Genomic DNA, 55799 nt, shown 5'->3' with positions numbered 1-55799 from the left:
CACCCGCTTGCCGCTTCTGCCGGATATTGGTTGGCGAGCCAATGCACAGACATTACTGCCAGCCCTGGCAGCTGGGTTGGCTCGGTGGGCACGATGTTGACCGGATATCAACCGTTGCAGCCGGGGATGGATGGTGAACAGGGGTTTATTCTCACCTCGGAAAACGCCGGTGCCAAAAGGCCTGATTTGTCCAGTGAGGAAGGGCGAGATATTGCACTGGTCCGCCTTAATGCGATGGAGGCGGAATTCCATACGGCGGTTGGCGAGGGGCGTGGAATCTCTGCAAGCGATCTGAAAGCCCGTTTGAGCCGCACAGACAGCCCGGCCAATGGCGGTGATGTATTCTGGGGCGCGGATGCCGTGGAGCGCGGCTTGATCGACAGTGTTGAAACTGTCGCCAGCTTCCTTGCGCGAATTTCGGATCTCTATGCTCCAAGCCCCAAAGCGAGATCACGGGCCTATTTAGCCCGTGCCTCTGCAGCAAAGGCGAAAGCCAGTCTCTGAAACCTAACCGGCCTCACAGGTCCGAACACACCTCGCGCGTTTGCGGCGGGGCCAATAGGGCTGCGCGTGTGCGGTCCTCCATGTGAAAGGGAGAAAACAACATGGATATCAACGATCTGCGCCGCATGCTAAAGGCTGCGGCGGACGATATGGAAACCAAAGCCAAGGCGATCGAGGCGTTCGAGCAAGCCGAAGATGTTGACCAGGTTGCGTTGAATGCTGCGGTTGCAGAATTTGAAACTGCCGAAGGTGCATTTCAGGGTCTTAGCGCAAAACTCAAGCGCGCTGAATCTGTTGAGGCTGCCAAATCGCTGATTGCAACGTCCGAAATGGATGCGCCGCAAGCGTCCCAAGCCGCACCTGCAATCCCGAAGGATCCGGAACATGAAGGGATTGAGATCGGTTTCATGGCGCATGCGCTTATCAACGCGCGGGGTGATCGCGATCGTGCGGTAGAGCGGCTTGAAAAAGACGGGCATTCCGGGGTGTCGGCTGCGTTGTCTGGAGCCACGGAAAGCGGCGGAGGTGTCACCCTTCCGCGCCCGCAGGCTCAGCAGGTTATTGGCTTGCTGCGTCCACGTGTGACGGTTCGCGCGTCTGGGGCGCGTGTCCATGACATGCCTGCTGGTGAACTGCGCAATGCCCGTATGGCGACACCGGCCAGCGCCTCTTATGGTGCTGAAAACGCGGCAATTGTTGAAAGTGAACCGACTTTCGACAAGGTGGAAGAGAAATTCCGGAAATTAACATCACTTGTCCCGCTCGGAAATTCACTGCTCCGCCATTCCAGCGCTTCGATCGCGATCATGGTTCGCGATAGTATTATTCAGGAAATGGGATTGATGAATGATCTGGCCTTCTTGCGTTTTGATGGCGCGGGGGGCTTGCCCAAAGGCCTGCGCCATTGGGCACTAGCGGGCAACTGGCAGGATGCTGTCGCGGGTGATCCTGTTTTGGTTGAACAAGCAATTCGCCGGATCAAGAGCAAGGTTGAGGACGCAAATGTTGCCATGGTCTCGCCGGGTTGGATCATGCGGGCGTCTGCCAAGAATTTCCTTGCCAGCCTTGTCTGGCCAAACGGTTTCAATGTGTTCCCGTCCATCGACAGCAGAAACGAGTTGCATGGCTATCCAATTCGCATCACTTCGCAGATCCCGGATAACCTCGGCGTGGGCGGTGACGAAACTGAAGTCTATTTTGCGGACTTTGCGGAAATCATGATTGGTGATGCCATGCAGATCGCTTTCGCAGCAAGTTCTGAAGCATCCTATGTGGACCAAGCGGGTAACACCGTTTCTGCGTATCAGCGGGACCTGACGTTGATGCGCGCCATCGCTGAGCACGATATGGCTCCGATGCATGATGAGGCCATCGCAGGCCTGAATGGCGTCGGTTGGTCGCTCTGATCCACTCAAAGGAACGCCTGACCTCGGCGCTTTTGGGCGTCGGGGTTTTATCCCTCTCTTGCAAGGATTGTTGATATGACAAAAGTTATCGTTGAATTCCAAAAAAACCATGGCCGTTACGTCAAAGGTGACGTTGCAGGCTTTCCTGCCGAAAAAATCGCAGATTGGCCAAAAGGGGTTTGCAAACCCTATGACCCGACCGCCAAGGCGGGGACACTCTCTATGAAACTCGATGCGTCTGAAGCTCAAGAAGTGGTCGCCAAGGCGCAGGCAAAGTTGGACGAGAAAATCGGGGAGCTGGACGCCCGAGAGGCTGATCTAGCGGCACGTGAGGCGGCGCTTGTGGCGCGTGAGGCTGAAGTCGCAGCTCCGGCTGACCAAGGTTCGGCCAATCTACCCGCAGGCGCGCCGCCGAAACAGGGCGCTAAGAAATAAGGGGCGTGGATCATGCGGGTGATCGGTGATCAGGATATTGCGGCGGGTGTTGACCTCGGTGACTTCAAGCGATCTGTGCATATTGCGGAAGAAGACCTGGATGACGATGCGGCGCTGTCTCTGATGCTGGGTGCTGCCGAGGCAACGGTCGCAACTGCAACCGGTCGCCCGCTTACTCCGCGCTCTGTCGAATTCATCATAACACGGGGGTGCTGGAGCCGGTGGTGGTTTCCTGTCTTGCCTGTCTTGGATCTGACGGGGCTGGCGATCAGTGACGGTTCGGGTGGTTGGATTGATCAGCCGCTAACAGGCGCATGGATCCAGCAGCCACATGATGAGCCACAACTTGTCCTCGGAACTGACTGGGTAGGGCGATCGGTCAATGGTGATCTCTTGCGCGTTCAGGCAACGGTCGGCGGTGCAGATGCGTTTGTCCTGGCTCGGTGCCGTCAGGCCATCTTCCTTCTGGCGAAAGAATGGTTTGATGCTGGTATCGCTGTGGATGGAGAGCAGCAAGCAATGCTGTCTTTTGGTGTTCGTCTCTTGATGAAACAGGCGCGGTATCGCCGCCCCTGTGAGGTGGCCTAGTGGGCAGGCGTTTGGATCGAAGGGTGGCCATTTTCCAACGCGTTCAGGAGAAAAGCGCAACTGGAAACATGCGAGCCGTCGGGGAGGTAGTTTTGATGACCGTCGCAGCCAGTTTTACGCCTGTGTCTGATGGTGAGCGTTGGCGCGCCGGGGCTGTAGAGCAAAAGGCAGAGGCGCGGTTTCTCCTTCGGCATTCGAGCCGTTCCGCAGCCGTGACCGGGGACCACTTTCTGCGGTTTCAGGGCGATGATTGGGAAATCAGCGGGGTCAAGGAAGTTGGCTGCCGTAAATACATTGAAATCACTGCCTGGAGAATACGTTAGGGGGTGGCATGGCCGTTAAGATGAAAATCGAAGGTGCTGGCGACATCGAGCGTGGTTTGGCAAGTTTGAAGCGCGGCACGGCAAAGGGTGTTATGCGGCGCTCCATGAAAAAGAGCGTCAAGCCCGTGAAGGAAATGGCTGACAGTGTTTCACCGTTTGTCATTGCGGTTACAAGCAAGCTGACGGCGCGTCAGAGTCGCGCTGCGCGCTCTGATCGGGGGCGCAGTAAGGTTGTTTTGTATGTGGGGCCGGTCTCTGAAGACGGCAGCGGCGCGCCGCATGCCATTTTGTACGAATTCGGCACCGGCCCGCGTTTTCAGAGGTCCACTGGCCTGTCGACTGGGGCTATGCCCGCGCGCCCGTTTATGCGCCCCGCTTGGGATGTTTCGAAGGACGCGATGTGGGAAACCCTCCGTCGCGAAGTCTGGATCGAAATTGAAAAGGCGGTGGCGCGCTCGCGCAGGAAAGCTCTTCGGTCATGAGTATGGAGGACGATCTTTATGCGGTGCTGGAGGGGCTGGCGCCAGGGGTGGTTTGGGGAGGATTTGACGATGCAGTCGGTTTTCCCAGAATCACGTTGGAGAGGGTGTCCACGCTGACGGGTTATTCTCTGAAATCGCGTGCAAATATCGAGACCGCGCGTATTCAGGTGAATGTTTATTCCAAAGATGCGGATGAGGTTTTGGCCTTGGCACCCTTGGTGTCGTGGACCTTGACCGAATTTCAGGGCGGGTCTGTGATCCGCTGTAAAGAACTGTCCCGACGGGATTCTCTATCAGAGACCGGCGGTGATGTGATCCGGCTGCAGATGCTGGATATGCAGGTGCGCTACCGCGCCTGACCCCGCCGGGAAACCGGTTTTATCAACAATATGAAAGGAAGTAAGCCATGGCAGAGAATGTCATTGCAGGCGATCTGGTGGACGTTGAATGGTCCGCCGATGGTGTGGACGGCAGTTTCGAGATCATCAGGGGGTGTAAGACCGTGGGGATCCCGGAAGAAAACCCGGAATACCGCGATCGCACCTCATTGGATAGCCCTGGTCGGACACGCGAATATGGTGTGGGACTGACCGAGGTCGCAGAGCTTAGCCTGAGCTGCTACTACTCTGCAGATCTTTATGAGCAGGCGCTTGCTTACAAGGCCACAGGCCTGCCGGTTTTCTTCCGGGTTACGCTGCCGATGGTCGACGATCAGGTGACCAATGGCGATGTCTTCACATACAGGGCGTTCGTCAATCCGTCGATCCCGGCGGTTGATCAGGATGGCGACCTGATGACGGATCTGAAACTGCGCCCCACAGGCCTCATTGACTGGGTGAGAGGAGCATAACAGATGATTCCTGCAGCAATTTTAAAGTCGGGTAAGAAAACCTATAAACTGCGGCTGACCACTGGTGCGCTGTTGCGGTTTGAGGAGGACAACGGGGGAAAGTCCTTCGATGGCCTTCTGGATGAGTTGATCAAGGGCGCGGGTGGGATCAAGCCGATTGTCTCGGTTCTTTCAGCGGGTCTTGATGACGGCAACGGCGTTCCAAAAGAGGACGCAATTGCGATGATTGATGCAGCCGGGGGTGCGCAAAAGGTGTTGCCCTTTATCGCTGAAGCAATCGGTAAGGCTTTTCCCGCGCCAAAAACTGAAGCGGGCGAGGGCGAAGACGCGGGAAAGAACAGCCCCCCGGCGGGGGCGTAGACTGGACCGCGTTGTTTTCAGTGTGGTGCGAGTTGGGCTTGCACCACACTGATTTTGAGCATGTCACCTTCAAAGAGTATGACCTGATTACCCGCGCAAAAGTCCATGCAAAAGACGCGCAGATTGCCGCGCGCAGGGTGTTGAATCAGGAACTGGGTTTGTTGGTCGCTCATGCCTTTCACAATCCCAAAAAGATGCCTGATTTTACTCAGTCCGCCGACCGCAAGGCAGGTGGCAAGGCAGATGCCGCAGTGGGTGTTAAGAAACTGCGCGCTGGCTTGATGGGTATGCATTTCAAAAGCAAGCAGAGGTCTTGAATGTCCGCGATTATTGGCGCGCTGCGCGCTGTACTATCCATGGATTCCGCTGCCTTTGATACAGGCGCGAAGCGGGCAAAGGCTACCATGGGCTCGGTCGAGCGCCGCATGGTCAGGCTTGCCGGCTCGATGGAAGGGGCCGGGCGTCGTATGGCGCTTGGCCTCACCCTGCCTCTGGCGGGGGCTGCCACTGTTGCAGTGCGGTCCAGTCTGCAGATCGTGGATGCGCAGGCCAAGATGGCGCAATCGCTTGGCACAACTGTTGCCTCCATGCAGGTTCTGGAGCGGGCGGCGGATCTTTCCGGTGTGGCCATGGGGGAGGTTCAACAGGCCACGCTGCAATTGACCAAACGCCTCAGTCAGGCGGCGGGCGGGACTGGTGTGGCCGCAAAGGCGTTGGACCGCTTGCATCTGAGTGCATCCGCACTGCAAGCGCTGCCGCTCGACCAGAGGTTGGAAAAGATCCAGGGGGCGCTGGCTGAGTACGTGCCGGAGGCGGAGCGTGCGGCGGTGGCCTCTGATCTCTTTGGCAGCCGGGCGGGGGTGATCTTTACCCGGATCGACGGGGCCGCGCTGCGAACAGCTGCAGATGACGTGAACCGCTTTGGCGTTGCGGTTTCTGAGGTTGATGCAGAGCAGATCGAAATCACCAATGACGCCATGTCACGGATGGGGCTTGCCAGCCGTGGATTGGCAAATCAGTTGACGGTTGCGCTCGCGCCTGCACTGCAGGCGCTGAGCGATCGCGCTGCGGATATGGCGACCTGGTTTAATGACTTGTCCGATGGCACAAAGCGGTTCATCGCCACCGGTGCCTTGATCGCGGCAACCGTTGGGCCTGCAGCCCTGGCGCTGGGGCTTGTTCTGAAGGTTACCGTTCCGCTTGGTGTTGCCATGGTGGGCATGTTGTCCGCGGTGGCGTTGGTTCCATTGCGCTTTGCGGCGGCTGCCAAATCAGCCATTGCACTTGAGGTGGCGCTTGGGGCCACGTCGACCAAGGCGGCGGTTGCAAGTTTGGCTATCAAGGGGGTGCAAAGGGGGCTGGTCCTGCTGCGCGGTGCGTTGATTTCCACAGGTATTGGTGCGCTGATTGTTGGGGCTGGTTTCCTGGCGATGAAGTTTCACGACCTTGTTGTTGCAACTGGCGGCTGGGGGGCGGCTTTGCGCGCTCTTGGCGATCTTGCCGTTGGGGTCTGGGATGGCATCAAGGTCAGTGCAACCGCTATTGGTCCGGCTTTGCAGGCTGTTTGGGCCGGGGTGCAGGCCTCCTTTACCCGTATGCTGCAGGATCTCTCTCTGAAGTGGGCGAGTTTCCTTTGGACCTTTGCCGACGGATTGCGCGGCATTCGTGGTCTTGAGGGGATCCAGCAAAGTCTGCGGAACGCCTCGGACGGTGCCATTGACAAGGTTGTGGAGCTCGATGCGGCAGCAAGCACCCTTGAGGGATCTGTGATCCGCCTGCGCAAAGAATCCGCAGGCCGCCTGAAAGAGGGTTTCAAAATTGCCGGTGAGGCGATGGGCAAACTGTCTGCACAAATGAATTCCGCCAACGAAGAGCTGGATGCGGGCGATGATAGCGCGGATGCCCTGTCGGAGGCTTTGGGAGGGCTGGAGGGCGCGCTAGATGATGGGGCTGGTGGGGGTGTGTCCGGCGGTCTGGCCAAGGCAAAAGAGAAGTCGGCAGAGCTGTCCACTGAACTGGATGGTCCACTCACAAGCTCCATTGATGGGGTTTCGCGGGCGTTTGGCGACTGGGTTGCCGGTGGTCTGCGAGACTTCCGAAGCCTGTGGGATGGGATCAAGGACGCCGCCAAGCGTGGTTTGGCGGATCTGGCAACCACATTTGCCCGCAATCAGATCCGACTGGCTGTCGGGTTGTCGGTGGCGGGTACGGGAACCGCAGCCAATGCGGCGGGCGGTCTGGCCTCTGGCGGTGGGGGACTGCTATCGGGCCTGCTTGGAAAATCAGCCAGCGGTTTGATCGGCGGTGGCGGGTTGCTGGCTGGCGCGGCGGGTGGGTTTCAGGCCGCGCTTGGCCTGGGCGGATTTACCAGTGCCGGCATCCTGAATATTGGGGCCAATGCTGCCTTGGCTTCGGCTGCAACGGGGGCGGGTGCTTTTGCATCGACAATCGGGGCCGCACTTCCTGTTATCGGGATCCTTGCGGGTGGGCTAAGTCTGTTCTCAAAAGCCTTTGGCCGGAAATTCGAATATTCGGCGCTAGAGGGGACCGTTGGTGCCGATGGGTTTGATGGGTATACCCGTGACTTCCATAAGGGCGGTTGGTTTAGAAATAATAAGAATGTCTATGGCGCAGTTGATACCGAACTGGATGCAGCGCTTGATCAGCAGGTTGAGGGGCTGACAACCGGCCTTCTGTCGATGTCTGAGGCGCTGGGGTTGGGCAGTGACGCGCTTGCGGATTTTGAGGGTTACACCCTGTCGGTGTTGACGTCCGGGCGCACGCAAGAGCAGATCCAGCAGGATATTGCGGAGCATATGGAGGCGGCCACTGAACAGATGGCCAATCTGATCCTGGGCACCGATGAATTCACGCGGGTTGGAGAGAGCGCGACGGATACTCTTTCACGTTTGTCGACTGGATTGGTGTCCGTCAACAACGCCATGGATTTGTTGGGTGGTGCGGCCTTTGATGTTTCGCTGGTCGGGGCGAACCTGGCGTCTGACCTTGTCGATGAATTTGGCGGCGCAGATCAGCTTTCCGCCTCGGTATCCAGCTATTTTTCTGGTTTCTATTCAGAAGCCGAACAAAGCGAAACCATTCTGCGCCGCCTGCGAGAAGAGTTTGAAGAGCTGGGCATAAGCATGCCAGCTTCCCGCGATGGCTTCCGTGAGATTGTGGAAAGCCTCGATCTCACCACTGAAGGCGGGCGAAAGCTCTATGCGCAGCTTTTGAATTTGTCCGGTGCGATGGATGAAGTTCTGCCTCAGGTGAGCGCGTTCACAGATGAATTGGCGGGCATAGCCGATGAGATCGGCGGCGAAATCGGGGTCCAGATTGACTCGGCCCGCGATATGGTGAGCGATGCGCAGGCGGCTGCGGTTGAGTGGCGACGCGCGGCGGATGGTCTGCGCGGGTTTGTGTCTGATCTCCTGAATACTGATCTCAGCGCGGCGAGTGACCTTCAAACGGCTTCCGCTCAAAGGGCGCGGCTTGATGCGGCCTTTGTAGGTGTTCAAGAGGGAGATGTTGAGGCGGCAGCCTCTCTGCCGGATCTGGCGCGAAACTATCTGCGCAGCGCGCGGGATGTTGCTGGCTCTGAACTTGAATATCGACGGCTTGCTGCCGACGTCCAGGCGCGGTTGAACTTTGCGGCGGGCGTCGCAGATCTTGAGGCCGGAAACGATGAGGTGTTGGCTGGTCTTTATCAGCAGCAGATTGAAGTTCTGACGTCGCTTGGCAATTTCCTGCAGCTTGAAGGGTTGACCGCTGATGAGGTGTCCAATCTGAGTGAGGGTGTTCAGGAACTGGCGAAAGATTGGGATGGCACGGTGGCGTCATTTGACGCGTCCCTGTCCGCGCTTCAGAGTGCGATCGAAGAGGCGGAAGCCTTCAGCTATGATGATTTGGTCGGTGCCCTGGATGTGGCCGTGTCGCTGGATGACAACGCGCCTGCGTGGTTGCGGGATCTGGTCGAACAGGCAGATAGTGGTATTCGCACGGTTCTGGACTTTGTCATTCGTCGCGATGACCTGACGGCGGCAGACCGTTGGATTGTCACCAATGCCCTGTCGCGCCATGTCGCAACCCTTGATCTGGTGCTTGGCTCCGATCTTGATGTCGAGAGCCGTAGGCTTGCGCTGACGGCTGCGGCCGATCTGCGACGGACTATGATGCTGGATCTTGGCAGGGATCTTGATCCGGATACCCGGGCAATGGTGCTGACCCGCTCTGCCAGATTGTCGCGGCGCGTGAATGTGGCTTTGACCGGGGCGGGGGCTGATACCGTCAAGCGCCTGTCTCATATTGCCAGCCTGATCGGATCCGGCGGTGGTGGCGGGCGTCTGACCTTTGGCGGTGGGGTTGTGCTTGAGGCTGATGAGGTCTTTTCGGATCTTGCCAGCCAAACCGAGCGGCTGCGCGAGCCAATGGAGCGACTGCGGGGCACGCTGGGTGAACTTCGGGATGCAATAGAGGCTGACCGCCGCGAGCGCGAAGTCCAGGCAAAGATCGCCTCTTTGCAGGCGCAAGGTGTGACCGCAGTGGCGTCTTCTGAGGGGAGTGAGGGGCGAAGCCTGGTCGCGTCGATACGGAACCTTGAGCAGGCGACGGGCGTTCGCTTGAATGATGGTCATACTCTCGAAGTAGGGGATGATGGGCGCATTAACTATGACGCTGACTATGTTGTGTCTCACAGTGGGTCTGATCTTGAAGCCTGGCGGCGCGCGTTTTGGGCTAAGGGCGGGCTTCAGGATCAGATCTTCGCATACAACAAAAGCCTGCGGCAGGATGAGCGTTTGGCCGAGCGTCTGCGGTCCCAGATCCGCAGCCTTGGGGCAACCCCTGCTTTTGCGCAAGGGGGTGCTCACCAGGGCGGCGCTCGCATCGTTGGAGAGCGGGGCTGGGAGATCGAAAACACCGGGCCATCCCGCATTCATAGCCATTCTGAATCTGTTGCAATGCTTGATAACCGGCCACTGGCGCGCGGTGTGGAGGAGCTGACCCGCCATGTCGTGGCGCAGGGGCAAGTCATGAGGATGCTTCTGGACAAGCTGGTAAATCAGATTGACGACTGGGATGAAATTGGCATGCCGGAGGTGCGGAGCTGATGGACTTCAATATTATCTCTCCAATGACGGTGACCGATGTCGAATTGGTTGCGTCCAATATCGAAGAGAATGATTATCAGGAATGGGCGGCGGGGGTGGTCTTCTCCAAGGGGAGCAAAGTGATTTCGTCCGTTTCCCACCGGATCTATGAAAGTTTGACAGACAATAATTCGAACAACAATCCGGTGTCGGATGACGGCAGCAATTGGCTGGACGTGAGCGCGACAAATCGCTGGCGGGCGTTTGATCAGCGCCGATCCAATCCGGCAGTACAGCAGGGCAGCATTTCCTATGAGGTTGTGCCGACACAGGATTGTGACGCCATCGCTCTGTTTGGTGTGCGTGCTGGATTTGTTCGGATCGAGGTGTGGGATGGCGCTGAACGGATCTATGACAAGGCGTTCAGCATGGTCGATCGGCGTCACGTTGCCAGTGTTTACACATGGTTTTTTGGCGGCATTGTGCTGTCCCGGCAAAAGGTTTTGAACGGGTTTCCCGGCTATATCGGTCACCGGGTTGTGGTGACGATTGATGCGGGATCGGCAGAAGCTGAAGTCGGCCACATCGTAATGGGGCGAAATCACATCTTGGGTCGGGTGCTGAATTTACCGAGCGTCCAGTTCGTGAGCCACAGCCGAAAGGACTATGATGATTTCGGCAACGAGATTCTGGTCAAACGTGGCTCTACCCGGAAGGTTACAGTCTCGCTTGAGGTTCCAACTGTTCAGGCACCGCGCGTGATGGATATCGTGGGCGAGGTCGATGGGCTTGCAACTGCGTTTTATGTGTCCGGTGATGCGCCGTCTTACGGTGTCGAGGGGCTTGGGTTTGTCGATGATCATGGTCAAGAGATCGACGTTGCCGGTTCCTCCATCTTTCCCTTGGTGATCAAGACGTTGAAGTGAGCGCGCGCTGTCTGTCGCGCGCTTATCACCGGATCCGCCTATCAAACACTTTTGATCAATCAGAAAAACATAGGAGACAACTATGCCGGACTTTCCCGAATTGTCGGACTTTCCGCCAATCCCTTTGCGTAGTTCCCCTGAGGCTGACTTTGACGGCGCTATGGTTCAGCTCTTTCAACACTTTGCAGGCACGTTTTTGAGCGAGATGCGGGCGCTTTTGACGGCGATGAACGCGGTTGGTGTCGTTGATGAAAGTGGGGCTCTTGCGCTTGGGCATGTCGAGGCCCGCACCGTTCTGGATGTATTGCAGGACGTTGAGTTTGACCCGTCAAATTCTGTGGATACAGCAACCGCCATTTTGCGCGGGGGAGACAATTCGGCGTTGGGTGCTTTTGGAGGGGCGTTGGTCTTGTCCAAGCCCAATTCATCGCGCCCTGGGGTTGTCCTGGCGGCAAAGCAAACATCGGGTGATGCCGACACGATTGGGCTGTCAATTTTTACCCATGGCGGGATCAACTCAAACGACGAAACGCAGGAGGTTTTGACGATTTCGCACGATGGCAAGCTCGGTCTTGGTACTTCTGAACCGACCGCTCTCTTGCACGTTTTTCAAAGTGGCTCCCCGTCGACCGGGGTTAGGGCCGAGAATAGCGACGGTTATGCGGATTTTGTTGCTGACCTTGGGCGGGCCAGGATCATTGCCGATAGCGGCGATGGGTCGGCAGATTTTTACCCTTACGGCAGGATTGACGCAGTTGGTGACACTGCGAACAACAACCATAAACTTGGCGCTTTCGCCAATAACTTGCTTCACACAAACGATGTTGTCAGGGTCCGTGTTGCGCGGGGCGCCTCTGCGGACTTTGACATGATGAGGCTTCAATCGTCGGGCGGTGCGAATAACGAATTTCGGTTTCGCGGTGATGGAAATGCGTTTGCCAGCGGCAGCTGGCAATCGGGTGGCGCGGATTATGCGGAGTTTTTCGAATGGGTCGACGGCAACCCCACAGGCGAAGACCGGCGCGGGGTTGCCGTTGTGCTGGACGGTGACAAGATCCGCCCGGCTGTGGAGGGTGAAACGCCATTTGGAGTGATTTCAGCAAACCCCTCGGTCCTTGGGGATGCCGATATTGACCGGTGGAAATGTAAGTACCTGACCGATGATTTTGGTTCTCCGATCCTTGAGGATTTTGAGGTTGTTCAATGGGAGGCCGTCGATCCGGAAACCGGCGCGCCCATTCGGCACCAGTATGCTCACGACGCTCTGCCGCCCGATATTGAGGTGCCCGAGGATGCCGCCAGGGCTTGGGACAAGCGGCGCGTTCTGAACCCCGAATACAATCCGGATCAGCTCTATCTGCCCAGAAGTGAGCGCCCGGAATGGGCCATGGTCGGCCTTATGGGCAAGCTGAGATTGCGCAAGGGACAACCGGTGTCGCCCGGCTGGATCAAGATGCGGGACATCTCTGATGCAGTTGAGGAGTGGTTGGTCAAATGAGCGGACATCACACAATTTTAAACACGACAACTTGGAGCGGGGCTTTGATGTCCTGCGTTGCGGCGCTGAGGGATGGTATGAGTGAGTTGACGCTGAACGACTGGATCGCGCTGATTGGCGTTTCTATGGCCGTGTTTGGCGCACTGACAAATTTTGTTTTCAAACTGCGCGCGGATAGGCGTGCAAAGCGTGAGCATTTGGCCCGTTTGTCCGGGCGATAACCTTTCCTGAAATCTTGAGTTCACCAGCCCGCCCGCGGGCTTTTTTGGCATGGAGAAATGGCATGAAATTGCAAGAAAACTGGAAGGAAATAACAAAAACCGCCTGGTCCATAAGGCTGATGGTGTTGGCGGCGCTGGTCGCGGCGCTGTCGACCTTTTTGGCTGCCGCCGACGCGGAGCTGTTAGGGGTGCCTCCTTTGTACTTTGCCGCCGCCGCTGCCGTCCTGAACACCCTCGCGATCCCTGCGCGGCTCATTCTGCAGGACAGTTTACCGACGCTGCGACAATTCTTATCCGATGACAGCGGTGCTGTTCGAAAACGAACTCTTGGCATGCTCGCCGGTGGCGGGCTGGCGCTGACCTCTGCTGTTGGTTTTGTCGGTCAGTGGGAGGGGCTCCGCACCCAGGCATATCGGGACATCGTTGGTGTTTGGACTGTCTGTTACGGCGAAACCCGAGGTGTGCAGCCAGGGGATCGGTATTCAAAGGCTGAATGCGATCGAATGTTGGCAGCCCGCATCCTGGAGTTCGAGCGCGGTCTTGATCGGTGCCTGACAGAACCTGTCCCTGTGGGGGCCAAGATTGCTTTTGTCTCCTGGTCCTACAATGTCGGTCTCGGGGCCGCTTGCAAATCCACACTGGTGCGTAAGGCGAACGCCGGAGATCTTCGGGGGGCATGCAACGAGCTGCCCCGCTGGAACCGCACAGGCGGGCGTGTTGTGCGGGGGCTTACGAACCGCCGTTTGTCAGAACGCCAGATCTGTTTGAAATCGGTTCGTGAGGCCACGTAATGCGTGTGCTTGCCTTGTGCCTCCTGCTCGTCGGGTGTGGCGTGTCACCGCTCAAGCTGGGCGGTCCGAATGTCGCCGCGAATACACAGGCGGGCGCAGAGAACGTTCAAGGCTTCAAAACAGACCAAGGACAAGCTGTTTCGCGCGTGACCGGCGATGTGCGCCAAGAGCGCGCCGAACGTCAGGTTCGTGCGGAAACCATCGAAACCGTTGTCACTTACCAAAACCAACCCTGGCTGATCTGGGCGCTGGTTGTGGCGGTCTTACTGGACAGCCCCCTGCGCTGGCCCGGACAAATTTACGCTGGCCTCACACGCCGCAAAACATAAGGAGGGGCACATGCCTCAGGAGAATCCATTCCAATCATTTGCTCGGGGGCTGAGCAGTCCGGCAGGGCGGCATGTGTCCATTGTTCCCGAAGATGGGGCGGACCTGCCAGTTCGGCCACGCGTGCTGAGGATTAACAGCACGGGTGTTTTGCGGTTGCGCGATGAGACGGGGCAGCTGTTTGACTACAATGTTCGGCAGGGGGAGGTCTTGTTGTTCTCACCTGTGGGGGTTGAGGCAACCGGAACAACTGCTGAAGTCGTTGGCTGGCTCTAATGTTGGGCTTTGATTTATCGGTCACGGGTCCGGCGATTTGGCTTCTTATCTTTGCTGATTTGGTCGAAGTCCGCCGTGACGAAGCGGGTGTTCTGCTCCTTACCGTAAATGAACCTCAAATTCTCACCCGGCGCGACGAGGCGGGTGCCCTCCACATCACAATCCAGGAGCCGTGAATTATGGCGACAATCTTTTACCGCGTTGGTGCTGGTGCGGAACAGTCGATTACTGCTGAGCTGGGCCAATCTGTTGAAATTCCAGGAAGTTCGGGGCTGGACGTCACATTCCGCGTGGAGACTGATGAGCAGGCTGCAATCTATGTGCCACCTGTCGATGGCGGTCTTGATCTTGTTGTGCCATTTTCGCCGCTGGATCTTTCACCCTTGATGATGCTGGATGTGTCCGACCTCTCCACCCTGTTTCAGGACGCCGCCGCCACCGTTCCGGTGGTCGCGGATGGGGATTCGGTGGGCCATATTGCGGATCTGTCGGGCAACGGCTTCCATCTGACCGCAAGCGGCGCTGACAGGCCGCTTTATCGCACCGATGGCGTCCGTCACTGGCTGCAGGCCGAGAACAGCCGCTTGTCCATCGCGTCACGCCTGACATTGGGTGCCAGCCCTGCCTTAACCGTTCTTGCTGCGTGTAACCCTGATGCGCTTACGACATCCTACGAGGGAATTTGGCACCTGGGGACTGAGAATGCGACTGGCACATTGATTGGGTCAGTTAATGCAACGTACTCGGGATTTTTGCATGCCAACGGTAACCGTCTGTTCTCCCCGCTGGCACCAAATGCCGATAGGGTCATCGGCTGGCGGCGGCAGGCTGGCGCAAGCCACGGGGCGCAAGAGCTGTTTTTTGACAACCGGGAAGCTGTGTCGATCAGTGAGGCCAACCCCGGCAACACCCCGGCAGATACGGGGGCCGGGTTCCAGCTCTTTGACCGGGTGACGGGCGGGCAGCCATTTGCCGGACGTCTTTACACTTTCGCGGTATTTGGGGCTTCCTTGCCGGATGCGGATGTTTCGAATGTCGCAACCTGGATGGCTGGGAACCAGGGGCGGTCCTTACCGCAAGAGACCCATGTGTTTGCCTTGATGGGGCAATCCAATATGGTCGGGCAAGCGGCGGGCGACGGTGGGGAAGGCTGGCCTACGCATACCCTGCAATACACGCAAGCCGGGTATCTAGGCTTCCCATTCAACAGTCTTGATCACTTCTCTGTATCAGAGGGCGGTGGGGCGCCGTCTATCGGCCTTGGATTCGCGCGTGCATACGCAGCCGCCAACCCAACCGTTCGTGTTGTTCTGGTGCCCTGTGCATCGGGCGGGACCGGATTTGCCGATAACAACTGGAACCCCGGCGATGGGCTTTATACCCAGACCGTGGCCCGTTTGAACGCGGTGATGGCGCAGAACCCGGATTTTCAGCTGAAGGGCCTGCTGTGGCACCAGGGCGAACGGGATGGCGTGCTGAATGCTGCGGCCAGCTATCAGGCGAACCTGACGCAATTTGTCACCAGCCTGCGCAGCGATGTGACAGCCGCAGCGGCGGACACCCCCTTTGTTTGTGGTGGGCTGTTGCCGTCTTTCACCCTCAACGAAGTGCCACAGATCCAGGCCATTCTGGCCGATGCCCCCAATTTCCTGGATCACTGCGGCTTTGCCAGCAGTGCGGCGCACAGCTCGGCGCTGGATGACCGGCATTTTGATGCGGCAGCGCTGAGGGGCCTGGGGGCGGACTACTTCCAGGCCTATCTGGCCGCACAGGCGGGGGGCTGAGTCGTGGCCGTGAAGAAACCGGCGATGCTTACGCATGTTCCTGAGTGCTTTACGCATGTGGAACTCGCTGCGCTGGCGCTTTGTCACGTCACGACAAAAGATCTTGCAGCGGCGTTGGTGCAATGTGGGGCTTTCTCGGAGGCCACCGCGAGTGCGGCAGCAGACGTCACATTGCGCACCCTAAAAACTCTTGCCGAACAAAGGGCTGAGCCATTTGCAGAGGACAATAGTAAGATTGGTTAGTGTGGGAGGAGCGGCTCGCAAAGGTAGGGTGAAGCGTAACTCGGGCCACCCTGATCAAGATGCGGGGGGCGCACTCGTTGAGTTATTTAGTTGCGCGGTCGTTTCTGCAGGGGTTGGCGTAACACGCAATAGCTCATGCCAGCGAGCGCAAATCCCTCCTGGACCGCCATCTGGGTCATTGAAATCTACGCTATCTGATCCGCATTGATTGCAGGTTTGGATGGCCGTAAGGGCTTTAAGGAGAAACTTTGCTGCATGCCTCATCATGATTAATCCATAATAAATACAGGGCGATTATTCAATAAAATACCGCTAACAAGTTTAAGCTTTTTGAGTTTGGGATTTGGTTTTCAGGGGGATTAGTTGGATTCAGTAGGTGTCGTCGTCATAGGATGGGTCGAGCCATCCCGTGCCATCGCAGTTTTCACAGTCCTCATCGTCCTGACCGCATAGGCAGTCGGCAGGCCAGCATGGGCACTTGTGATAGCCGCGCCCTTTGCAGTCTGGGCATGGCCTCAATTCTTCATCATCGTCTGCCATGTGGCCTCCGGCGGTTTGTGGATATGCGCAAGTGTGCGCACACATGTAGATACGTGTCAATACGTGTGCGCACACTTGTTGACATTTGCGCATTTGCGCGCATTGTGCATAAGCATGGACATGGCAAACCGGAAACGATCACCTCTTAACCTGACCCTCGACCCTAAATTGGTCGCGGCGATGCGGGCTTGGTGCAAATCCCAAGATATTGAAATTGTCTTTGGGCGCGCATTGGATGTTGCCATGTCGGAGTTTTTGGAAAAGCGGGGTGCGCAGCCTCCCGAAAATGAAGATAAAGATGGCTGATGTAGCAAAAGCAGACGGCGAAATTCATGTAGTAAAAGCGGCCAGAAAATCCGCGGTATTGACCGGTCACCCATACCTTCCTGCGCTGCGCACGCAGATCCGCCATGTGAGAGATTGGGGTATCCCTGCCGAAATGGGCGAGGATGGTGACCTATCGCCTATTTGGATTGATGACGTCTCGGGTTTGCGCTCAACCAATTGGAGCAAGTACCTGATTGAGCGCGCGGAGCTGATGCGTGCGTTTGATCAATTCGGCGGAGACGGACACGTTGTTTTCTTCGATACGCCGCTCTGCGTTGGGTTCTCGCGTTCCCATGCGTTGGATATGATCAGGCGATTACGCGGTGCTGGCGCGTCATTCTTTGTTCACAGCATGGGCAAGGGGTGCAAGACTGGCTGCGTGTTCGGCCCCAGGGCCAAGCTGGATATATTTTGGGATCAGCACAGACGCCAGTTAAAGGCCGCCCAGGTGCGGGTCAGTCGTTACAACGTTCGCGCCCGCGCGGCATAGTGGATCAAAGGAGCAGAGCATTGGATCACTACTATGTAACATTAGAAGGCTTCCCTGCGGATTGTGGAGATGTGATTTCCGATCAAGGCGAAGTCATTGGCACTTATACCCTGGATGAAAATGACTATTGCGAGTTCACCCCCGACGGTGCGGATGAGCCCATTATTTCCGGTTATCACGTTGGGCCATTTTGTAGCGATATAGCCGAGTGGCACCGCAAACAGGAATCCACCTAGGGAGCACTCATCAAAGAGACAAAAGAGATAAATTATTCTCTACTAAGGGTTCTATGCTAGGATGGAGCCATTGAAGCTTAGGGGTACACCAATGAAGTCCTTTTCGACTATTTTGCTGGGCGTTTCATTTCTTGCATCAACCGCTATGGCTGATGTAAGCGCGGACAATTGTCCGTCGCACGTTCTCAGCGTCACCACAACCTTTGGTCACAGTTGGCTTATAAATGTCAACAAACAAGAGTTCAATCTAACAACATCCAACGGGACAAAGGTCGGTGGGTCCGTCTCACAGTTTTTTTGCAGTCCTGGAGGAGACTTCGCGTTTCAGGCTACACGAATTGACAACATTTCACACGGCTGTACGGGAAAGTTCACTGGCTATGAGATTACTAGCAGTCTTTGCACCGGTGGCGAGCACCTTGCTTCTGGCAGTTTTCAATAACTCTTGTCTGCTCTAATTTAGTCCCTTTGGTCTGAGCGATCGCCTTGACCGCACGGCGACGTATATGTCAGTCGCTCAATAGCTGGGCACCAAAGGGCATCCAGCTAAGGAGAGGATGGGGGAATTTAAATTGCCACCTGCACAATATAAAATTGACAAAGGTCAATTAAACATTCTAGTCGAAGAAGTGCTAGTCCAGGCGCAACTTGCGGTCGGTTCATACCGGGCTCTGAATCAGCTCGTGAGTGCTCCCGAAACGCGGCAACTGCGCGAATGCTGGTCGCACCTACAGTCGGTTTTGAGCCACGCGGCTATGATTTCTAAATACGTGAAACCAGCTGGCGGTGCGCATCCTTTGACTGATCGGGGGGAGGCCCTGAAGCAAGCCTTGGAAATCGAACAAAGCTCGGCTGTATTGTGCCGCAAAGTCAGAAACAACGTTGAGCATATGGACGATCGGATTGACGCATGGTTGACCAGCTCGCACTCCAATATTTTGGAGTGTGTTTTTGAAAGTCGGAGCGGTTTGGATTTTCTGATAGAAGGAGATGAGTCACGCTATTTCATAAAGCGTGCTTATCTTGTTGACGAGAGAGTCTTCGTAAATCAGGGGCGGGAGGGTCTTGAGGAGGTTGACTTAGGGGCGCTTGGTGATGAGTTGGAGCGCCTGGTCCAAAAAGCATCTAGCTATCTTGAGACAGACGATTCAATTACCCGAATATTTCCGCAGTAGATAGGCTGCGGGGTTCGCCGCGTCCAAAAAAGGAGCAAGTCATGAGCCATCCGACTGCAGCGCCCGGGCAGATCAAAGTGAAGTATGGCAAGCGTGAAGGCGACTTGTTCATGTGCCATGGCGAGGGAACGTCAAAGGCTGATGTCAATTTGCTGATGGGTGCCGTAACGGATCATGTCTTGGAGGCGGATTTCAAAACCACCTACGATCTGCATTACCGGAACCAACTCACAGATAGCGTTCTGTCGCAGTTGGAGGCGCGAGGATATGATCCTGCGACGCTGGAAATCTCAATTCGGAAAAAGTCCAAGTAAGGAGGCGTTCGCGCTAAGCGCGGCGAATGGGTGCTGAGAGCCCAAATTACCGGATGCTGCGCTTGGGGCTAATGTCCGGCTTCAGGTTTTTGCGCCGGTTCGCTTTCTTGGAGAAGTCGCATTGCTATCTCAGTGTTGCATGAGGCTGCGTATCCCAATGCGCGCTTGATGCCGGGCAAGAGCGCAGCTTCATTCATGGAAAATCTAAGGTCGATAAGGCCCGCTTCTCCAAAATGCTCTCGGATGATACCCCGGCTTGTTGCATCATCTTCCCGCCTTCCCACAAGTGCATCTGGCAATGTCGTGACTGCTCTAAATTCGTTTGAAAATTAAGGTTACATTCGGCCAGGATCGCTGCGAGGACTTGTGCATCGACACAAGCAGAGTCTGCGAGATTGAGCTCGGCTTCGACGTAGGTTCTGCAATCTGCCGTTATCGCCGCTCTCAGCCTGACTAATTAAGAAAAAAGTCAGTCGCTAGAATACCATTCGGGTTCTCACCATTCACAAAAGCATACCTTATTGTATGTTTGATGCAGAAAACATACAATAAGGTATGCTTTTTAAGAGGATATCACATGAGCTTTTGGTTTTTTTCTGCGGCTAGCGTCTTGTCGGCAATCTGGCTCGTCATCCATTTGACGGCTGGAGAACGTGAAGTCGCACAGCCTCTTTTACAGGCAAAAGAGTTAGAGGACGTGGTTCGGGAAACCCAATATCTTTGCTGGCATTTCACAAGCGTTTCAATTGCTTGCATGGCGGGTTTCTTTGGGTTTGCAGCCTTTTGGGATGTAGATGTTTTGGCGGCTGCAGGGCTCACACTCGCCTCAGGCTTTGCTATTTGCGGTATTGGTCTCGTGATGATCCGAAGCGCCAGTCATAGCCTGATACCGCAGGGATGGCTTTTTGTCCCTGTGGCAGTCCTTGGTATGCTTGGGTTGCTAGCATGACCAAAAAGCGGCGATTGAATGCGGATGATTGGGTGGCGTTAGGATTGGCCGAGCTTGCGCGTCATGGTCCCGATGCAATTAAGTTGGAAGCGATTTGTAGTGCCGCAGGCCTAACCCGTGGGTCGTTCTATCACCATTTCAATGATCACTTGGGTTTTCTGAAGTCAGTTGTAACTGCATGGCGAAACCAGTCCACACTAGATGTCATCCAAGGCATCAATAGCGCTGAATCCACCGAAGAGATCGCCTCGAATTTGACGACGGCCGCATTACAAATTGACTATAGGCTCGAACTGGGCATTCGGGAACTTGGGCGGCGTATACCCAAGATCGCGGATATTGTTCGTGAAACTGACCTAACGCGCATCGCCATACTAACCAAAATCTATGCTGAGCGGTTCGCAATGGATAAGCCGATAGCCGAGGATTTCGCATTCTTAGAGTATGCGGCCTTTAGCGGAATGATCTTGCTCAATCCTGACATGGACAGGGAAAAGCAGCATCGACTGGCAACCAAGTATGACAGATTAGTAGAAAAAGGCTTGTCGACAGATATTTAAAGAGCGCGACCTCATTGGCCGCCATTGGCGCAACCGCAGCGAACGGTAACAAAGTCCGCTGTGCGTCACCAATTGATCGTAATCTGTATGTCCGCATAGGGTAGGCTGTCCATCTAAGGAGACGTTCGAGCTAAGCGCGGCGAATGGGTGCTGAGAGCCCAAAGTGTCGCCTTGTATGGTTCGAAAGAACGCTGCTATCCACATCCCTTATGATTGAACCAGAAATTCGCCATCCAACCCGACAAGCCATCGACTTCATCGCAAACCGATTGGAATTGCGAAATGACCCCTGCATGCAAGACTGGGAATTTGAAGTCTCAGAGCCCAATGACCTCCCGCGATATCTCGCACTGTACAAAGAAGTGCTGGGTGACGACGATGTGCGGTTCGTCCTTGCAGATATGATCATCCAGGCATTCGAAGATTCTGACTTCCAGCTTTCCGCTAACCCTGATTGGAAGGCGTTTCTTTTCTCTCTAACAGAGCGTGTCGACTTACATGGTTGGCAGATTTGGTATTGGTCTAGTTGGGATGTCGAACTGGAAGAAGCATGGAGGGTCAGTTCCACTATGCGCGAATTGTGCGAAATTCACTTTGTGGAGGACAGCTAACTCGATTACTCCTCAACGGCAGTAAAGCCCGCTGTGCGTCACCAATTGATCGTAATCTGATGGCTAAATCCGCCAGCATCACCCCAAGACCAAAATACTTGGGAAATATCGGTTTAAATCCCCTTTCCCGATCAATCAAAACCAACCATTCATTTTTTTTAAACCTCTCACCTCGAATATCCACCTTAGTATTGTAATCAGAGGTAAGAACCAATGAAGACCATCCGTACTGGATTTTTGACAGCGCTTGCATTTGTTTTGGGGTTCGGCGCTGGCAATTTCGCGCAAGCAGAAGCAATCAAAGCGTACACGGCTGTTCTTCCGCCTTTTACCCTTGGTTCCGACCAGAGCATGCCTGGCATTTCGCATGAGATCCTTGCCGAAATGTCGAGCAGAGCAGGCGTCGAGATTGAAATTGTCTACCTCCCCTGGAAACGTGCTCAGGCACAGGTAAAAGACACTCCAAATACACTTTTGTTCACAGCCGCACGCACCGGCGCGCGCGAACCGCTGTATAATTGGATCACAGAAGTGATTGTAACCAATGAAGTCTTCGCAACACTCTCAGACACGATCGATAGCTTTGAGAACGCACAGGGGCTAAAAAGGGTCGCCGCACTTGCCGGATCACCGCGGGAACGCCGTCTGAAAGAAGCCAACTTCGGCAACCTTTATCCTGCAAACGACACTGCTACAGCGGCGCGACTGCTTGGCAAAGGGCGTGTAGACGCATGGTACACATTTGATCACAGGGTACTGCATGCCATTAAGTCTTCCGGTCTGGACCCAAATAATGTGGTTATAGGCAAACCCATTCGCACGTCGCACCTGTGGCTGGCGTCAAACCTGGAATTTGACGATCAGACAGCGGATGCACTTGCAGCCGCATTGGTTTCGATGCGTGAAGACGGAACCTATGATGACATCGTCGGAAAATACCTGAACTGAACAACTGACGACCGGCGCCGTTAAGACCGTCAAAATGATTTGGCAGAAATAAAGAACGAGGTCTTGGCAGCAGGGGCCGCTGGTAGCTTAAAACCACCAATAAACTGCTCCAACCGCCGGCCATTGAGCGCCCACTCGATCTCAAAGGTCAAGCGTTGCACAGCAGTCCATGCCAATTGTGCTTGGCGGTCTATATGTTGTTTGGTGCGTTCTGGGATCGATTTGGACAACCCGTGACAGTCACTCAAGGCCAGAGTTAAGCGAGAGCTTCGCGGAATTTGAACGGGTTGAGGAGCTGTACCTCCAAACTCAAGTTGGGCAACAGTGTAAATCGTATGCCGAAACTAAAGAGTTTGGATGGCTCAAGCCGTCAGAAAAACCACAAGACATGGACCTACGGTTGTCCAGCTAAGGAGGAGTGCCATGATGGCTCCGGGATATTATGGGTGGGTGGTTTTTCGTGCACCCCAGAGATTGAAAGCAAAGGACTTTTTAGGAACTTAAAATCTCCAGGCCTTAGTGCCGTGCCGGTTCGAGTCCGGCCGCGGGTACCACTGAAAACAAAGCGAAATTCTCAGTTCCTCAAAATTCGGATTTAATTCCAGACTGTGCATCTCCCACACCTGACACCCACATCTCACTTTGTTCCCCTTATGTATCACGTTAAGCGTTCTATGGAGCGGTGTAGTCGTTTCGGAACATGGGGTGACGCCACTGTTGTTCAAAAGGGGTGCAACGCCGAGAGCGCGAAAAACCGCAATGCCGCTGCTGGAACCGTCAAAGCGCAAACCCAGTCAATCTATGCCAAATCGGGGCTTTCTGGAAACGGCCAGCTGATGGGATTGCTGCTGGAAGAGCTCACAGAAGGCCGCACGTTGGACAGGTGAATATCATTTGCCGCAAAGTGTTTGGTTATGTCAGAGCCAAAAACGCAACGGGCGCAATTGGTCTAACTCCATCTTGGCCAGGGGCCGCCCGCTCTGCGCGGGCTGATGCCAACAGGGTCAGAGCTTTCCCTTTTCGGTCAACAGGTCCCAAGTGGATTTCAGATACTCGGCTTTGAAACTATGACCGCCTTCGAAGGTGCAGAAGTCAAGAATGTCGCCGGCTTGGTTGGCTTTGGTTGCGCAGGCAAGCGCTCCAAGGGAGGTTTTGCCGGTGTCGGCATAATCTCCATAGTTCGCATACATCTGAAGGACATCCGGCACGCTTCCCTGATGGGTATCCAGAACCTTGCGCCCCTCAAGCGGGACGATTTTGTCGCTCGTCCCGTGAATATGGATTATGCTGGCGGGTGGTGTGTCGCAGGAGACCGGTTCCGGCTGCCAGAAGGTGCCGGACATGGGCACAAAACCTGCGTAGTCCTGACTGCGATGGCAGGCGAGGTTCCAGACCATCATTGCCCCGGCTGAAAACCCCGTCAGCATAAGCCGGTTGCCGTCAATTGGGAAATTTGCAGTCACATCGGCGCGCATAGCATCATAGTACGCCAGCTCATCCACATCGGGATTGGTGACCGGGGAAGGCGCACCTGGAATGGACCAATCGTCCATGGCTGATTTAGTGGCAATCAGCGCCACCCCCAGATCGTCGGCCAGTTTGGTCAGGTTTTTATTCTTCATCGCACCCTTTGCGGTGCCCTTGTAGCCGTGTGTAAAGATTATCGCGCCAATTTTTTCGAGCCCATCATGGCCCGAGGGCATATAGATCCGATAGTGCCGGTCCCCGATTTTACAATCTGTATCGCTGCCACAGGCTTGTGCGCCTCCGACCAATGCACAAGTGATAAACGCAGCGGCAGTAACGCGTGTTTTGAGCATGAAGACCCCTTTGCTCCTTCAAATATCAAACAATGGGATCATCGCCATTGCCGCGAAGGTCGCACCGGTTGTCCCGTGCAATAGGTAACAGGTCAATTCACCTTATTGTGGGAAATGTGTCAGCCGGGTGGGCAAGGTTTCAGTTTGGGGCAGGGGGGATGTCGACATTCAAAAAAGCACGTGCGGCAGCTTCAAACTCGCGCGGTTTCTCTGCGTGAAGCCAATGGCCAGCTCCTGGGATTTTGGCGAACTTCGCGTCCGGGAACATAGATTTTATGCGCGGGCGGTATTCAGTCTTTACATAGTCCGAAGACGCCCCGGACAGGAACAAAGCAGGCCCCGACCAGCTTCCGGTGATCTCGTCTGGGAAGGACAGTACCAGATGCATCTGATCTTCCAATGTGTCCAGATTGAGCCGCCAGCGCTTGTTTGGAATATCCAGAGATTGGGTGAAAAAGCTTTGCAGCGCTGGGTCAACACCGGCCTTCGCCAGCTGCTCTTCGGCTTGGGAACGACGTTCAAGTGTGGCCAGATCGACGGTACGCATGGCCTTGATGAACTGGATCTGACTATGGCTATAGGCAACCGGTGCAATATCCGCGACCAGCAGGCGACGTATTTTTCCCGGATGGTTCAGAGCCAGCGCCATCGCGGCCTTTCCGCCCATCGAATGCCCGACCACATCCATCTGGCCCCCATGTGCGTCAATCACCTCTGCCAGATCCGAGGCCAGCTCGGGATAGCTGTGTGTTTCGCTCCAGGGGCTGAACCCGTGGTTGCGCTGGTCCACTGCAATCACCTGACGTTCATCCGACAGGCGTTTGGCAATAACACCCCAGTTCCGGGCCGAGCCGTAAAGCCCGTGAACAATCAGAAGAGGTGTTTGGTTGAGGTTGGCAGAGCCGTGAGAGATCGTGTTCAGCATGCTGCGGTGATAACGGCGATTGGCTGCCGGTGCCAGAGGTTTTGGGGGCGTTCTGCGCTGTAGGGTGATTGAGGTAACAGCGGTCTGCTGATAGGGTTCGGCCAACCTCGAATGAACCAAGGTAGTTAGTGGTCGTGACACAGGATCTTGTCCTCGAAATCGAAGAACTGCATGACTTGTTGCGATCCCGTGAAGGCGGACGGGGGGATCTGGAAACGGTCTTGAAAAAACGTCGTCGGCAATTGCCGCGTCGCATTTATCGCCAAGGGTTAAAGCTCGCGGTAGCTTTGCCTCTGCTGCAGCACCCTCAGTTGCAAATGACAGTTGACCAGATGCCGCTGCGCCGTGCTGTCAAAGACGTGCGGGGTCATTTGAAGAGCATTGATGTTGCGGACAGACGTTTAGGGCGGTTTCTGGACATTCTGGGATCGGTTGGCTTTGCTGTGTTGGTTGTCGTTGCTCTTCTGATCACGGTTCTGCGCTGGCGTGGCTTTGTTTGAAACAAGCTGTGCGCAACGGAGCGCTCCCGCCCCTTTTGCGATTTTCAAAGAAAACCGCGAAAGCGTTGGGCGTGGCACCGCGCTTGCGCGCGGTGCAAGTGGCGTTATGTCAGAAACTTGTCCTGTGTCGCAACGGCTGCTGTTGAACGTGCCTGCATCGCAGCCCTGAAGGGGCTGCGATGCAGGGCCCAAGGCCTTTGGCATTGCATCTTCGATGCAAGGTCAGGGCGCGGGAGCACTCTGTTTTTGCTCTAAAGGCTTTGGCGCTGTCAGCGCTTCGCGGAAAACAAGTGTGACCGTGGCAAAGCTAACGTAAAGTAAAAGATACCAGGACCCCATCTTGGCGAAGCTGACCCAAGTCTCTACCGATTGCCCGGTGTAGAGCCAAGTTTTTGTTCCGGTTCCGACATTCTCTGCAACCCACAGGAAGAAGCTGGACAGAAACGCCGCTACGGGCAGTGGCATCCAATAGATCTGGGCACCGATGCGGAACCAGATACGCGTGCGCAGATAGAGGATTACCGTTGCTGCAAACAGAAGCAGGCGAAGATCCGGTAGGAAATGATGGGCGAAGAAATTTCCATAGATCGCACAGGCCAGCAGGATCGCCGCCCAAAAGGGCGGGTAGGGCGCAAAGCGCATATCAAAAAGCCGGATCACCCGTGCCATAAATGAACCGACCGACGCATACATAAACCCAGAGAACAGCGGCACCTCCCACAGTTTGATCAGGCCGCTTCCCGGGTAACTCCACGATCCCATGTGGACCTTGAAAATTTCCATCAACGTGCCTGTCAGGTGAAAGAGAAAGATCACTCGGACCTCTCGCCAGCTTTCCATCCCTGTGCCGAGAAGGATTGCCTGTAACACCAGTGCGTAGATAAAAAGTGCATCATAGCGGGCAATGACCCAAGTTTCTTGCCAGATCCAGTCGGTGACCATAAGGCCCCCGAGCAGAAGGATACCAAAAATCGCGGCCCATCCCTGTTTCAGGACAAACATTACAAATTCCGCGACATAGAACGGCAAGCGTGCACGCATCCAGTCACCCAGTCGGCGTTCCAACCGTTGGGTCCGATTAAATTCTTCTTTGTTCATGAATATGCTCTGGATTTGTAAACCTGTCCGCCAGCATAGAAAAACCGCCGCCCTTGAGAAAGGGCGACGGTTTAGAAACACTGAAACAGCTGTGTCCGATTAATGGTTCGGGTACAGCGGGAAACGACCGCAGAGATCGGCCACTTTGCCCCGAACTGCGGCTTCAACTTCGGCGTTGCCTTCTTCGCCGTTTGCGGCCAGACCATCGACGACTTCCACGATCAGGCGGGCGATCTCGCGGAACTCTTCTTCACCAAATCCACGCGTTGTGCCGGCTGGGGTGCCCAGACGGATGCCCGAGGTCACGGTCGGCTTTTCCGGATCAAACGGAATGCCGTTTTTGTTGGTGGTGATATGCGCACGGCCCAGAGCTTTGTCGACGATATTGCCGGTCACCTTTTTGGGGCGCAGATCCACCAGCATTACATGTGTGTCGGTGCCGCCGGTGACGATGTCCAGGCCGCCCTTCATCAATTCATCCGCCAGCGCAACCGCATTGGCGCGCACCTGCTTTTGATACTCTTTAAATTCGGGCTTCAACGCTTCGCCAAAGGCTGCGGCTTTACCTGCAATCACATGCATCAAGGGGCCACCCTGGATGCCAGGGAAGATTGCCGAGTTGATCTTCTTTGCAAGGTCCGGGTTGTTGGTCAGGATCATGCCACCGCGCGGACCGCGCAGGGTTTTGTGCGTGGTGGTTGTGGCAACATCCGCATAGGGGAACGGCGAGGGGTGTTCACCGGCGGCAACCAGACCGGCAAAATGCGCCATGTCGACCATCAGATAGGCACCAACGCTGTCAGCGATTTCACGGAATTTGGCAAAATCGATCTGACGCGGGATCGCCGAACCACCGGCAATGATCAGTTTCGGCTGATGTTCGGTGGCCAGCGCTTGAACCTCATCATAGTCGATCAGGTTGTCTTGTTTGCGTACACCATACTGAACGGCGTTGAACCATTTGCCGGATTGGTTCGGAGCCGCACCGTGGGTCAGGTGGCCACCAGACGCCAGGTTCATACCAAGGATGGTATCGCCCGGCTTGATCATGGCTTGGAACGCACCTTGGTTGGCTTGTGAACCTGAGTTCGGCTGAACGTTGGCGAATTCACAGCCAAACAGTTCTTTGGCGCGGTCGATGGCCAGGTTTTCGGCAACGTCTACATATTGGCAGCCGCCATAATACCGGCGGCCGGGATAACCTTCTGCGTATTTGTTGGTCAGCACAGAACCTTGTGCTTCCATCACTGCGGCGGAAACGATGTTTTCGGACGCGATCAGCTCGATCTCATCACGCTGGCGGCCCAGCTCATCTGTGATGGCACCAAAAAGCTCTGGGTCGCGTTCGGATAGGGGTTGGGTAAAGAAACCTGGATCGCGGGTCGTGGTCATGTTCGCTCCGTCTGGCTGGAGAGTGAAAGTGTAAAAATTTCCTATAGGAAACATCGCGGGATTGGAAGAATGTAAAACGACAATTTGGGATTTCCCAGCGACTTCGGGCCGCTATGACTGGTCATCCGGGAAAAGCTGTGATTGTTTTGGAACCAAACGTGTAACACCGGAAACAGTATCTCCGGAAACAGAGGTCCGCCCCGTGAAAATCTCCTTCTTGGCCAGCCGTGCCCCGGTGGCGCAAACTGCACGGGCCGCTTTGATCGGACGTTATGGTGATTCCCGTCTGGCAGACGCCGATGTTGTGGTGGCGCTGGGGGGCGATGGGTTCATGCTGGAGACCTTGCAGGAGGTATTGGATCTGGACGTGCCCGTATATGGGATGAACCGGGGCACTATCGGGTTCTTGATGAACGAATATAACGAGAGCGGATTGATCGAACGGCTAAGTGCAGCTGAAGAAGAGATCGTACGCCCGTTGTCGATGCGCGCGATGACCCGCAGCGGTGAGGAGCATCACGCGCTGGCGATTAACGAGGTCTCATTGCTGCGGTCAGGTCCGCAGGCCGCCAAATTGAAAATCCTGATTGATGGGCGTCAGCGTCTTGAAGAACTTGTATGTGACGGCGCGCTGGTGGCAACGCCGGCCGGGTCGACCGCCTATAACTACTCGGCGCATGGGCCGATCCTGCCGATTGGAGCGGATGTTCTGGCCCTGACGCCCATTGCAGCCTTTCGCCCCCGCCGGTGGCGCGGCGCGCTGCTGCCCAGCGAAGCCTGCGTGCGCTTTGAGGTCCAAGAAGCTGACAAACGTCCGGTTATGGCCCATGCGGATTCGGACTCTTTTATTGATGTAGACTGGGTCGAGATCAGAACAGAGCAGAAGGTCGCGCACCGGATTCTCTTCGATCACGGACACGGGCTGGAAGAACGCTTAATTTCTGAACAATTCGCGTGACGCTGATTGACGGTCAAACGCCGCAATCTTCAAATCGTGAACTCGCCCCAAAGCTCGCAGTTTCTTTTGACGGAAATTTGCGCTTGGATGACCGCGCAGTGATGAGTTCATGACATCAGCGGTGAGGCGTTGGTAATTCTGATAAAATGATGTACAAAAGCGACCTAGATAGTCCGTTTGCGGCATATTCGGTTTTTCTCCTCGACAGCGTGCGGCAAGCTGTTGGAAGATTCACTGAGGCAAAAATAACCTCTTGCCGCGAGATCTGGTCATCTAAACCTTGGGTTACATGCGAAATATAAAATTCTAGTTTAGGTGCCCAACGGATCAGTCAGTCCAAAATACAGGAAGATAGGGAAGTTAGATGAATTTAAAAATTGCAGCGACAGCATGCGCGATGTTTGTGCCGGGTTTTGCCATGGCCAGCGATTGTGGTGAAGTGACCATCACCGATATGAACTGGGCGTCTTCGGCAATTGTCACGGAGATCTCGACCTTCCTGTTGACCCATGGCTATGGCTGCGATGTAACGCGCGTGCCTTCAGACACTGTACCAGCTGTGACTTCGCTTTCAGAAAACGGTGAGCCGGATATCGTCACCGAAATGTGGACCAACGGTGGCGGTGAAGCTTATGTCAAACTGCGTGAAGCAGGCCGTGTCAAAGAACTGACCGAGGTCTTGCGCCCCGGCGGCGTCGAAGGCTGGTGGATTCCGACTTACCTGGTCGAAGCCCATCCTGAATTGAAGACCATCGAAGGCATTCTGGCGAACCCGGAACTGGTCGGCGGCCGTTTCAACAACTGCCCTGACGGCTGGGGCTGCCGCATTCTGAATGACAACCTGACCCGCGCGGTTGGTGTGCAGGACGCCGGCATCGAAGTGTTCAACCACGGTTCCGGAGAAACGCTGGCGGCCTCGATCGGTGCAGCCTACGACGCAAAGGAACCCTGGTTCGGGTATTACTGGGCCCCGACCAAGGTTATGGGCAAATACGATATGACCAAGGTTGAAATCGGCCCGGTCGACGCCGAAGCGCATCACCGCAACCAGACTGTAGGCCGCGACGCGCCGGAAGTGTCCGATTTCCCTCCGTCGCCGGTTTGGACCGTCGTAACAGCTGAGTTCGAGCAATCGCACCCGGACGTTGCTGGACTGATGTCCAAAGTCAGCTTCACTGCGGATGAGATGTCAGCAATCCTTGCTTGGCAGGACGCCAATAACGCCTCTGCTGAAGAAGCAGCTGTGAACTTCCTGCTGAACAACAAGTCTGTTTGGGCCGATTGGCTGAACGCAGAAGCCAAAGAAAACCTGGCGCAGATCCTGAACTAAGAAATTTGAACCGGCAGACGCCCGCCTTGCTTGAGCGGGCGTCTGTTTTTTTGCGGAACGCGCAAAGGACTTGAAATGGCGAGCTACGATTTTTTCTTTAACATGCTGGGGCTGCGTGACTGGTGCGACGCGGGTGGAAGTGCCGCGCCGTTGTCGATGGCGGATCTGTTGGCGCAAGGCGGAAAGGGCAAGGAGAGCTCGATCTGGGATCTTCCGTTTCCGTCCATGGACGTCTTGAACGCGGCCTGCTCAAACTTCCCCAAGTCGCGGGAACTCACGAAAGGTCTCGAAGACGGCTTTCTCGCAATCAAGGATGTTTTGCGCTTTGTGCTGGATCCAATCACCCAACCGCTGAGCTGGCTATTGGATGGTGCCCTCTATGCGGCGCAGTCTGTGCCCTGGTGGATCATTATGCCGCTTTTGTTCCTGATGACCTATTGGGTCACCAAGTCGCTCAAGCTTGTGGGGTTTGTTGCCGCGTCTCTCGTCACGCTGGCGTTTATTGACCACTACACATACGCGGTTGAAACGCTTGCAATTATCTTTGTCTGCGCGGCCATATGTGTGCTGTTGGGCGTTCCGATTGGCATTGCCATGTCACGCTCTGATCGGCTTCAGCGGATTATGCTGCCGGTGTTGGACATGCTGCAGACGCTGCCGACCTTTGTGTATCTTATCCCGCTGATCTTCCTGTTCAGCGTAACCGAAAGCAAGCTTTATGGGATTGCGATCATTCTTTATGCCATCGTGCCGGTGGTGCGTCTGACGGACCTTGGTATCCGCCTGGTGGACAAAGAGGTTATGGAGGCCGCGCAGGCCTTTGGCATGACATCACGGCAGAAACTGTTTCAAGTTCAGATTCCGCTGGCGCTGCCCAATATTATGGCGGGGATCAACCAGACCATCATGATGAGCCTTGCGATGGTTGTCATTGCCTCGCTGGTGTCTGCACCGGGCCTTGGGGTTCTGGTTCTGCGCGGTATCCGTAACCTTGAACTGGGCGTCGGTCTGGTTGCGGGTCTTGGTATCGTTCTTCTGGCGGTGATGCTGGATCGCGTGACAAAAACCGCTGTTGCCCGCGTTAACGCGGCACAGAACCATTAAGGAGTGCGGATGATGACCAACGATGTAATGATTTCGATCCGCAAGCTCTACAAGATCTTCGGGTCCGAAGCTGATGCGATGATGACCCATGTCCATAATGGCATGGGCAAGGAAGAGCTTTTGGAAACCCATGGACATGTTCTGGGTTTGCAGGACATCAACGTTGACATGAAGCGGGGACAGATCACCGTGATCATGGGGCTTTCGGGGTCCGGGAAATCGACGCTGATCCGCCATGTGAACCGGTTGATCGATCCCACTGCCGGCGAAGTTCTGATCCAGGGCGAAAATGTGCTGGAACTGGATGATGCCGCTCTGCGCAAGATGCGCCGGACGCAGATGTCCATGGTGTTCCAGCACTTTGCTCTTTTGCCGCACCGAACGGTTCTGGAGAACGTCGCCCTAGCCCCGATCGTGCGTGGAGACGAGGCCAAAGCTTACCGCAAAGAAGCCCAGAAATGGCTTGAGCGCGTGGGGCTCGCCGGGTTCGAGGACCGTTTTCCGCACCAGCTGTCGGGTGGGATGCAGCAGCGTGTCGGGATTGCCCGCGCCCTGACGTCCAACGCGCCGATCATGCTGATGGATGAGGCGTTTTCTGCTCTTGATCCTCTGATCCGGACAGATATGCAAAACCTGTTGCTGGAACTGCAAGATGAACTGGCCAAGACAATTGTCTTTATCAGCCACGATCTGGATGAGGCGCTGAAATTGGCGGATCACCTTGTGATCCTGAAGGACGGCAAGGTGGTGCAGCAGGGGGAGCCGCAGCATATTCTGTTGCACCCGGAGGACGATTACATCATCGACTTCATTGCGGACATCAACCGTGCCCGTGTTCTGCGTGTCCGCTCTATTATGGAGGAAGATGCAGGGGCAGAGGTCAAAGGTGAGGTGGATCAGGAAAGCACTCTCGAAGATGTCATCGCGCTGAGTGGTGGCAATACAAATGCCTCTTACCGCGTCACCAACGGAAACGGCGCTCCGGTTGGTGTGGTTCATATGAACCGTTTGGTGCAGGCTCTTGTGCCCACCGGAGCCTCCGAAAGCAGACGCGCGCTTTGAACGACAGGGGGGAGGGCTGGTCTAGCCCTCCATAATCTCCCACAGCGGATGACACATTTGTCCCAGGCGCTGCTCGATTGCCTGGGCGGCTTCGACAGCCAGGTCTTCGCGCCAGCGTTGGGCGATGATCTGAACATTAATCGGCTGCGGCCCGTAGGCCCCTTGCGCCAGTTTTGCCGGTAGGCAGACGGCCGGCAGCCCAAGAAAGTTCATTGCGTAGGAATAGATCGCTTCGCCCAGAACTTCCTGCACGCCGTCGCGCCCTTCCGCATCACGGTTAGGAGCAAAGAAGGGGCGGAACAAAAAGGGCGACAGGACCAAAGGATACCGCGCCAGAAAACGGTTCCAGTCCCGCATATACCGGCTACGTTCCGCCATCGCGCGCAAGAGATCACTGCCACACAGCGGTGTGAATTCCTGATAGTAGGTCTCAAAAATACTGCGGATCGTATCAGAGCCCAGGTCGGCAATGTCGCGTCCCAACAGGATTTTGACTTCCCCCAGAAGCGCGCGATATCCGATCCGACCAGCTTCAAAAACACTTGGCGTTTCAACTTCTTCCACACGATAGCCCGCATCAAGAAGCGCGTCCTGTGCGGCTTCCAGTGCCGCGTCCACATCCGGATGCAGATCGTATCCATAGGTTTCGCGCGTAAAGGCCACCCTGAGTGGGGCGTCCATGGGTTGGCCGCTCCAGGGCACGGGAAAATGCAAAGGGTCGCGCCCATCAGCGAGGATGAGCGAAGGCATCGACAGGTCCAGATCGCGGGCAGAACGGGCAAGTAGTCCCTGAACAGACATGTTCTGCGCCAGCAATCCCCGTTCTGTTGACTGACTGGGATTGTAGGCCGGCACGCGCCCCAGCCCGGGTTTCAACGTAACCGCTCCGGTGGCTGCGGCAGGAAATCGCAGTGAGCCGCCAATATCATTGCCATGGGCCAATGCGCCAATACCCGACATCACGGCTGCAGCGGCCCCGCCAGAGGATCCCCCTGCCGAAAGATGTGAACCCCAGGGGTTATGAGTGCGGCCAAACAGCGGATTGTCGGTATCCGCGCGAAAGGAAAACTCGGACGTATTGGTGCGACCGATCACAACTGCGCCGGCCTTTTTCAGATTTGCCACCACGGGCGCGTCTTCGGCTGCAATCAGATCTTTGAGCGCGGTGACGCCGTTGGACGTGGCGCAGCCTTCCTGGTCGACATTTATTTTGATGGTAACCGGAACCCCATGCAAAGGGCCGCACGCCTCGCCGCGGCTGCGCGCCCTGTCCAATGCCCGCGCTGTCTCAAGCGCTTCCTCGGTGAGGGGGGTTACCACTGCATTCAGCTGTGGATTAACCCTATCCATACGGGAAATTGCCGCGCTTGCGGCATCTTCTGCGGTAATAGCTCCCGACCGGGTTAACGTCGTCAACCCGCTGGCGTCCAAACGCCAAACCTCTTCGTTTTTCATATGCAACTCTCCTCAATAGGGAGCGTAAAACGAATGCAGAAGGTTGCAAGCAAAACGGAAAAACACGCTGCGGAAGAAATTCGCAGCGCGTTAAAATGAGGCATGAGCCAAGAGGAGGTTAAGAGGTGGTTAACAGACGACGTGTGCCGCCAGTAAAACCGTTATCCTTGCGCATACCCGATGGTCTGGAGCGCCTCTTTGATTTCATCCAGGATCGCGGGGTCATCAATGGTCGCAGGCATTTTAAAGGGTGTGCTGTCCGCAATGTTGACCATCGTGCCACGCAGGATCTTACCGGACCGTGTCTTTGGCAGACGATCAACCACCACCGCCATCTTGAAGGCGGCAACTGGGCCAATCTTCTCGCGGACCAGTTTGACCACTTCCGTGACAATTTCACTGCGGTCACGGTCACAGCCGGCATTCAGGCAAAGGAACCCAACAGGCATCTGCCCTTTCAGTGTGTCGGTGACCCCGATGACGGCGCATTCGGCAACATCCGGATGAGCGGCCAGCACCTCTTCCATCCCACCGGTCGACAGGCGGTGGCCAGCCACGTTGATCACATCATCGGTCCGCGCCATGATGGAGATGTAACCATCCTCATCAATGATGCCTGCATCACCTGTCTCATAATAGCCGGGGAAGGTGGTCAAATAGCTTTTCTTGAACCGGTCCTCTGCATTCCAAAGGGTTGGAAGCGTGCCCGGTGGGAGTGGCAGCTTGATCGCGATTGCACCCAGGGTCCCGGCGGGAACCGGGTGGCCGGCCTCATCCAGGATTTCGACCTGATAACCGGGCATGGGCACGGCTGGGGAGCCGAGCTTGGTGGGGAGCTCTTCAATGCCGATGGGATTTGCGGCAATGGCCCAACCGGTTTCGGTCTGCCACCAATGGTCCACAATCGGGACCCCGAGATGCTGTTGCGCCCAGGTGATTGTATCGGGGTCGGCGCGTTCCCCTGCCAAATAAACCTGTTTCAGTGAGGAGAGGTCGTATTTGGTAATGAATTCGCCCTTGGGATCTTCGCGTTTGACAGCGCGAAAGGCGGTCGGGGCGGTAAAGAAGCTGGTGACCTTGTGCTCTTGGATCACCCGCCAGAAAGTGCCCGCGTCCGGGGTGCCCACCGGCTTGCCTTCAAATACTATGGTGGTGTTGCCGTGGATCAGAGGCCCGTAACAGATATAGGAGTGACCAACGACCCAACCCACATCCGAGGCTGCCCAGAACACATCACCCGGTGCCACATTATAGATGTTCTTCATGGTCCAGTTCAGCGCGACCAACTGGCCTGCGGTGTGGCGGATCACCCCTTTGGGCGCGCCAGTGGTGCCGGACGTATAAAGAATATAGGCCGGGTGGTTGCCTTCAACCGGGACACATTCTGCCGGCTCAACCCCGTATTGGAAGCCATGCCAGTTATAATCGCGCCCCTCGATCAGCTGCGCAACTTCCTGTTCGCGTTGGAACACGACGCAGAACTCGGGTTTGTGATCTGCCAGATCAATCGCACTGTCCAGGAGCGGTTTGTAATGAACAACACGTCCCGGCTCCATCCCGCAGGAGGCGGCGATGATCGCCTTGGGTTTGGCATCATCAATCCGAACAGCCAGTTCATTGGCAGCAAACCCGCCGAATACAACCGAATGGACCGCACCAAGACGGGCACAGGCCAGCATGGCTTCCAGCGCTTCGGGGATCATCGGCATGTAGATAATGACGCGGTCGCCTTTTTCGACACCCTTGGCGCGCAGAGCACCAGCCAGGTTGGCCACGCGGTTGCGCAGCTCAACATATGAGATTTCGCGCTTGGTGTGGGTTATCGGGCTGTCGTAGATGATTGCGGTCTGCTCGCCGCGTCCCGCTTCCACATGGCGGTCGACCGCATTCCAGCAGGTGTTAACCTTGGTATCTGCAAACCATTCATAAAGGCCATCGCCCTTGTCCGTGAGCGCTTTGGTCGGAGCTTCAACCCAATCTATGGCCTGTGCCGCCTCCATCCAGAATGCCTCCGGATCAGCCTGCCAGGTCGAATAAATGTCGCGATAACCCATGGTAATTGTCCTCCCTATCTCTTGCGTAGGCGACGGGTTTGCAAACAGGCAAGCATCAGCCCCCGCTTTCTTTAACTTTTGTAAAGGAATTGACGAAGATTTCTATGTTTGCGCCCTGAAATTTTCCAATTTTACAAGGCAATCTCCGGCAAATTTGCAAACTCCACAAAGCTGCAAATTCTTTCGTAAACTGCACTCAGATTTGCAAAGCTAATAAAATTACGCAAGCGCGTGTTGCGCGGTCAGGCGCAAACCACTTTGGCGTGATTCATCCTTGTGTTGAGGTCGCAGGGAAAACAGTAGCTGGGCGAGGTGGGTGCGCAACCGGCTGGCACAGGCGCTGGTTGCAGCAGCGGCCCCAAACAGAGGCCGCTGTGATATTGTCTGAAACGGTCAGCCGTAATGTGCAACCGGTGTGCCGGCGATTGCGGCCATGTTCAGGAGGCCGCGCGCGGTGACCGACGGCGTAACAATGTGGGCGCGGTTGCCCATACCCATAAGGATTGGGCCGACAGCCAGGCCATTGCCCTTGGATTTGAGGATGTTGCGTACGCCGGACGCTGCATCTGCATGACCAAAGATCAGAACATTTGCTTCCCCAGTGAGACGGTTGCCCGGCAGAAGACGATCCCGCAGTTCCGCATCAAGCGCCGCGTCGATGTTCATCTCGCCCTCATATTGGAAATCGGTTTCCCTGGCGTCGAGCAGCGCAATCGCTTCGCGCAGACGCTTGCCCGAGCCTTCGGCCTGGTTGCCAAATTGAGATTGCGAACAAAATGCGATTTTCGGCTCCACACCAAAGCGACGGGCGTGACGGGCGGCCCCCATCGCCACGCGCGCCAGCTGATCCGGAGCGGGTAGGGACCAAACATGGGTGTCCGCCAGAAACAGCGGCCCATCTTCCAGGATCATAAGGGACAAAGCGCCATCGGGTTGATGGGTGTCATTGCCCAGGATCTGGGTGACATAGTTCAGGTGCCAACGGTATTCGCCGAATGTGCCGCAGATCAGGCTGTCGGCTTCGCCACGATGGACCATGACTGCGCCGATCGCGGTGGTGTTGGTGCGCATGATCGCCCGGGCCAGATCCGGCGTGACCCCTTTGCGGGCCATCAACTCGTGATAGGTGCCCCAATAATCCCGGTACCGCGGGTCGTTTTCCGGGTTTACCAGTTCAAACTCACGATCCGGTCGGATTGACAGGCCCAGGCGCTCGCATCGTTGGTTGATCACCTCGGGGCGGCCGATGAGGATCGGGCGTTCGGTGGTTTCTTCCAGAATAGCCTGGGCGGCGCGCAGGACACGTTCGTCCTCACCCTCGGCAAACACAATGCGGCGGCTGGCGGTTGATGCGGCCTGAAACACGGGGCGCATCAGCATGGCAGATTTGAAGACGCCGGCGTTCAGCTGGTCGCGGTAGTTATCCAGATCCATCGGGCGCGTGGCGACGCCGGTTTCCATCGCGGCTTTTGCAACGGCTTTGGCAACCACTTCGGACAGGCGCGGGTCAAAGGGTTTGGGGATCAGATAGTCCGCGCCAAAAGTCAGCTGTTCGCCCTTATAGGCTGCGGCCGCCTCGGCGCTTGTTGTTGCGCGGGCAAGCTCTGCGATGCCTTCGACACAGGCAACCTTCATTTCGTCGTTGATCTCTGTCGCGCCAACGTCCAGCGCCCCCCGGAAGATAAAGGGGAAGCAAAGCACATTGTTGACCTGGTTCGGGAAGTCGCTGCGTCCGGTTGCGATGATGGCGTCTGGCTTGGCCTTGCGCGCATCCTCCGGCATGATTTCAGGCGTTGGGTTGGCCAGCGCAAAGATGATCGGCGTGTCTGTCATCTTTGCCACCATCTCTGGCTTCAAAACGCCGGGGCCCGAAAGGCCCAGGAACAGATCGGCGCCTTCGATCACCTCATCCAGTGAGCGCTTGTCGCTGGCTTGGGCATAATCCGCCTTTTGTGGGGTCATGTCGGCCTCGCGCCCCTCATAGACCAGACCTTCAATATCACAGAGCCAGACATTCTCGCGTTTGACCCCCAGGGTCAGCAGCATATTGAGGCAGGCGATCCCTGCCGCACCGCCCCCGGTCGAGACAACTTTGATGTCTTCAAAGTTCTTACCAGCCACCCGCACAGCATTGGTTGCGGCTGCGCCCACCACGATTGCCGTGCCATGCTGGTCGTCGTGAAAAACCGGGATGTTCATCCGCTCGCGGCAGAGCTTTTCGACGATGAAACAATCCGGAGCTTTGATGTCTTCCAGGTTGATCGCGCCGAACGTAGGTTCAAGCGCACAGACAATGTCAGCCAGTTTTTCGGGATCGGTTTCATTTACTTCGATGTCGAAACAGTCAATTCCGGCGAACTTCTTGAACAGAACGGCTTTGCCTTCCATGACGGGCTTTGACGCCAGCGCCCCGATATTCCCAAGCCCGAGAACGGCTGATCCATTGGACACCACTGCAACCAGATTGCCACGCGCAGTATAACGAGAGGCGGTCTTGGGATCCTTGCTGATTTCGACACAAGCCTCGGCTACCCCCGGTGAGTAGGCACGCGCGAGATCGCGGCCGTTTTCCATTGGCTTGGTCGCGCGGATCTCCAGCTTACCGGGTCGTGGAAACTCGTGATAATTCAGCGCGTCTTCGCGCAGTGATTTTGTATCAGTCATAAAAGCTCTCCCAAACTTAGTTTAACATTAAACAATAGGTCTGCGCGGGGGAACCAGTTTTGAGCGCGCCGGTGGTTTTTTGCGCCCTTCTGTTGCCTGCGGCACGCAAGGCAGTTCGAATGCGTTTGCTTCGCCCCAGAGCGCAACACGCAGCGCGCATAGCGCGCTGCCACGCCCAACGGGAGGAGAGCTTGCAAAAGATCGACGACGGGCGGGAGAATTTGATTTGTCGCGTAGCTCAAAGGCAGCCTGTCCACAAACTGTATGAAACACACATCCCGGCGCAGCGCGCGCCCTTGCGAAGGGCGCTGTTTGGGGGCAGAGTTTGGATGCTGACCAAACAGTCAAAAAAGTACCGCCTGTTGTTTTGCGGGTGCGAATAGAAAGAAACTGGGGAAAATCATGAGCTCAGAGACCGGAACCTTGAAAGCTGCTGCCGAAGCGGTGCGCAAAAACGCCTATGCGCCTTATTCGAAATTCAAAGTCGGTGCGGCTGTGCGTGCAGCTTCGGGCGCGGTTTATGTTGGCTGCAACGTGGAAAACGCAGCCTACCCGGAAGGCACCTGTGCTGAGGCAGGCGCAATTGCGGCAATGGTTGCGGCGGGCGAAACCGAAGTGCAGGAGGTTTTTGTTGTCGCGGATTGCCCTAAGCCGGTTCCTCCCTGTGGCGGGTGTCGACAAAAACTGGCCGAATTTGCCCAACCGGAGGTCAAAGTCACTTTGGCGACTGTTGATGGGCAGACCCGCGACACAACTGTCGGGGCTCTTCTGCCCGGATCTTTTGGCGCGGACTTCCTGGATCAGGACTGACTATGGACGCGCGCAGCATTATTTCGGGGCTGAGGCTGGGGCAGACACCGACATCGCAAAGCCTCAGGTGGTTTGCCCAAGCCCTGGCCGATGGCACGGTCAGTGATGCGCAAGCTGGCGCTTTTGCAATGGCAGTCTGTTGGCGCGGGCTCGACACGGCTGCGCGCTCTGACCTGACGCTTGCAATGCGCGATACCGGCGATGTCTTTGACTGGAAACTGGATGGTCCGGTGCTCGATAAACATTCCACGGGCGGTGTTGGTGACTGCGTGTCGCTGGTGCTTGCACCGGCACTTGCGGCCTGTGGAGCCTATGTGCCGATGATATCTGGCCGTGGTCTTGGCCACACAGGCGGCACGCTTGACAAGCTCGAAGCCATCCCCGGCGTGAAAACCCAGGTGGACGAAGGCGGCTTGCGGAACCTGATGCAATCGGTGGGTTGCGCCATTGTGGGGGCAACTGCGCGCATCGCGCCTGCGGACAAACGCCTCTATGCCATTCGGGACGTCACCGGTACGGTTGAAAGTCTGGACCTCATTACCGCCTCGATCCTCTCGAAAAAGCTCGCCGCCAGCCCGGACGCGCTGGTGCTGGATGTCAAAGTCGGATCAGGCGCTTTTATGAAGACATTGGAAGAGGCCCGTCGGCTGGCTCAGGCGTTGACCGAAACCGCACAGGCTGCGGGATGCGCCTGTTCAGCCTTGATCACCGATATGAACCAGCCACTTGCCCCGGCGCTTGGTAATGCGCTGGAAATCCGCGAGGCCATGGCGTCGTTGTCGGGGAAAAAGGGACCACTGGCCGAGATCTCGGCCCTTTTGGGCGGGCGCTTGCTGGCGGATTGTGGGTTGGCTGCACATGAGGCCGAAGGACAGAGCAAACTGCGGGACGCAATTGAAAACGGATCCGCCCTTGAGCGATTTGTCCAGATGGTTGTTGAGATGGGTGCCCCTTCTGATTTCGGCGAAACATGGTCCAAGGTCCTGCCGTCCGCACCTGTTCAAATTCCAGTTGAAGCGCGGTCAAAGGGGTATATTTCCGCGATCGATGGCGAGGCCCTCGGGCATTCGGTGGTGCGCCTTGGTGGGGGGAGATTGGTGGAAAGCGATGCAATTGATCCTTCTGTTGGCTTGTCGCAGTTGGTTCGGTTGAGGGCAAAAGTTGAAGCCGGTGAACCGCTTGCCATCGTGCATGCCGCGTCGAAGGATGCTGCTGCGCGGGCTGTCCAGGATGTCCTGAGTTCAATCCAGATTGCGCCGACGCCGCCGCAGAGTGCGCCTTTGTTGTACGAGAGTGTCGGCTGATGGCGCGGGCGTTTTTGGTTGTTCTGGATTCGGTTGGCATTGGCGGCGCATCCGATGCGGCGTCTTTCTTTAACGGGGATTTGCCAGATCTCGGCGCGAACACGGTTGCCCATATAGCTCAGGCCTGTGCGGCTGGTCGGGCCGAGGATGGACGTAGCGGTCCGCTGAAACTGCCAAACCTGGACCGTCTCGGCCTGGGGGCTGCTGTGCGCCAGGCTTCATCTGTTCCGCTGCCGGGGCTGAGAGCTGTGCCGCAAGGTCTTTGGGGTACCGCGTCCGAGATCAGCCCGGGAAAGGACACGCCAACCGGGCACTGGGAATTGGCGGGGGTTCCGGTTCCTTGGCATTGGCATGTCTTCCCCGATGCGCAGCCAAGTTTTCCGCAAGACCTGATGCAAGCGCTGGCTGATCTTGCCGGAACCGCTGGAACATTGGGCAATTGTCACGCTTCCGGAACCGAGATCATTGGGAAATATGGGGCGGAACATGTCTCAACCGGCTGCCCGATTTGTTATACCTCAGCGGACAGCGTGTTTCAGATTGCCGCCCATGAGGAACAGTTTGGTCTCGACCGGCTGCTGCATCTTTGCGAAACAATCGCACCGCGACTGCATCAGATGCGGGTCGGTCGGGTGATTGCTCGCCCGTTTGTGGGCAATGCCGGGACCGGGTTCCGGCGCACTGGAAATCGCCGCGATTATGCCTTGGCTCCGCCACAGCCGACCCTGTTGAACTGGGTGCAAGATGCCGGAGGTGAGACACATGCAATTGGCAAGATCGGTGACATCTTCAGCATGCAAGGGGTTGATACCCTTGATAAAGGTGACGATGCGCAATTGATGGGCCATCTTCTGCATCGGGTTCGCACGGCAAAGGACGGCAGTCTGACGTTTGCGAATTTTGTCGAATTTGACAGCCTCTATGGGCATCGCCGTGATGTCTCAGGCTATGCGCGTGCCCTAGAGTGGTTTGATCGTGAAATTGGCGCGGTTCTGTCGGCTTTGCAATCCGGGGATTTGATGATCCTGACAGCTGATCACGGAAATGATCCGTGCTGGCCAGGAACGGATCATACCCGCGAAAGAGTGCCTGTTTTGGTGGCAGGGGCTGCTGCGGGTCGTATTGGCGACGTGCACTTTGTTGATGTCGCCGCAACTATGGCCAAGCATCTGGGGGTAGAAAACCGGGGACCGGGCCAGAGCTTTATTTAACCATTTGGTAAAAACACCTTGTCCCTGCGCGGGACAGCCGGCTAGGAAGCCGAAAACGTAACGGGAGCTGAAAATATGGCCGAGCATCTGACAGTTGTTGATCACCCGCTGGTACAGCATAAGCTGACCTTGATGCGGGACAAGGGAACCTCTACTGCGGGGTTCCGTCGCCTCTTGCGTGAGATCACCCAGCTATTGGCATATGAGGTCACACGGGATCTTCCCCTTACAACCACGCCTGTAGAAACACCGATGGAGGATATGGAAGCCCCCATTCTGGCCGGTAAGAAGCTCGCGCTGGTGTCGATCCTGCGTGCGGGCAATGGAATGCTGGACGGGGTGTTGGAGCTGGTTCCATCGGCCCGCGTTGGTTTTGTTGGTTTGTACCGGGATGAGGAAACTCTGAAACCGGTTCAATATTACTTTAAAGCGCCCGAGGGGTTGAGCGATCGGATGGTTATTGCCGTCGACCCGATGCTGGCCACTGGCAATTCATCTGTTGCGGCCATTGACCTGCTAAAAGAAGCAGGTGCGACGGATATTCGCTTCCTCTGTTTGCTCGCCGCGCCCGAGGGGGTTGCCCGAATGAAAGAGGCCCATCCCGATGTCTCTATTGTGACTGCGTCTTTGGATCGCGAGCTGAACGAGAAAGGGTACATCCTGCCCGGGCTTGGTGATGCGGGCGACCGTATGTTCGGCACCAAATAAGTAACTGAAAATCCGAGAGGGCAGGGTGCAAAACCTGCCCTAATCCTGCCATATTCCCGCGATCCGATCTTTACTCAGATTCGCTTTTCAGGCATTCTGTGGCCATATTTAGTGGGGCACAGGCATGAAACTAACAAGAATTATTGCTCTCGCCATAATTTCAGGTACTTTCGGAGCGCAGGGGGCAAGCGCGCAGCAGTTGCGGACCGCAAGCCCGCCTGCAGAGGTGCCGCCGAGCTCGTATCAGGGGCGGCAATATGTGGACAGCCGGGGCTGTGTTTACATTCGTGCAGGAATTGACGGTCTTGTGAATTGGGTGCCTCGTGTGGAGCGCAACCGTCGTCAGGTCTGTGGGTTTCAACCGACCAATGTATCAGGAAGCGCAGCACCTGTTTCGCGCACCACCTCTGCCGGGCCTGAGCTGATCACGCTGCCAGCAGCCGATCAGCCAACCGCAGCGGCGCAGAGTGTCCAAACTGCCAGGTCCCCGGTGCCATCCGCAGGAACGCGGATTGTCACGCAACAAAAACCAACTCGGGTTGCTCCGGCCCCTGTTTCTGCTGCAGCTGCCCCCCAGCCAAAACCGCAAACTGTACGCCGGGTGACACGGATCGAAGCGGCACCTGTGGTTATCCAGTCTGCACCGGTTTCACCACAGGTGTCGTCCGGCCCATGTTCGGGGCTTTCAGACATCAGCCGTCAATACACCAATACGACCGGGGTTCGTTGTGGACCACAGCCCGAAAACCCCGTGGAATTCGGTCCGCAATCGTCGCTTCACTTGCCTGCAAATACCCGCGTTTTGCCTGCGCATCTTTACCAGGAACGTCAGTTGGCAAGGGGGATCGAACATCCGGCGGGGTATCGCGCTGTGTGGCAGGATGATCGGTTGAACCCACGTCGAGCGGAACAGGATTTGTTCCCGCGTGCCGCCGAGTCTACTGCCGTGCCAAACGGGTTTGCGCGCGTGGCAGGCAGCACTGACCGACATAATCCGTCAAGGGGGCAGGGGAGCGCGTCAGGTGATGCGCGTATGGCTCAGGTCTGGACCAACACAGTGCCGCGCAAACTGGCGCCCGTGGTTGCGCCACAGACGATTACGGCCCCAAATCGACAGCAGCATACATCGGCGCAGTTGAGCTTTCTGTCAGAAGAAGCCAGCCAGCAACTGGCGCAGACCCCGCGTTATGTGCGCGCGGATGTGTATGCGGATACCGCAGCCGCGCAGCAAGCTGCAACGCGTTTGTCCGGGACTGGCCTTCCCGTTCGCATGGGGCGTCTCACCCGTCAGGGACAAACATACAAGGTTGTTCTTGCAGGCCCGTTTCATGGTGACGCCGCCGCTCAATCGGCTTTGTCCAAAGTCCGTAAAATCGGTTTCTCCGGAGCACGTCTCAGCAAGTAAGCATGCGTAAGGTACGGACTACAAAAGGGTCGGTTCTGCCGACCTTTTTTCGTTCGGTTCTATCCGCTGCCGTTGTATCAGCCACAGAGTATCAGCCACAGATATTTTGAAGCTGAACCCATTCCTGATCGCTCAGCAACGGTTCCAGGTCGCGATGGGCCAATGGGTCCGCTTCGATCAGTCCGATTGTGGATTCACCGGTGATGTCCAGAGCATAGGCATAAGGCGACGAGGGGATCGCGCTTTGCGCAAATTCTGCAAGGATCGCCTGTTCTTCGACCGCGGGCCTTGGCTGGGTCAAGGCATTCTCTGCGTAGGTGTCCAGCGTGTCTTGCCGCAATTGTCCGGTGGTCAGCAAATGAAAGGCGGAAGGGATGCCGCCCGCTGCCAGAAGCGCCAGCAACGGATCTTCGATGCGTGTACGGGCGCGTTCCACCAGAACCGCACCGGCAGCAACGGCCGGGTCCTCAAAATCTTCAAAGTAGCTGCTGTTCAGCAGGTAGATCCCTCCGGGCAAGGCCAGGCTGGTGGCAACACCGTCACGCAGGACCACGATCTGTCGCACATTTGTGCGGTCTGCCAGTTCCGACAACAAAGGAGCCGTTTGGGGCGTCACGCAGGCCTGACCGGACAGCCGCTCGATACGGCCCAACAGCGCTTGGCCAATAGCCTTGCGATTGATGTCAGATACAACCGACAATGCATGGCGCTGCAATGCACCGGGCATCCAGAGGGTTGCAGCGGCCAATATGACAGCTGTCACACCAAGGCTTCCCAAAACGCGCAAACGACCCGGTCTAGGGCGCGCGCGGTCGATGGCGGACTGCACCTTTTGGATCGCATCCAGCATGGTGACCTCGTCCTCTTGGATTTCCAGCGTTTCTCCGGGGTCTCCGTCCGGGTGGAAAATCGCCGGAAACTGACCCGGATTCCTGCGGTCAATTGCAGCAAGGGACCAATGGGCGAGTGGCCGGTCCTGCAGGTCGGTAATGGTCAGGGTCGCATCACCAATTGAGATGATCACATCGCGGCGCTGTGCATCGGGCGTGGCGCGCCACAGCCCGGCTGCTTCGAGCCGCTGATATTCCTTGAGTGCCGTCATGGCGCTTGCCTGTTTTCTTGTTGACTGGAGATTAGCACAGGGCTTGGCGCGGCGGCAAATGTGTTTGCGCGCTTTAAGCCCCGCAAAAGGGGGAGAATTTCACGCAGCTTGTCTTTTCGCCGACCCATTCATCGCCTAGCTTGCTCCCATGATCCTTTCCACTGGCCGTAACTATCTGTTTGTCCATATTCCCAAGACCGGGGGAACCGCTCTGGCGCTTGCGCTTGAGGCGCGGGCGATGGCTGATGATATGATGCTTGGGGATACGCCAAAGGCCTTGAAACGCCGTCGGCGTCTGAAAGGGGTATCCTCACGAGGACGGCTGTGGAAGCATTCCACCCGCGCGGATCTGGAAGGGCTGCTGCCAGAGGCGCAGTTCAATGCTCTTTTTTCATTTACGCTTGTGCGCAATCCCTGGGACCGGATGGTCAGCTATTATCATTGGCTCAAGATGCAGAGGTTTTCCCACCCATCTGTTTCACTGGCAAAGGAGCTAGAGTTCTCTGACTTTCTGCGAAACCCTTTGGTGCAAAGGTCGATACGGGAAAATCCGGCACCGCGTTACATGACGTCGTCTGCCGGTATGGAGCGTGCGGATCTTTATATCCGTTTGGAGCAGTTTTCCACCGATGCACGGCCTTTGTTCGACCACCTGGGATTTGAACTCACCCTTCCCAAGATCAATGAAAGCGCCCGGGATCGGGACTGGCGCGGGTATTATAATTCTGAGACGCAGGAAATTGTCGGTCGGATTTCGGCCCTTGAAATCGAACGATTTGAATACTCTTTTAACGATTTGCCATTAACACAGTCCTAGGAACTGGGCTGAGGTGACCGAATTCCTGCTCTGTTTTTTGGGAATCGTTTGTTCGAAACCAAAATGAAATCAGTTGCTTGAAGGGTGATGTTGCCTTGCATGAAGTCCGCCACATCAGGTTGGAGAACGGCAGAATGCTGGAATGGCTGTTGAAGCGTAAAGATCTGAAATTGAGTGATCGCCTGTCGGGCAAAGCCCGTTTGGTGAGCACAGGAACGGGCGGATTGTTGGCGGGGACTCATGTGGCCTCAAACCTTGGCTGGCGTCCTGTGGAAGCCCTGACCGCGGGGGATAAGGTGCTGACCTTTGATCACGGCATGCAACCCATTACCGAGCTTTTTCGCAAGACGTTGGTTACAGGCGATGGCGCGGTCTCTGCTTTGCGGGCACCGATCCATATTCCGGCGGATGCTCTCAATAACCGGGCGCCCATGTGGGTCATGCCGGATCAGGGGGTATTGGTTGAAAGCGATGTGATTGAACGTCAGTTCGGTGAACCCTTTGCTGTGGTTCCGGCTTGCACGCTGGAAGGCTATCGCGGGATTTCCCGTGTGCCGCCCGGAGCGCGCATGGAACTTGTCCTGCCTCGTTTTGCAGAGGATCAGGTTATCTATGTCGAAGCCGGGGCGCTAAGCTATTGCCCAGCCGAACGTGATCTTCTGGACTATGCCTTTGACACGCAGACAAGCATCTATCGCGTTCTGTCCGTTGGCGATGCGAGGGCTTTGGTGGTGGAAATGATTGAAGAGTATCAAGAGGTTGCCGAAGGTCTGCCATTTCGCGCGGGCCCGGACTCTCATGAGCCATTGAACCTGCGTTAGGACGTGAATTTTTGTCGGCGTAATGTCCGGCTTCAGGCAAGACCGAGCAGTCTTTGACCTTCATCACAGCGGCTTGGCGGTATAAAAAACAACGCTAAGCCGCTGTCTTTCTTTATCTTCTCCGTTACGAAAGGCCGCACCCGGTTCAGGAGCGGCCTTTCTGCGATTTTGGAAGGTCTCTGATTTCAGGACCATCGCGGACTGTGAAACGTTAAATCACGCCGCGGATTTTTCAGGATCAAACCGACCATAGAAGCTCTGACCCTTTTCGGCCATCTCCTGCAAAAGCGCGGGGCAGGCAAAGCGTGGACCATAGGCCTCTGCCAGTTGTGCGCAACGCTCCGCGGCATAAGGCGTGCCAATAATGTCGAGCCAGGACAGCGGCCCACCGGACCAGGGCGCAAAGCCCCAGCCAAGGATTGCCCCAACGTCGCCTTCGCGAATGTCCAGCAGAACACCCTCTTCCAGCGCGCGCACGGCTTCCAGAACCTGAGCAAACATCAGGCGCTCCTGAACCTCGATCAGATCAGGTTGCTCACTGGCGGACGGGTATTTCTCTGCCAGACCTTTCCAATACTCCACGCGTTTTCCCTTGGCGTCGTAATCAAAGAAACCTTTGCCTGCCTTACGCCCCAGTCGACCCTGATCTTCCATCCAGAAGATCAGATCATCGGCCGGGCTTTCGGGGTAGGCCTCGCCCATGGCGGCTTTGGTCGCGCGCGCGATCTTGGCTCCGAGGTCGATGGAGGTTTCATCCGTCAACTGAATAGGCCCGACCGGGAAGCCAAGCTGGCGCGCGGCATTGTCGACCAACACCGGAGAGACCCCTTCGGTCACCATCCGCAGCCCTTCGTTGATATAGGGCAGGATACACCGATTGGCGTAGAAGAAGCGCGCATCGTTGACAACAATCGGCGTTTTGCGGATCTGGCGCACATAATCAAGCGCTTTGGCCACGGCACGGTCACCGGTCTCACGCCCTTTGATGATCTCAACCAGCATCATCTTTTCAACCGGTGAGAAGAAATGGATCCCGATGAACTGATCCGCACGGGCCGAGGCCTTGGCCAGTTCCGTGATTGGAAGCGTCGAGGTATTGGATGCAAAGATGCAGTCCGCAGGGATGATGGCCTCCACCTTCTGGGTCATCTCGGCTTTGACCTTGGGGTCTTCGAACACAGCTTCCACAATCAGGTCGCAGCCTTTCAAAGCCTCAAGATCCGCGGTTGCTGTGATCTGCGCCAAAATGGCTTCTTTCTTCTCCGGCGTGGTCTTGCCGCGTTTGATACCCTTGTCCGCGTAATCCGCAGCATAGGCTTTGCCACGGTTTGCCGCCTCCTGGTCGCGGTCGATCAGAACAACTTCGATCCCGGCCTGTGCAGAGACCAGCGCGATCCCGGCACCCATCATGCCAGCACCCAGAACGCCGACCTTTTTCACCGTTTGATCTGCGACATCAGTCGGGCGTACGGCTCCTTTTTCAAGCGCTTGTTTGTTCAGGAACAAAGAACGGATCATGGCCGAGGACGACGGGTTCATCAGAACATGGGTAAACCAGCGCGCTTCGATTTTGAGCGCGGTGTCAAAATCAACCAGCGCCCCTTCATAGATGGCCGACAGCAGCGCCTTTGCCGCAGGGAAGGCACCCTGGGTCTGACCATTGACCATGGCAGAGGCGCCCACGAAGTTCATGAAGCCAGCCGGGTGATAGGGCGCGCCACCGGGCATTTTGAATCCCTTGGCATCCCAAGGTTTCACGATGTCGGCAGGGCCCGCATTCAGCACCCACGCCTTGGCCGCTGCCAGTGGGTCTTCGGCCAGCGCATGAACAAGGCTTGCGCCTTTTGCCTTCTTGGGCTCCAGCATCTTACCTTCCAGCAGAACCGGGGCCGAGGCAACGGCACCCACCATACGCACATAACGCGTGGTGCCACCACAGCCGGGGAAAAGCCCTACCATGATCTCCGGCAGGCCGATCTTAGCCTTGGGGTTTGTGGTCATCACACGGTGATGGCAGGCCAATGCGATTTCTGTCCCGATACCCGCGCAGGTGCCGTTGATGGCGACTGCAACAGGTTTACCCCCCTTGTTGGTCTTGGGCTCCATCCCCGCGCGCTCCAGTTTGCGCAGAATCCGGTGGCCTTCCATTGTGAAGTCAAAAAGCCCTTGGGCCGGATTGTCCCCCGATTCTTCGCGGATCGAGGCCAGCACATTCAGATCCATGCCACCGGCAAAGTCTTTCTTGCCGGATGTCAGGACCAGCCCTTTGACGGCGTCATCGCCAAGCGCCTGATCAATGAAGCTCTCGACAACCTCCAGTGCCTCGCGGGTCAGCACGTTCATGGATTTGTCAATCGCGTCCCAAGTGATAACCGCTACGCCATCTCCGTCCACGTCATAGGTGAAATCGCTCATGTGTCCTCTCCCGTTTGGTCCTTGGTCAGGGGGCTGCCGTCTTTGCGGGTAAAGTCAAATTTCTCATTGTTGGTGACTTTGACCATCATATCGATATCGCTGTAGTAAGCAGTTTCGGTCTCAGTACGGGTGCCCACGACAAGGAAGCTTGCGTGTTCGTTGGTGTTGTTGATGAAGTGATGGCCGTTTGTGTCACCAGCGGGAAAGGTGGCACAGTCGCCGGGCATCATTTCATGTTCGCCGTCGTCATCCACCAGCGTGCAGGTGCCGCTGGTGATCATCACAAATTCATCCTGCTCCATATGGTAGTGACGCAACGAGGACTGCGCGCCTGGTTCAAGATGGATAATATTCGCGCCAAACTGGGTCAGACCGCCTTCTTTGCCGACCCGCTGTGCGGACCTCCCTTTGACAGGAGCCGCCAGCTTGCCCGGATAGCCGGAACCACCCCGCGCCTCGATTTTTGAAAGATCAAGTTTCGGCATATCAGACCCGTTCGATAATCGTGGCGGCACCCATGCCAGAAGCGATGCAGAGCGTGGCCAGGCCGCACTCTTTGTCCTGCCGCTCCAGCTCATCCAGGAGCGTGCCGATGATGATGGCTCCGGTTGCGCCCAAAGGATGCCCCATAGCAATCGAGCCGCCATTGACGTTCACTACATTGGGATCGACCTGGAAGGCCTGTTGGAAACGCAGCACGACCGAGGCAAAAGCCTCGTTCACTTCAAAGAGGTCAATGTCGCTGATGGCCATACCGGTGTCCGCAAGGATCTTTTCGGTCACAGGCACAGGTCCCGTCAGCATGATAGTCGGGTCGGTTCCGATCTTGGCAGAGGCCTTGATGCGGGCGCGTGGCTTCAGCCCATGTGCCTCACCGAACTCCTTGTTGCCAATCAACAGCGCTGCCGCACCATCCACAATCCCAGAGGAGTTGCCAGCGTGATGGATATGATGGATTCTTTCCAGATGGGGGTATTTCAACATTGCCACCTTGTCGAAACCGGGCATCTGTTCCCCCATCATCTGGAAGGCAGGGTTCAGTTTCGCCAAGGCTTCCATATCGGTTCCCGGGCGCATGTATTCGTCTCGGTCCAGGATGGTCAGCCCGTTCTGGTCGGTTACAGGAACCACTGACTTTTCAAATCTGTTGTCGGCCCAGGCTTCTGCTGCACGCCGCTGGGATTCAACGGCAAGGGCATCCGCATCTTCACGGGTGAACCCATATTCGGTGGCGATAATATCGGCAGAGATCCCCTGCGGGACAAAGTAGCTGTCCATGGCAAGGCTGGGATCCACGGCGATGGCAGCCCCGTCAGAGCCCATCGGAACACGTCCCATCATTTCTACACCACCCGCGATATAGGCCTGACCGGCGCCGCCTTTGACCTGATTGGCCGCCAGATTTACCGCTTCCATGCCAGAGGCACAGAACCGGTTAATGGAGAGACCCGGAATGCGTTCGTCCAGATCCGACGCCAGCACGGCAGACCGGGCGAGACAGCCGCCTTGTTCCATGACTTGGGTTACATTGCCCCAGATCACATCTTCCACCGCGTGGCCTTCCAGCCCGTTGCGGGCTTTGACGGCGTTCAGGGTGAGGGCGGATAGGCGCAGGGCGGTGACCTCGTGCAGAGATCCGTCCTTGCGTCCCTTGCCTCGCGGGGTACGCAGGGCATCATAGATATAGGCGTCTGTCATCATGCTCTCCTCAAGCGCGATAGGGTGTTATGCACGGTCTGACGGGTTGCCGGGCATCAGATCATACGGGTGTTTCCAACCAGGCAGTTCGCTGATGCGGGTCAGCCAGGTGTCAATATGGGGCCAGTCGGCACGGTCAAAGCCAAAGGGTTCGGGGTAAAACAGGTAGCTGCAACAGCTGAGATCCGCATTGGTGATCTCATCTCCAACAATCCAGCTGCGCCCATCAAGATGAGCGTTCAACGTAGTCCAGGCAGCCTGTAGTCTGCTTTGCATAAACTGGATCACCGGGGCAGGACGTTTGTCTTCAGGCAGGAAGTTCATCAGGAACCGGGTCATGCCCACCTGGCTCGACATTTTGTGGTTGTCCCAAAGCACCCAGCGCAGAACTTCGTATTTGTCCTCTGGCGCGCCAGCAAATTTCCCGGTCTTGTCGGTGATATACTGTTGAATGACCCCGGATTGGCTAAGAGTTAAATCTCCGTCGACCAATACAGGTGCTTCACCTTGAATGCTGATGGTGCGGAAGGCGTCGGTTCGGGTTTCTCCATTGAAGAAATCCACATAGACGGGTTCCCATTCGAGGCCTGCGAGCTCAAGCGCAAGCGCCGCTTTATAGGCGTTGCCGCTTTCGCCAAAGCAGTAGAGTTTCATTGTCATAGAATTGCGTCCCTTTGTGAGAGTTGAGCGGGGGTTTCACACCCCCGCACCCCCGTGAAGTATTTGAAAAAAGATGAAACCATTTAGAGTTCTTTTACCAAGATGGCGCGATTGTGATCTGGCGGTACAGGCTGAAGAGCCGATGACCGTAAAAGGTGAAAGCGCGCCCTTTCATTTGGCGAAGGCTTGGGATTGGGCGCGCAGCCCTTTCATCTTTTTCTAAATACTTCCGCCGGAGGCTCCCGCAGGTGCAACAAGCTGGACCGGCAATGGTCGACGGCTTTCCTCTCATCTATTGCGGTCCTCAAGTTCGGCGTTAAAGATCCGCATGCGGTGGGTCAGATTGTCATTATTGGTCACACTGTCGAAGTTCTCGAAGAGAAAAGACAAGGCCTCTCCCTCATCCAGGCCGGCATCCTGCGCAAATCTGCGCAGGCGGCGGTAACCGTCCTCGGTCATGGAGACCGGGAAGCGGCGGGTAAGGCGGAAGCGTTTCGGCATGTCTTTTCCTTCGGCTGTACAACTGGCGCAATATGCGCCGCACAAAGAGTGACCTTAGAACGCGTTTGCGTCCAGCGCCATTACCGGGTCTGCGCCGGATTGAATGCGGGTCAGGTGCAGCGCTGTTGCGGGTAATTGTCTTGCCATGTAATAGCGCGCGGTTGCCAGCTTGGTCTCATAGAACGCCGCGTCGTCTGCGCCCGTGTCCAATGCATTTTGCGCCGCTTTTGCCATCTGGGCCCACATCAGCCCCAGGCAGACATGGCCAAAGAGATGCATGAAGTCGTAAGATCCCGCCAAAGCGTGGTTGGGGTTCTTCATGCCGTTCTGCATGAAATACATGCCTGCGGCTTGCAGATCCTTGGAGGCTGCTTTCAGCGGTTCGATAAACTGGGATTTGAAATCTTCGGATATGTCACCAGCCTCCTTGCAGAAGGACTTCACCAGTTCAAAGAATCCCATGACATGTTTGCCACCGTCCTGCGCCAGCTTGCGCCCGACCAGATCCAACGCCTGCACGCCGTTGGCACCTTCATAGATCATGGTGATCCGGGCATCGCGTGTGAACTGGGACATGCCCCATTCCTCGATGTAGCCATGACCGCCATAGACCTGCTGGGCCTGCACCGTCATGTCATAACCCTTGTCGGTCAGGAAGCCTTTGAGGACAGGGGTCATGAGAGAGATCAGCCCTTCTGCTTCGGCATCCTTGGCCCGGTGGGACTGGTCGATGAGCGATGCTCCCCACAGCATAAAGGCGCGTGCCCCTTCGGTGAAACTTTTCTGATCCATGAGGTTACGGCGAATATCGGGGTGGACAATCAGAGGATCGGCAGGGCCGTCCGGGTTCTTGGCTCCGGTGACATCGCGCCCTTGCAGGCGGTCCCGCGCGTAGTCCAGGGCGTTCTGATACGCTGCCTCGGCCTGGGCCAGGCCCTGCATGGCAACGCCCAGTCGCGCTTCGTTCATCATGGTGAACATGGCGCGCATGCCTTTATGTTCCGTTCCCAACAGGTATCCGGTGGCCCCGTCGTAGTTCATCACACAGGTGGAGTTGCCGTGAATGCCCATCTTCTCTTCGATTTTGCCGACAGAAACCGCGTTGCGTGCGCCCAGTGTTCCGTCCTCGTTCACCATGACTTTGGGAACGATGAACAAAGAGACACCTTTGATCCCGTCCGGTCCACCTGGAATCTTGGCCAGGACCAAATGGATTACGTTGTCGGCAAGGTCATGATCACCGGCAGAGATGAATATCTTCTGCCCGGTGATCCTGTAGCTGCCATCATCCTGCGGTTCGGCCTTGGTGCGCATCAGCCCCAGATCGGTACCGCAATGGGGTTCCGTCAGGTTCATCGTGCCTGTCCAGTCACAAGAGACCATTTTGGGCAGGTAAGTCGTCTTTTGAGCATCTGTCCCATGGGCCAGAATGGCAGAGGCGGCTCCGTGGGTCAGGCCCTGATACATGGTAAACGCCTGATTGGCGGCAGAGAAGAACTCGCCCACGGCGGAGCCGATAACATAAGGCATGTTCTGACCGCCAAACTCTTCTGGCATGTCCAGCCCCGGCCATCCGCCTTCCTTCATCTGCTCAAAGGCGTCCTTGAACCCGGCTGGGGTAGAGACCACCCCGTTCTCGAACCGGCAGCCTTCCTGGTCGCCGACAGTGTTCAAGGGCTGCAGAACCTGAGACGCGATCTTGCCTGCTTCTTCCAATACGGCCCCGGTGAATTCGGGGTCCAGCTCGCCATAGCCTGGAATATTGCTGGTCGAGACGTTTAAAACCTCGTGCAGCAGGAATTGCACGTCTTTGGTCGGGGCTGTGTAACGGGGCATATTGTTATCTCCGCTGAGAGGGGAAAGGGCTTTTACTGCGCTGCGGCTTGGGACTTCATCGAGGCGATCATCTTTTCTCCCCAGCGCAGTTGGTCTTTGAGTTCGTCAATCGCGGTTTCCAGCTCGTCGCGCTGACGCTCCATATCGGCGAGACGCTCGCAGGCGACTTCATAGGTGCGGGTCAGCTGAACCAATTGCTGGTCATCTGCATGATAGAGATCCAGCAGCTGGCGGATTTCTTCCAGGCTAAAGCCAAAGCGTTTTCCGCGCAGGATCAGTTTCAGACGGGCACGGTCCCGTTTGGTAAACAGGCGGCGCTGTCCTTCCCGGATGGGAAACAAAAGCTCCTTGGCTTCATAGAATCGCAATGTGCGCGGGGTGACGTCAAAAGCGTCACACATCTCACGGATGGTTAAAGTGTCTTCGCTCATACTGAGGCGGGTCCTTGTACTCTGCGCCCAAAATCCCTGGCGCTGGGCCAAGGGGGAAGGGGCTGTTGATGTTACTAAAGTCATTTATTGACGTTTACGTAAGTTGAACGTCGCGTCACCCTGAATTGTGACGTTGGGTAGAAAAATTTAAGGGGAAAACCACGTAAAAAGGCCCCGCTCGATGAGCAGGGCCTGAGAAACACTGTTGGTTTGGACGGATCAGTTCTCGATGAGCTTTTCCGTTGTGGCGCGCAGGTCTGACAGTTCCGAAAGAGCCTGGTCCAGCTGTTCGCGCTGTTTTGTCAGTTCAAGCAACTGGCGGTCCGCCATTTCAAGAAAGACCTTTAGCTGTGCCTGCGTGCCCTCGTTCTCATAGATCAGCAGCCATTGGCGCAGTTCTTCCAGTTGGAAGCCAAATCGCCGTCCACGCATGATCAATGTCATACGGGCCCGCTCACGGGCACCATAAAACCGGCTGCGCCCCTCGCGGCGGGGGTGCAGCAATTCGATGTATTCATAATACCGAAGTGTGCGCGGCGTAACGTCAAACTCGGCGCACATTTCTTTGAATGACAATTCGTCTGTGGTCACTCGCTCTCTCCCTTGGGGGTAACCTAGGGCTGTATTTTTGCAAGTGCAACATCCGAGCCAGTTCTTTAGAACGAAAATATGCAATTATCTTTGAATGACTTGGAGACCGCAGATGGATGACCAACTTGATAAGGCAAAGACCTTTCTGAAGGCTCTGCCGCACTCGCAGGCTCTGGGCATGGAGATGGTTTCCTGCGGAGGCGGCGATGCTGCAATTGATATGCCCTATGATGAAAACCTGATTGGGGATCCCAAAACGCGGGTTGTGCATGGTGGTGCTGTGTCGGCGCTGATGGATACCTGCTGCGGGATGGCGGTTTTGTTTCATCCCGAACAACCGGACAATACCGCCACCATCGATCTGCGGATTGACTATATGCGCAGTGCGACGCCGGGTCAGACGATCAGAGCCGAGGCAACATGCCACCAGATGACCCGGAATGTGGCCTTTGTCCGGGCGGTTGCGATGGACGAGGACCGGAACAAGCCCGTGGCGACTGCAACAGGCGCCTTCACGGTCGAACGTAAAACCGGAAAGGCACAATCATGATCCGCCCACGTCCGGAACCCATCCAGCAGGTGAAACGGCGTCGGGATGCCGCGCTTCATGCGCTTGTTGCTTCGGTTCCCTATATTCAGTTCCTCGGGATCACATTTGATCGTCGCGGAAACGAGCTTACGGCGCAGCTGAACTTTGATGAGAAGCTGATTGGCAATCCGATGTTACCGGCCTTGCATGGAGGGGCGACCGCTGCATTCCTTGAGATGACGGCCATGATCACATTGCATTGGACCGTTTTATGGGAAGGGATCGAAAACGGTACGGTCGATCCTGAAGCGATGGCCCAGGGTGATCTGCCGCGTCAACCAAAGACA

General features: G+C 56.3%; 59 protein-coding genes (2 of these 59 only partly in view). 42 read left to right on the top strand and 17 right to left on the bottom strand.

Annotation, left to right across the window (positions count from 1 at the left end):
* The 18 genes from ACXAEW_RS17530 to ACXAEW_RS17445 all read left to right on the top strand — a co-directional run.
* Window positions 1-504, top strand: the 3' portion of a protein-coding gene (locus ACXAEW_RS17530) for a S49 family peptidase (protein ID WP_474942554.1). 420 nt of this gene lie to the left of the window's left edge; 504 of the gene's 924 nt are visible here — the last part of the coding sequence; the start codon falls outside the window, past its left edge; the stop codon is at window positions 502-504.
* Between the two features lie 101 nt (window positions 505-605).
* On the top strand, window positions 606-1910 hold the full coding sequence (locus ACXAEW_RS17525; RefSeq protein ID WP_474942553.1) for a phage major capsid protein: 1305 nt from the start codon (window positions 606-608) through the stop codon (window positions 1908-1910).
* 75 nt (window positions 1911-1985) lie between these two features.
* Entirely contained in the window at window positions 1986-2345 is a 360-nt protein-coding gene (locus ACXAEW_RS17520) for a hypothetical protein (protein ID WP_474942552.1), read from the top strand.
* Window positions 2346-2357: 12 nt separating this feature from the next.
* Window positions 2358-2933, top strand: a complete 576-nt coding sequence (locus tag ACXAEW_RS17515; protein ID WP_474942551.1) for a head-tail connector protein — start codon at window positions 2358-2360, stop codon at window positions 2931-2933.
* Window positions 2933-3256, top strand: coding sequence for a phage head closure protein (locus ACXAEW_RS17510; protein ID WP_474942550.1), 324 nt, complete (start codon window positions 2933-2935; stop codon window positions 3254-3256). Before ACXAEW_RS17515 ends, ACXAEW_RS17510 begins: the two co-directional genes overlap by 1 nt.
* An 8-nt stretch (window positions 3257-3264) precedes the next feature.
* On the top strand, window positions 3265-3738 hold the full coding sequence (locus tag ACXAEW_RS17505; protein ID WP_474942549.1) for an HK97-gp10 family putative phage morphogenesis protein: 474 nt from the start codon (window positions 3265-3267) through the stop codon (window positions 3736-3738).
* Window positions 3735-4097: a hypothetical protein gene (locus ACXAEW_RS17500; RefSeq protein WP_474942548.1), complete on the top strand. Its 363-nt coding sequence runs from the start codon at window positions 3735-3737 to the stop codon at window positions 4095-4097. Before ACXAEW_RS17505 ends, ACXAEW_RS17500 begins: the two co-directional genes overlap by 4 nt.
* 47 nt (window positions 4098-4144) lie before the next feature.
* Window positions 4145-4588, top strand: coding sequence for a phage tail protein (locus tag ACXAEW_RS17495; RefSeq protein ID WP_474942547.1), 444 nt, complete (start codon window positions 4145-4147; stop codon window positions 4586-4588).
* 3 nt (window positions 4589-4591) lie between these two features.
* On the top strand, window positions 4592-4948 hold the full coding sequence (locus ACXAEW_RS17490; protein WP_474942546.1) for a GTA-gp10 family protein: 357 nt from the start codon (window positions 4592-4594) through the stop codon (window positions 4946-4948).
* Window positions 4949-4986: 38 nt separating this feature from the next.
* Window positions 4987-5265, top strand: a complete 279-nt coding sequence (locus ACXAEW_RS17485; RefSeq protein ID WP_474942545.1) for a hypothetical protein — start codon at window positions 4987-4989, stop codon at window positions 5263-5265.
* On the top strand, window positions 5266-10056 hold the full coding sequence (locus ACXAEW_RS17480; protein ID WP_474942544.1) for a hypothetical protein: 4791 nt from the start codon (window positions 5266-5268) through the stop codon (window positions 10054-10056).
* Complete coding sequence (locus tag ACXAEW_RS17475) at window positions 10056-10961, top strand: hypothetical protein (RefSeq protein ID WP_474942543.1); 906 nt, start codon at window positions 10056-10058, stop codon at window positions 10959-10961. The genes ACXAEW_RS17480 and ACXAEW_RS17475 overlap by 1 nt, the downstream gene beginning before the upstream one ends.
* 82 nt (window positions 10962-11043) lie before the next feature.
* On the top strand, window positions 11044-12459 hold the full coding sequence (locus ACXAEW_RS17470) for a peptidase G2 autoproteolytic cleavage domain-containing protein (protein ID WP_474942542.1): 1416 nt from the start codon (window positions 11044-11046) through the stop codon (window positions 12457-12459).
* Between the two features lie 77 nt (window positions 12460-12536).
* Window positions 12537-12680: a phage holin family protein gene (locus ACXAEW_RS17465; protein WP_474942541.1), complete on the top strand. Its 144-nt coding sequence runs from the start codon at window positions 12537-12539 to the stop codon at window positions 12678-12680.
* 62 nt (window positions 12681-12742) lie between these two features.
* Window positions 12743-13471 (top strand): lysozyme, encoded by a 729-nt coding sequence (locus ACXAEW_RS17460; RefSeq protein ID WP_474942540.1) that lies wholly within the window; start codon window positions 12743-12745, stop codon window positions 13469-13471.
* Entirely contained in the window at window positions 13471-13800 is a 330-nt protein-coding gene (locus ACXAEW_RS17455) for a hypothetical protein (RefSeq protein ID WP_474942539.1), read from the top strand. The genes ACXAEW_RS17460 and ACXAEW_RS17455 overlap by 1 nt, the downstream gene beginning before the upstream one ends.
* 10 nt (window positions 13801-13810) lie before the next feature.
* Window positions 13811-14074 carry a spike base protein, RCAP_Rcc01079 family gene (locus tag ACXAEW_RS17450; RefSeq protein ID WP_474942538.1) on the top strand — a complete coding sequence of 88 codons (264 nt, stop codon included), beginning with the start codon at window positions 13811-13813 and terminating at the stop codon, window positions 14072-14074.
* A 179-nt stretch (window positions 14075-14253) separates the two neighbouring features.
* Complete coding sequence (locus ACXAEW_RS17445) at window positions 14254-15858, top strand: sialate O-acetylesterase (RefSeq protein ID WP_474942537.1); 1605 nt, start codon at window positions 14254-14256, stop codon at window positions 15856-15858.
* 612 nt (window positions 15859-16470) lie between these two features.
* Here the strand turns inward: ACXAEW_RS17445 and ACXAEW_RS17440 are convergent.
* A complete protein-coding gene (locus ACXAEW_RS17440) occupies window positions 16471-16641 on the bottom strand; it encodes a hypothetical protein (protein ID WP_474942536.1) in 171 nt (56 codons plus the stop codon).
* 114 nt (window positions 16642-16755) lie between these two features.
* Here ACXAEW_RS17440 and ACXAEW_RS17435 point away from each other — a divergent pair, with 114 nt between their 5' ends.
* From ACXAEW_RS17435 to ACXAEW_RS17390, 10 genes are all read left to right on the top strand, one after another.
* Window positions 16756-16947 (top strand): hypothetical protein, encoded by a 192-nt coding sequence (locus ACXAEW_RS17435; protein WP_474942535.1) that lies wholly within the window; start codon window positions 16756-16758, stop codon window positions 16945-16947.
* Window positions 16940-17458 (top strand): hypothetical protein, encoded by a 519-nt coding sequence (locus ACXAEW_RS17430; protein WP_474942534.1) that lies wholly within the window; start codon window positions 16940-16942, stop codon window positions 17456-17458. The genes ACXAEW_RS17435 and ACXAEW_RS17430 overlap by 8 nt, the downstream gene beginning before the upstream one ends.
* 20 nt (window positions 17459-17478) lie before the next feature.
* Window positions 17479-17694: a hypothetical protein gene (locus tag ACXAEW_RS17425; protein ID WP_474942533.1), complete on the top strand. Its 216-nt coding sequence runs from the start codon at window positions 17479-17481 to the stop codon at window positions 17692-17694.
* Between the two features lie 557 nt (window positions 17695-18251).
* A complete protein-coding gene (locus ACXAEW_RS17420) occupies window positions 18252-18869 on the top strand; it encodes a hypothetical protein (RefSeq protein ID WP_474942532.1) in 618 nt (205 codons plus the stop codon).
* A gap of 41 nt (window positions 18870-18910) precedes the next feature.
* On the top strand, window positions 18911-19183 hold the full coding sequence (locus ACXAEW_RS17415; RefSeq protein ID WP_474942531.1) for a hypothetical protein: 273 nt from the start codon (window positions 18911-18913) through the stop codon (window positions 19181-19183).
* Window positions 19184-19760: 577 nt separating this feature from the next.
* Complete coding sequence (locus ACXAEW_RS17410; RefSeq protein ID WP_474941472.1) at window positions 19761-20132, top strand: hypothetical protein; 372 nt, start codon at window positions 19761-19763, stop codon at window positions 20130-20132.
* On the top strand, window positions 20129-20692 hold the full coding sequence (locus tag ACXAEW_RS17405) for a TetR/AcrR family transcriptional regulator (RefSeq protein WP_474942530.1): 564 nt from the start codon (window positions 20129-20131) through the stop codon (window positions 20690-20692). The genes ACXAEW_RS17410 and ACXAEW_RS17405 overlap by 4 nt, the downstream gene beginning before the upstream one ends.
* Before the next feature lie 209 nt (window positions 20693-20901).
* A complete protein-coding gene (locus ACXAEW_RS17400; protein ID WP_474942529.1) occupies window positions 20902-21303 on the top strand; it encodes a hypothetical protein in 402 nt (133 codons plus the stop codon).
* Window positions 21304-21516: 213 nt separating this feature from the next.
* The gene (locus tag ACXAEW_RS17395; RefSeq protein WP_474942528.1) at window positions 21517-22251 is read left to right on the top strand and encodes a substrate-binding periplasmic protein; all 735 of its coding nucleotides are present in this window, start codon (window positions 21517-21519) and stop codon (window positions 22249-22251) included.
* A 674-nt stretch (window positions 22252-22925) separates the two neighbouring features.
* A complete protein-coding gene (locus tag ACXAEW_RS17390; RefSeq protein WP_474942527.1) occupies window positions 22926-23138 on the top strand; it encodes a hypothetical protein in 213 nt (70 codons plus the stop codon).
* Between the two features lie 117 nt (window positions 23139-23255).
* Here ACXAEW_RS17390 and ACXAEW_RS17385 read toward each other — a convergent pair whose 3' ends face one another.
* Entirely contained in the window at window positions 23256-24071 is an 816-nt protein-coding gene (locus ACXAEW_RS17385; protein WP_474942526.1) for a CE1 family esterase, read from the bottom strand.
* Between the two features lie 139 nt (window positions 24072-24210).
* Complete coding sequence (locus tag ACXAEW_RS17380; protein ID WP_474943063.1) at window positions 24211-24996, bottom strand: alpha/beta fold hydrolase; 786 nt, start codon at window positions 24994-24996, stop codon at window positions 24211-24213.
* A gap of 134 nt (window positions 24997-25130) precedes the next feature.
* On the opposite strand from ACXAEW_RS17380, the gene ACXAEW_RS17375 reads away from it, so the two are divergent.
* Complete coding sequence (locus ACXAEW_RS17375; protein ID WP_474942525.1) at window positions 25131-25496, top strand: hypothetical protein; 366 nt, start codon at window positions 25131-25133, stop codon at window positions 25494-25496.
* A 222-nt stretch (window positions 25497-25718) separates the two neighbouring features.
* Here the strand turns inward: ACXAEW_RS17375 and ACXAEW_RS17370 are convergent, their stop codons facing one another.
* Both ACXAEW_RS17370 and glyA read right to left on the bottom strand, forming a co-directional pair.
* Entirely contained in the window at window positions 25719-26594 is an 876-nt protein-coding gene (locus tag ACXAEW_RS17370) for a DUF817 domain-containing protein (protein WP_474942524.1), read from the bottom strand.
* A gap of 99 nt (window positions 26595-26693) precedes the next feature.
* Window positions 26694-27986 carry a serine hydroxymethyltransferase gene (gene glyA, locus ACXAEW_RS17365; protein ID WP_474942523.1) on the bottom strand — a complete coding sequence of 431 codons (1293 nt, stop codon included), beginning with the start codon at window positions 27984-27986 and terminating at the stop codon, window positions 26694-26696.
* 202 nt (window positions 27987-28188) lie between these two features.
* Between glyA and ACXAEW_RS17360 the strand changes: the two genes are divergently transcribed.
* The 4 genes from ACXAEW_RS17360 (at window position 28189) to ACXAEW_RS17345 (ending at window position 32440) form a co-directional block, all read left to right on the top strand.
* Entirely contained in the window at window positions 28189-28944 is a 756-nt protein-coding gene (locus tag ACXAEW_RS17360; RefSeq protein ID WP_474942522.1) for an NAD kinase, read from the top strand.
* 364 nt (window positions 28945-29308) lie between these two features.
* A complete protein-coding gene (locus ACXAEW_RS17355) occupies window positions 29309-30274 on the top strand; it encodes an ABC transporter substrate-binding protein (RefSeq protein ID WP_474942521.1) in 966 nt (321 codons plus the stop codon).
* A gap of 75 nt (window positions 30275-30349) precedes the next feature.
* Window positions 30350-31378 carry an ABC transporter permease gene (locus ACXAEW_RS17350; protein WP_474942520.1) on the top strand — a complete coding sequence of 343 codons (1029 nt, stop codon included), beginning with the start codon at window positions 30350-30352 and terminating at the stop codon, window positions 31376-31378.
* 12 nt (window positions 31379-31390) lie between these two features.
* Window positions 31391-32440, top strand: a complete 1050-nt coding sequence (locus ACXAEW_RS17345; protein WP_474942519.1) for a quaternary amine ABC transporter ATP-binding protein — start codon at window positions 31391-31393, stop codon at window positions 32438-32440.
* 21 nt (window positions 32441-32461) lie between these two features.
* Here the strand turns inward: ACXAEW_RS17345 and ACXAEW_RS17340 are convergent, their stop codons facing one another.
* The 3 genes from ACXAEW_RS17340 to ACXAEW_RS17330 form a co-directional block, all read right to left on the bottom strand.
* Window positions 32462-33895 (bottom strand): amidase family protein, encoded by a 1434-nt coding sequence (locus ACXAEW_RS17340; protein ID WP_474942518.1) that lies wholly within the window; start codon window positions 33893-33895, stop codon window positions 32462-32464.
* Between the two features lie 161 nt (window positions 33896-34056).
* The gene (gene prpE / locus ACXAEW_RS17335) at window positions 34057-35949 is read right to left on the bottom strand and encodes a propionate-CoA ligase PrpE (protein ID WP_474942517.1); all 1893 of its coding nucleotides are present in this window, start codon (window positions 35947-35949) and stop codon (window positions 34057-34059) included.
* 393 nt (window positions 35950-36342) lie between these two features.
* A complete protein-coding gene (locus ACXAEW_RS17330) occupies window positions 36343-38613 on the bottom strand; it encodes an NADP-dependent malic enzyme (RefSeq protein WP_474942516.1) in 2271 nt (756 codons plus the stop codon).
* Between the two features lie 402 nt (window positions 38614-39015).
* Here ACXAEW_RS17330 and ACXAEW_RS17325 point away from each other — a divergent pair, with 402 nt between their 5' ends.
* The 5 genes from ACXAEW_RS17325 to ACXAEW_RS17305 all read left to right on the top strand — a co-directional run bounded on the left by ACXAEW_RS17325 (window position 39016) and on the right by ACXAEW_RS17305 (window position 44051).
* On the top strand, window positions 39016-39423 hold the full coding sequence (locus tag ACXAEW_RS17325; RefSeq protein ID WP_474942515.1) for a cytidine deaminase: 408 nt from the start codon (window positions 39016-39018) through the stop codon (window positions 39421-39423).
* A gap of 2 nt (window positions 39424-39425) precedes the next feature.
* A complete protein-coding gene (locus tag ACXAEW_RS17320; RefSeq protein ID WP_474942514.1) occupies window positions 39426-40727 on the top strand; it encodes a thymidine phosphorylase in 1302 nt (433 codons plus the stop codon).
* The gene (locus ACXAEW_RS17315; protein ID WP_474942513.1) at window positions 40727-41938 is read left to right on the top strand and encodes a phosphopentomutase; all 1212 of its coding nucleotides are present in this window, start codon (window positions 40727-40729) and stop codon (window positions 41936-41938) included. Before ACXAEW_RS17320 ends, ACXAEW_RS17315 begins: the two co-directional genes overlap by 1 nt.
* Window positions 41939-42013: 75 nt before the next feature.
* A complete protein-coding gene (gene upp / locus ACXAEW_RS17310) occupies window positions 42014-42646 on the top strand; it encodes a uracil phosphoribosyltransferase (RefSeq protein ID WP_474942512.1) in 633 nt (210 codons plus the stop codon).
* A 124-nt stretch (window positions 42647-42770) separates the two neighbouring features.
* A complete protein-coding gene (locus ACXAEW_RS17305) occupies window positions 42771-44051 on the top strand; it encodes an SPOR domain-containing protein (protein ID WP_474942511.1) in 1281 nt (426 codons plus the stop codon).
* A gap of 91 nt (window positions 44052-44142) precedes the next feature.
* On the opposite strand, the gene ACXAEW_RS17300 is transcribed toward ACXAEW_RS17305, so the two are convergent.
* Window positions 44143-45153 carry a hypothetical protein gene (locus ACXAEW_RS17300; RefSeq protein ID WP_474942510.1) on the bottom strand — a complete coding sequence of 337 codons (1011 nt, stop codon included), beginning with the start codon at window positions 45151-45153 and terminating at the stop codon, window positions 44143-44145.
* Window positions 45154-45301: 148 nt separating this feature from the next.
* Here ACXAEW_RS17300 and ACXAEW_RS17295 point away from each other — a divergent pair, with 148 nt between their 5' ends.
* Together ACXAEW_RS17295 and ACXAEW_RS17290 are read left to right on the top strand one after the other, a co-directional pair.
* Entirely contained in the window at window positions 45302-45970 is a 669-nt protein-coding gene (locus ACXAEW_RS17295; protein WP_474942509.1) for a sulfotransferase family 2 domain-containing protein, read from the top strand.
* 134 nt (window positions 45971-46104) lie between these two features.
* A complete protein-coding gene (locus tag ACXAEW_RS17290) occupies window positions 46105-46791 on the top strand; it encodes a Hint domain-containing protein (protein WP_474942508.1) in 687 nt (228 codons plus the stop codon).
* A 216-nt stretch (window positions 46792-47007) separates the two neighbouring features.
* Here ACXAEW_RS17290 and ACXAEW_RS17285 read toward each other — a convergent pair whose 3' ends face one another.
* The 8 genes from ACXAEW_RS17285 to ACXAEW_RS17250 form a co-directional block, all read right to left on the bottom strand.
* Complete coding sequence (locus ACXAEW_RS17285; RefSeq protein ID WP_474942507.1) at window positions 47008-49206, bottom strand: 3-hydroxyacyl-CoA dehydrogenase NAD-binding domain-containing protein; 2199 nt, start codon at window positions 49204-49206, stop codon at window positions 47008-47010.
* Entirely contained in the window at window positions 49203-49691 is a 489-nt protein-coding gene (locus ACXAEW_RS17280; RefSeq protein ID WP_474942506.1) for a cupin domain-containing protein, read from the bottom strand. The genes ACXAEW_RS17285 and ACXAEW_RS17280 overlap by 4 nt, the downstream gene beginning before the upstream one ends.
* A gap of 1 nt (window position 49692) precedes the next feature.
* The gene (locus ACXAEW_RS17275; RefSeq protein ID WP_474942505.1) at window positions 49693-50904 is read right to left on the bottom strand and encodes an acetyl-CoA C-acetyltransferase; all 1212 of its coding nucleotides are present in this window, start codon (window positions 50902-50904) and stop codon (window positions 49693-49695) included.
* Between the two features lie 27 nt (window positions 50905-50931).
* Window positions 50932-51564, bottom strand: coding sequence for a glutathione S-transferase family protein (locus ACXAEW_RS17270; RefSeq protein WP_474942504.1), 633 nt, complete (start codon window positions 51562-51564; stop codon window positions 50932-50934).
* A gap of 288 nt (window positions 51565-51852) precedes the next feature.
* Window positions 51853-52065, bottom strand: a complete 213-nt coding sequence (locus tag ACXAEW_RS17265) for a hypothetical protein (RefSeq protein ID WP_474942503.1) — start codon at window positions 52063-52065, stop codon at window positions 51853-51855.
* A gap of 54 nt (window positions 52066-52119) precedes the next feature.
* Window positions 52120-53901: an acyl-CoA dehydrogenase C-terminal domain-containing protein gene (locus tag ACXAEW_RS17260; RefSeq protein WP_474942502.1), complete on the bottom strand. Its 1782-nt coding sequence runs from the start codon at window positions 53899-53901 to the stop codon at window positions 52120-52122.
* Window positions 53902-53933: 32 nt separating this feature from the next.
* Complete coding sequence (locus ACXAEW_RS17255; RefSeq protein WP_474942501.1) at window positions 53934-54332, bottom strand: MerR family transcriptional regulator; 399 nt, start codon at window positions 54330-54332, stop codon at window positions 53934-53936.
* 219 nt (window positions 54333-54551) lie between these two features.
* Complete coding sequence (locus tag ACXAEW_RS17250; RefSeq protein WP_474942500.1) at window positions 54552-54923, bottom strand: MerR family transcriptional regulator; 372 nt, start codon at window positions 54921-54923, stop codon at window positions 54552-54554.
* Between the two features lie 112 nt (window positions 54924-55035).
* Between ACXAEW_RS17250 and ACXAEW_RS17245 the strand changes: the two genes are divergently transcribed.
* The gene (locus ACXAEW_RS17245) at window positions 55036-55473 is read left to right on the top strand and encodes a PaaI family thioesterase (RefSeq protein ID WP_474942499.1); all 438 of its coding nucleotides are present in this window, start codon (window positions 55036-55038) and stop codon (window positions 55471-55473) included.
* Window positions 55470-55799, top strand: partial view of a PaaI family thioesterase gene (locus ACXAEW_RS17240; RefSeq protein WP_474942498.1) — the 5' portion only. The gene runs 183 nt beyond the window's last position; only the first 330 of its 513 coding nucleotides appear in the window; the start codon lies at window positions 55470-55472; its stop codon lies beyond the right edge, outside the window. Before ACXAEW_RS17245 ends, ACXAEW_RS17240 begins: the two co-directional genes overlap by 4 nt.

It is taken from the genome of Epibacterium sp. ABZ3_068 (assembly GCF_056159265.1).
Note: the sequence above shows the minus strand (reverse complement) of the source record. Positions and strands in the feature narration are given on the sequence as shown.

What these genes read in the sequence shown, in the direction of transcription:
- ACXAEW_RS17500 (WP_474942548.1), top strand. Translation starts at nt 3,735, where the DNA reads ATGAGTATGGAGGACGATCTTTATGCGGTGCTGGAGGGGCTGGCGCCA.
- ACXAEW_RS17515 (WP_474942551.1), top strand. Translation starts at nt 2,358, where the DNA reads ATGCGGGTGATCGGTGATCAGGATATTGCGGCGGGTGTTGACCTCGGT.
- ACXAEW_RS17490 (WP_474942546.1), top strand. Translation starts at nt 4,592, where the DNA reads ATGATTCCTGCAGCAATTTTAAAGTCGGGTAAGAAAACCTATAAACTG.
- ACXAEW_RS17325 (WP_474942515.1), top strand. Translation starts at nt 39,016, where the DNA reads ATGAGCTCAGAGACCGGAACCTTGAAAGCTGCTGCCGAAGCGGTGCGC.
- ACXAEW_RS17410 (WP_474941472.1), top strand. Translation starts at nt 19,761, where the DNA reads ATGAGCTTTTGGTTTTTTTCTGCGGCTAGCGTCTTGTCGGCAATCTGG.
- ACXAEW_RS17280 (WP_474942506.1), bottom strand. Translation starts at nt 49,691, where the DNA reads ATGCCGAAACTTGATCTTTCAAAAATCGAGGCGCGGGGTGGTTCCGGC.
- ACXAEW_RS17340 (WP_474942518.1), bottom strand. Translation starts at nt 33,895, where the DNA reads ATGAAAAACGAAGAGGTTTGGCGTTTGGACGCCAGCGGGTTGACGACG.
- ACXAEW_RS17390 (WP_474942527.1), top strand. Translation starts at nt 22,926, where the DNA reads ATGGAGCGGTGTAGTCGTTTCGGAACATGGGGTGACGCCACTGTTGTT.
- ACXAEW_RS17260 (WP_474942502.1), bottom strand. Translation starts at nt 53,901, where the DNA reads ATGCCCCGTTACACAGCCCCGACCAAAGACGTGCAATTCCTGCTGCAC.
- ACXAEW_RS17395 (WP_474942528.1), top strand. Translation starts at nt 21,517, where the DNA reads ATGAAGACCATCCGTACTGGATTTTTGACAGCGCTTGCATTTGTTTTG.
- ACXAEW_RS17290 (WP_474942508.1), top strand. Translation starts at nt 46,105, where the DNA reads ATGCTGGAATGGCTGTTGAAGCGTAAAGATCTGAAATTGAGTGATCGC.
- ACXAEW_RS17480 (WP_474942544.1), top strand. Translation starts at nt 5,266, where the DNA reads ATGTCCGCGATTATTGGCGCGCTGCGCGCTGTACTATCCATGGATTCC.
- ACXAEW_RS17300 (WP_474942510.1), bottom strand. Translation starts at nt 45,153, where the DNA reads ATGACGGCACTCAAGGAATATCAGCGGCTCGAAGCAGCCGGGCTGTGG.
- ACXAEW_RS17245 (WP_474942499.1), top strand. Translation starts at nt 55,036, where the DNA reads ATGGATGACCAACTTGATAAGGCAAAGACCTTTCTGAAGGCTCTGCCG.
- ACXAEW_RS17520 (WP_474942552.1), top strand. Translation starts at nt 1,986, where the DNA reads ATGACAAAAGTTATCGTTGAATTCCAAAAAAACCATGGCCGTTACGTC.
- ACXAEW_RS17505 (WP_474942549.1), top strand. Translation starts at nt 3,265, where the DNA reads ATGGCCGTTAAGATGAAAATCGAAGGTGCTGGCGACATCGAGCGTGGT.
- prpE (WP_474942517.1), bottom strand. Translation starts at nt 35,949, where the DNA reads ATGGGTTATCGCGACATTTATTCGACCTGGCAGGCTGATCCGGAGGCA.
- glyA (WP_474942523.1), bottom strand. Translation starts at nt 27,986, where the DNA reads ATGACCACGACCCGCGATCCAGGTTTCTTTACCCAACCCCTATCCGAA.
- ACXAEW_RS17525 (WP_474942553.1), top strand. Translation starts at nt 606, where the DNA reads ATGGATATCAACGATCTGCGCCGCATGCTAAAGGCTGCGGCGGACGAT.
- ACXAEW_RS17330 (WP_474942516.1), bottom strand. Translation starts at nt 38,613, where the DNA reads ATGACTGATACAAAATCACTGCGCGAAGACGCGCTGAATTATCACGAG.
- ACXAEW_RS17345 (WP_474942519.1), top strand. Translation starts at nt 31,391, where the DNA reads ATGACCAACGATGTAATGATTTCGATCCGCAAGCTCTACAAGATCTTC.
- ACXAEW_RS17470 (WP_474942542.1), top strand. Translation starts at nt 11,044, where the DNA reads ATGCCGGACTTTCCCGAATTGTCGGACTTTCCGCCAATCCCTTTGCGT.
- ACXAEW_RS17275 (WP_474942505.1), bottom strand. Translation starts at nt 50,904, where the DNA reads ATGACAGACGCCTATATCTATGATGCCCTGCGTACCCCGCGAGGCAAG.
- ACXAEW_RS17255 (WP_474942501.1), bottom strand. Translation starts at nt 54,332, where the DNA reads ATGAGCGAAGACACTTTAACCATCCGTGAGATGTGTGACGCTTTTGAC.
- ACXAEW_RS17450 (WP_474942538.1), top strand. Translation starts at nt 13,811, where the DNA reads ATGCCTCAGGAGAATCCATTCCAATCATTTGCTCGGGGGCTGAGCAGT.
- ACXAEW_RS17315 (WP_474942513.1), top strand. Translation starts at nt 40,727, where the DNA reads ATGGCGCGGGCGTTTTTGGTTGTTCTGGATTCGGTTGGCATTGGCGGC.
- ACXAEW_RS17320 (WP_474942514.1), top strand. Translation starts at nt 39,426, where the DNA reads ATGGACGCGCGCAGCATTATTTCGGGGCTGAGGCTGGGGCAGACACCG.
- ACXAEW_RS17385 (WP_474942526.1), bottom strand. Translation starts at nt 24,071, where the DNA reads ATGCTCAAAACACGCGTTACTGCCGCTGCGTTTATCACTTGTGCATTG.
- ACXAEW_RS17460 (WP_474942540.1), top strand. Translation starts at nt 12,743, where the DNA reads ATGAAATTGCAAGAAAACTGGAAGGAAATAACAAAAACCGCCTGGTCC.
- ACXAEW_RS17465 (WP_474942541.1), top strand. Translation starts at nt 12,537, where the DNA reads ATGAGTGAGTTGACGCTGAACGACTGGATCGCGCTGATTGGCGTTTCT.
- ACXAEW_RS17285 (WP_474942507.1), bottom strand. Translation starts at nt 49,206, where the DNA reads ATGAGCGATTTCACCTATGACGTGGACGGAGATGGCGTAGCGGTTATC.
- ACXAEW_RS17430 (WP_474942534.1), top strand. Translation starts at nt 16,940, where the DNA reads ATGGCTGATGTAGCAAAAGCAGACGGCGAAATTCATGTAGTAAAAGCG.
- ACXAEW_RS17400 (WP_474942529.1), top strand. Translation starts at nt 20,902, where the DNA reads ATGATTGAACCAGAAATTCGCCATCCAACCCGACAAGCCATCGACTTC.
- ACXAEW_RS17435 (WP_474942535.1), top strand. Translation starts at nt 16,756, where the DNA reads ATGGACATGGCAAACCGGAAACGATCACCTCTTAACCTGACCCTCGAC.
- ACXAEW_RS17265 (WP_474942503.1), bottom strand. Translation starts at nt 52,065, where the DNA reads ATGCCGAAACGCTTCCGCCTTACCCGCCGCTTCCCGGTCTCCATGACC.
- ACXAEW_RS17405 (WP_474942530.1), top strand. Translation starts at nt 20,129, where the DNA reads ATGACCAAAAAGCGGCGATTGAATGCGGATGATTGGGTGGCGTTAGGA.
- ACXAEW_RS17305 (WP_474942511.1), top strand. Translation starts at nt 42,771, where the DNA reads ATGAAACTAACAAGAATTATTGCTCTCGCCATAATTTCAGGTACTTTC.
- ACXAEW_RS17355 (WP_474942521.1), top strand. Translation starts at nt 29,309, where the DNA reads ATGAATTTAAAAATTGCAGCGACAGCATGCGCGATGTTTGTGCCGGGT.
- ACXAEW_RS17455 (WP_474942539.1), top strand. Translation starts at nt 13,471, where the DNA reads ATGCGTGTGCTTGCCTTGTGCCTCCTGCTCGTCGGGTGTGGCGTGTCA.
- ACXAEW_RS17445 (WP_474942537.1), top strand. Translation starts at nt 14,254, where the DNA reads ATGGCGACAATCTTTTACCGCGTTGGTGCTGGTGCGGAACAGTCGATT.
- ACXAEW_RS17440 (WP_474942536.1), bottom strand. Translation starts at nt 16,641, where the DNA reads ATGGCAGACGATGATGAAGAATTGAGGCCATGCCCAGACTGCAAAGGG.
- ACXAEW_RS17270 (WP_474942504.1), bottom strand. Translation starts at nt 51,564, where the DNA reads ATGACAATGAAACTCTACTGCTTTGGCGAAAGCGGCAACGCCTATAAA.
- upp (WP_474942512.1), top strand. Translation starts at nt 42,014, where the DNA reads ATGGCCGAGCATCTGACAGTTGTTGATCACCCGCTGGTACAGCATAAG.
- ACXAEW_RS17420 (WP_474942532.1), top strand. Translation starts at nt 18,252, where the DNA reads ATGGGGGAATTTAAATTGCCACCTGCACAATATAAAATTGACAAAGGT.
- ACXAEW_RS17350 (WP_474942520.1), top strand. Translation starts at nt 30,350, where the DNA reads ATGGCGAGCTACGATTTTTTCTTTAACATGCTGGGGCTGCGTGACTGG.
- ACXAEW_RS17380 (WP_474943063.1), bottom strand. Translation starts at nt 24,996, where the DNA reads ATGCTGAACACGATCTCTCACGGCTCTGCCAACCTCAACCAAACACCT.
- ACXAEW_RS17370 (WP_474942524.1), bottom strand. Translation starts at nt 26,594, where the DNA reads ATGAACAAAGAAGAATTTAATCGGACCCAACGGTTGGAACGCCGACTG.
- ACXAEW_RS17415 (WP_474942531.1), top strand. Translation starts at nt 18,911, where the DNA reads ATGAGCCATCCGACTGCAGCGCCCGGGCAGATCAAAGTGAAGTATGGC.
- ACXAEW_RS17475 (WP_474942543.1), top strand. Translation starts at nt 10,056, where the DNA reads ATGGACTTCAATATTATCTCTCCAATGACGGTGACCGATGTCGAATTG.
- ACXAEW_RS17295 (WP_474942509.1), top strand. Translation starts at nt 45,302, where the DNA reads ATGATCCTTTCCACTGGCCGTAACTATCTGTTTGTCCATATTCCCAAG.
- ACXAEW_RS17495 (WP_474942547.1), top strand. Translation starts at nt 4,145, where the DNA reads ATGGCAGAGAATGTCATTGCAGGCGATCTGGTGGACGTTGAATGGTCC.